The sequence below is a fragment of the Aliivibrio sp. S10_S31 genome (assembly GCF_014694495.1).
Lineage (GTDB): Bacteria > Pseudomonadota > Gammaproteobacteria > Enterobacterales > Vibrionaceae > Aliivibrio > Aliivibrio fischeri.
In genome coordinates, this window is record NZ_JAAUWR010000013.1 from 1 (window position 1) to 57,671 (window position 57,671).

Sequence of the window (57,671 nt, forward strand, 5' to 3'; positions counted from 1 at the left end):
ATAAGTGATATCACTAACAAATATCTCTTCAGGAGCTTGAGGTATGACTTCTTTAAGTAAATTAGGATGTTTTTTCATCCAATGCTTACTGTAAGTAGTTTTTGTGTAACTTCGCTTAGGTTTTACTAGTAAACACTCGTCCTTTAAATAAGAAAAGAAATTATCTCTACCTAATTTTATGCCATGAGTGACGAATTTGGGCTTAAGTAAAAAATATAATTTTTTACCTCCTATACGAGGCATATATCGACGAATTTCTTGCACCATATTTTTCACCGGTGAAAGTTCAACTGCACGTTTCAAAGCTCTACGTTCTTGTTGGTATATACATTGCCTTGTAATGCCAAGTAGCTGACTAGCTCGCTCTAAGCTAATCATTTTCTGCTTTTGAAGACTTCTTGCTCCTTGGCAATATACTTTTTTCTAAGGCCAGCACCATATTCTGCGTCCATGATATTTACTACTTCATTAAGTAATAAATTACGCATTCTTTCATCATCAAGCTCTCGCTCTAAACGTTTAATTTTTTGTGCAGGTGATTCTTTTGCTTTCGGGGATTTAGGCATAATAATCTTAGGTGATTGAGACCAGTCCATCTTACCGTGTTTTCTTAACCAAGTAAGTACGGTTGAGCGACCTTGAATGCCATAAATGCTTTGAGCTTGCTTATAGGTCATATCGCCTTTTTCTATAGCGGCAACAAGCTGCAATTTAAAGCCTAATGAATAATCGCGTTGAGTTCGCTTATTCTTTGTTTTTTCTTGATTTGTCATATAAAAGTCCTAAATGTGTAAACACATTTCAGGACGAGACAGAAAATGTTTGTTTAAAGCCAGTTGTTCTTCAACTGGCTTTTTTGCTATTTGCGTAATGAAGTCTAAGATCAATATATACCAATCATGTAATAGGTGCTGATATGGGACGATTGTTGATTATTCTTTTTGTGCTTTTTTCCTCTTTATGTAAGCCTATTCATGCCGCTTTGATTGATACCTACATAGAGTATTATCAAGAACAACTTTTTTATCCTGAAATAACCCAACGTCTTTATAGCGATGATACTTTAAAGTGGAAGTCCCCATTAGCAAGAAAATACCTTGAAAATCAACTCGCACTTCTCGCACTAGCTCAATTGAATGATTCTGTCACTGCTCGTTACTATCAGCTGCAAGATATGGATGGTGTTGAGTACGATGTTTTAGCAACTGATACATTAATTTATCTTCGAACTTATCAATCTAGTGTTTCAACAGAAGGAAAAAAATGGTTTTTTGGTGGACGAATAGAAGCGTCACTACCTAAACCACAACCAGAAACGATAAAAGGAATAATAAAAGCCATTGATGAGCGTGATTTAGTGAGTTTTACTCATGCTTTAAGGCCAAGTTCTGAGCAATATGAGGAGCTATATCTGCGTCTATTCAATTATTATCAACCTTATGAAGATAGCGAAAGTGTATTTATTAAAGAACGCTTGATTAGACCAAATCAAATCACTGACGTGAAAACCATTATTTATCGTTTACAAGTTTCTGGTGAAATTAACCATCAGGAAGCAGACATGTTATTAAGGCAAAGTAATGGTCATTATGATTCATCTTTGGTTTTGATAATTAAAGAATTTCAGAAAAGACATGGTTTAAAACAAGATGGGATTATCGGTCCTAAAACTTTACATTGGCTGAATATGACAGCGAAAGAGCGTGTACGCATCATGGCATTAAATATTCAGCGTCTGCGCTTATGGGAGAATAAAAACTCGCATTTTGTATTAGTTAATATTCCATCTTATGAAATGGCTTATTGGCAGGAAGGGGAGTTAGTTTTTACGAGTAAAGTTATTGTTGGTAAACCTGAAAGGCGGACACCTATTTTTACTACTAGGTTAAATGCGATTGTGTTTAACCCTGAGTGGAAAGTACCAACAAAAATAATGAGAGAAGATATTTTACCAAAAGCATTAGACAATAAAGATTTTCTGCAATCACAAAATTTCGAGATTATTCCTACATGGTTAAGTAAAGACGTTATTTCTATTGACGATATTGATTGGGAGCAGGTGAGTGCAGAGACTTTTCCTTACAAGTTAAAGCAGAAATCGGGCAACACCAATGCTCTGGGAAGGTATAAATTCAATACGCCTAACCGAAATGCCATTTATTTGCATGATACGCCATCTCGTTCATTATTTAGTAAGCAGCATAGAGCATACAGTTCCGGATGCATTCGGGTTGAAAAGGCCTCGGAGTTTGCTCAATTGCTAATGAAAGAATCTCATTTTTCGACTCAAGATTATATGGACTATCATGAGTTACCAGAGACAAGTAAAGTTGCGTTGGATCAGCAGATATCCGTTTACACTATATATCAAACATCATGGGTTGGAGAAGATAACCAAGTGCAGTTTAGAAATGATATATACAAATATGATGAGTGGAGTAAAAGTCGAAATTGATAAAAATTAACAGATTGGATAGTGATAAAAAATCATTTACTGTTCAATAAGTAAGCTACATCGAACTCATAAGACAGATAAAAATGGCTGTTTGTTATTTGACCAATTGATAATTGGTGTGTATCTTTGCGCTCAGTTATTAATTGATCTATTTATAAGTGAGTCCTTTACTGCATGTCTGAATTTAGTCCATTACGTCGTAAGATCCTTCTTGGTGGCGCAGCTACTGCTGGCTTAAGTTTATTTCCTTCATTCTCTTTTGCTTCACAATTTGCAGAGACGCCTCGTAAGTTAGCTTTGAGCAATTTACACACAGGTGAAGAATTAAAAACAGAATATTTCAATGGACGACAATATCAAAGTGCGGAACTTCATAAGTTAAATCATTTATGCCGAGATTTCCGTCGTAACGAAAGTATTGAGATGGATAAACGTCTATTTGATCAGTTATCAGCGATTCAAAATGTGATTGGTTGTGATACACAAGTTCAAATTATTTCCGGTTATCGTTCACCAGCTACCAATGAAATGTTACGTGGTAAGTCACACGGTGGTGTTGCGAAGAAAAGCTTACACATGCTTGGTAAAGCAATGGATTTTCGTTTAGAAGGTGTACCATTAGCTGAAGTAAGAAAAGCGGCATTATCATTAAAAGCGGGTGGAGTAGGCTATTACCCAGGTAGTAATTTTGTTCATATCGATACGGGTAGAGTGCGTTTCTGGTAACAGCAGAACAATAATTAGTTATAAAAAAATGGCGACCGCATTGGTCGCCATTTTTGTATTCATACTTTCTACTTAATCTATTCTTACAGAGCTAATGCCCTATAAGAAAAGCCAATTAGAAGTTTGCTGAACGTGGAGTACGTGGGAACGGGATAACGTCACGAACGTTGCCCATACCTGTTACGTAAGATACTAGACGCTCAAAGCCAAGACCGAAGCCAGCATGAGGAACTGTGCCGTAACGACGTAAATCGCGGTACCAGCTCATGTGCTCAGGGTCGATGCCCATTTCAATCATACGAGCATCAAGAACGTCTAAACGCTCTTCACGTTGAGAACCACCAATGATCTCACCAATACCAGGTGCAAGAACATCCATCGCAGCAACTGTCTTACCATCGTCATTTTGACGCATGTAGAATGCTTTGATGTCTTTCGGATAGTTTTTAACGATAACTGGCGCTTTGAAGTGTTCTTCAGCAAGGTAACGCTCATGTTCAGAAGACATATCGATGCCCCACTCAACATCAAACTCAAAGTCACGACCAGAATCTTTAAGGATTTGGATAGCGTCAGTGTAGTCTACTTGTGCGAAATCAGAGCTCACGAATTGCTCTAGACGAGTGATTGCTTGTTTGTCGATGCGAGAAGCAAAGAACTCAAGGTCATCACGACGCTCAGCAAGAACCGCTTCGAATACATACTTAAGCATATCTTCAGCTAGCTTAGCTACGTCATCAAGAGTAGCGAAAGCAACTTCAGGCTCAACCATCCAGAATTCAGCTAGGTGGCGGCTTGTGTGTGAGTTTTCAGCACGGAAAGTAGGACCGAATGTGTAAACTTTGCTTAGTGCACAAGCGTAAGTTTCCGCATTAAGTTGACCAGATACGGTTAGGAATGTTTCTTTACCAAAGAAATCTTTGTCGTAATCAACATTGCCTTTGTCATCTAAAGGAAGGTTCGCGTGATCTAACGTAGAAACACGGAACATTTCACCAGCACCTTCTGCATCAGATGCAGTGATCAGTGGAGCAGACATCCAGAAGTAGCCTTGCTCATGGTAGAAACGGTGAATTGCTTGAGATAGACAGTTACGAACACGTGCAACCGCACCGATCACGTTAGTACGTGGGCGAAGGTGGGCAACTTCACGTAAATATTCAATTGAGTGACGAGTCTTAGCCATTGGGTAAGTATCAGCGTCTTCAACCCAACCTACAACTTTAACTTCAGTTGCAGCAAGCTCAAAATCTTGGCCTTTAGCAGGAGAAGCAACGATAGTACCAGTCACTTCAACAGAACAACCTGTTGTTAGTTTAAGAACTTCGTCGTTGTAATTATTTAAGTCATTAGGAACCACGGCCTGAATCGGGTCGAAACAAGAACCGTCATAAACAGCTAGGAAAGAAATACCAGCTTTAGAATCGCGACGTGAACGGATCCAGCCGCGAACAGTTACTTCACTGTCAACCGCTAGTTTACCGCTTAATACGTCTGTTACAGGCGCGTAAGTCATGTTAAATACATTCTCCATTGTTGTGCCACATGCACGAATATTTTTATTTCAAGAGTGACATATTACCTTTCTTATAGCTCGCATCAAGTGTTGTTACGCTATAAAGATAAAAATTCAGGATAAGAATCAATTTTCGTCCGAAATTCGTCGAAAAAAACATCAATATGGCTAGGTAGTATATACTTAAGTGCCACGAGTCTTGTCGTTTAGTAGGGAAGTAGAGTACTATCCCTGCTTCATAATATAGGTAATAGAGATTTTAACTAATGACAACTGAACTATATAAAGACTTCATGTTTGAAGCAGCACACCATTTACCACATGTACCAGAAGGTCATAAATGTGGTCGTCTTCATGGTCACTCTTTTTTAGTTCGTTTGTATGTTGAAGGTGAAGTTGATCCACATACCGGTTGGGTTGTTGATTTTGCTGAAATTAAAGCAGCGTTTAAACCAACGTATGATCGTCTTGACCATTACTACCTGAACGACATTAAAGGGTTAGAAAACCCAACAAGTGAAGTATTAGCTAAGTGGATTTGGAATGAAGTAAAACCAAACTTACCACTGTTAAGCAAAATCGAAATTAAAGAAACCTGTACAGCAGGTTGTACTTACCGTGGTGAGTAATTTCAGTTTGAATTAATGTGTTTATGAAGGTGCTTGTTTGAAGCGCCTTTTTTTATGACTGACGTATACGGGCGGTAATAGAAACCAGAGCATGATCGGTACTGAATTGGTCAATATCGAATCTTGGATTAACAATGTGTTTATCTGTCACCGTATAGTCAATGATTTCCAAAATATTGCCAGAAAATGAGCTATCAAACTCATTAGAAAGCAGTATGTAATCTAAAACAGATCCTTTCGCTCCGTGATAATGAGTGTGAGCACGCTTTTCTAATAAATCAGTGCCTTTTAATTCGCTATAAATATCCCAACTGTCTTTTAATTGAAATAGAGCTAAATAGTCAGAGCTAAACTTATCAAATCGCAACTCATGAGAGAGTAAGCCTTTGAACTCATCGTGAAACAAGGGCTTATTAAAATCGCCCATGACGACGACAGCTTGGCTTGTTTTTTTGCGTTGCTGAATAATATGGTTATGTAGAATATTCGCTTCCAACCCTCGTTGAACGGTAGACAGCCAAGATCCTAATTGTTCATCATGGAGTTGATTGAGGGAGGAAAGATTCTCTTCATCTATCTCGTTATTAACTTCAGGCTCTTTTGGGCGTTGAGATTTAAAATGCACCACATAGCAATCTGTTATACCCAAGTGAGGTAGTTCGATACTGGCATGAATGGGAATACGATTAAATTCAAACTCAATGCCAAATCGCTCAAGTTGCTCTTTTTCTGCAATAACGGGTTGAGCACTCAAAATAGGGTAGCGTGAAGCGAAAGCCACAACAGGCGAGTTAAAGACATAGCCATCTTCAGATTTTGGTTCATCTACCGTACAAAAATACGCGTACCCCAGCTCATTGACTAGTGCTTCTAGTGCGTTGGGACTGAATACTTCTTGAAAGCCAATTACATCAGAGTTTAATTCGGTAATTTTATCTCTAAACCAGCCTTGTTTTTTCAACCATTCATCTTGAGTCAGTATGTTTTCAAAATCGTAGAATGCATTAGGCGGCTCAACAAAGTTGAACATGTTAATGGTAGTAAAGATGAGGCTTTCAGGTGATGACAAAATACAAGCTCTTTATTTTTATGATGAACTGAAGTGGATATAACTTAAGTGTAAAGGGGTTAGCTCACTCTTGCCAGTGAATAGTTTGATTTTAAAAGCTTATAAAAGTACATAGTTTGTCTTTCAAATGGTATAACTGACTCATAGTATTCTTTATCTAGCGAACAAGTTGATATATATGCGTATTTTACATACTTCAGATTGGCATTTAGGTCAAAATTTCTTCACAAAAAGTCGTCGTAATGAACATCAACAATTCATTACATGGTTACTTGAGCAAGTACAAGAAAATGCCATAAATGCGGTCATTATTGCTGGAGATGTGTTTGATACGGGTACACCGCCAAGTTACGCACGTGAAATGTATAACCAATTTGTGGTGGAGATGAATAAAGTAAACTGTGAGTTGATTGTGCTTGGTGGAAATCATGATTCAGTTTCAACGTTAAATGAATCAAAACAATTATTGGCTCATTTGAACGCTCGAGTGATTGCCAATACCTGCGATGATTTATCCACCCAATTATTAACGCTTCCAGACAGTGATGGGACGGTTGGTGCTATTTTATGTGCGGTTCCTTTTATTCGCCCGCGTGACGTTGTCACTAGCATCGCAGGCTCAACGGGTGTAGAAAAGCAACAAGCACTCGGTGAAGCGATTAAACAACATTATCATCAGCTGTATCAAAAAGCACTCGAGTTACGAAAAGAGTTAAATGTAGAAGTCCCTATTATTGCAACTGGTCATTTAACCGCGCTAGGGGTAAAACAATCGGATTCTGTTCGCGATATTTATATCGGTACGCTTGATGGGTTTGCAGCAGATGGTTTCCCGCCTGCGGATTATATTGCATTGGGTCATATTCATCGCCCGCAATTGGTGGCTAAATCTGAACATATTCGTTATTCAGGCTCACCCATTCCATTAAGTTTTGATGAATTAAAATCTCAAAAACAAGTGGTGATGGTTGAGTTTGATAAACAAAATGTCACTCAAATTACGCCAATTAATGTGCCTATGTTTCAACAAATGAAGGCATTAAAGGGCGATTTGGAAACCATCGAAAAAGAATTAGCCCAATTTAAAGAGTGTGAAGAAACAACGTGGTTATGTATTGAAGTGGAAGTGCAAGATTACCTTTCCGATCTACAACAACGCATTCAAACATTAACTCAAGATTTGAATGTAGAAGTGTTGCAATTGCGTCGTGCAAGAAATCGCAGTGAACAAACCTTAGCACAAGAAAAAACAGAAACCTTAGCGGAGTTAACGCCTTTTGATGTGTTTACTAAACGTATAGAGCAAGAGACGTTTGAGACAGAAAAAGAGCAACAACGAGCTGAAAGAATGACAGTGAAATTCAAACAAATTCTGTCAGAAGTAGAACATAAAGATACGGATCCACAAGAAGGTGATGCATGAGAATTTTAAGTCTAAGTTTTTCAAATTTAAACTCATTAAAAGGTGAGTGGAAAATTGATTTCTCAGCCTCTCCTTTTGCAGAAAACGGGTTGTTTGCGATTACTGGCCCAACAGGAGCGGGTAAAACGACGATTTTAGATGCGATTTGTTTAGCGCTTTATCATAAAACGCCTCGTCTTGGTGGTATTTCAACATCAAGTAATGAAATCATGACGCGTGGCACGGCGGAATGTTCTGCGGAAGTGGAATTTGAAGTGAAAGGTAAAGCGTACCGTGCGTTTTGGAGTCAGCGTCGTTCACGTGGCAAAGTGGACGGTAATCTACAAGCCGCGACCGTAGAGCTTGCAGAGGTCGAAACTGGGTGTGTTCTTGCTAACCAAATAAAAAAGAAAGATGAGCTAATTAATACCATTACAGGTTTAGATTTCTCTCGCTTTACCAAGTCCATGATGCTTTCTCAAGGTCAATTTGCCGCGTTTTTAAATGCGGATGCGAATGATCGTGCTGGGTTATTGGAAGAGTTAACCGGTACAGAGATTTACGGTCAGATCTCAGAAAAAGTGCATGAGCATTACACCGCATCAAAACAGAAATTGGCAGAGCTTAAGGCAAAAGCGGAAGGGGTTGAGCTGCTTTCTGAAGACGATAAACAAGCGTTAATCGACGAGCAAACCGAACTGCACGCTAACCAAAAACAGCAACAAGCGCAGTTAGTTGAATGGCAAGCGCATGTTGAGTGGTGGAACGCCGAGGTTAAAAACCAGCAGCAATACCAACAAGCGATTGAACATCATCAATTCGCCTTGGATAAAGAAAAACAAGCGAGCGAACCATTACATCGTTTAGCACAAAGTGAACCTGCTGAAAAATTGCGTGCGCCTTATCAACTGTGGCAAGAAGCACAAGAGCGTTTTGATGAAGTGGTTAAAGAATTGAGCTTAACCGAGGTATCTCATCAACAAAAAACAAGTGATAAATTGACGCTTGAGTCTCATGTTATACAGCTAAAACAAGTGTTTGATAGAGTTAAGGTTGAGAATAAAGCATTAGAAGCCTTAATCAATGATTCGATACAACCGCTTGATACGACAATAAGTCAATTAACTCAACAGTCGCAGGAAAAACAGCAGAACATTACCCATCTGACGACACGTTATGAAGAGGGGCATAAAAAGCAACAACACTTAACGGTGACGTTATCTGATGTGACTGCAAAATTGGTTCAGTTAGCGAGTTATGTTGAGAAGCACCAATCCGATGTGCAACTTGAACGTTATTTAGGTCAATGGAAGAAACAAGTTAGTCATATTTTACAGCAAGATAAAGAAGTGAGCGCGTTAAACAGCAAAGTAGTATCAGCTGATACCACATTAAGCGCTTTACTTGCGGGTATTACGAAAAAAGAAGCGGAATTACATCAAGCTCAAGTTGTTGTTAATAATGAAGTGAACGCGTTAAAAGCGGCAGAGCTTGCATTACAGCAATCACAAGAAAAAGGCACAGAAGCACAACTGGTAGAGCAAATTGCGGTACTAACCAATCGTCATCAATATCGTGTTGAATTGACTCATACAAACAATGAGTATTTGCGAGCAATAAAAGAGCTGCAAACCTTAGAGATTGTGCAGAAAACGCAATCTGAAGAGATTCAAACGTTGGAAGCGCAGCGTGCCGAATTAGGTTCGCAGTTTAAGCTACTAGAACAACAAGTAATCGATTTAACCACATTAATTGAGCAAGAAGGCGAACTAGCAAAATATCGTGCTGAATTAATGAAAGATCAGGATTGCCCACTGTGTGGCTCAACACATCATCCATTGTTAGAACAGTCTCAATCCCTTGATCTTAATGCCACCATGCAGCGTAAAAAAGAGGCAGAACAAAAGCGTGCAGAGATTGTTGAACAGGGCAAATCAGTACGTGAACAATTGGATTCACTCAAAGTAAAACAAGAACATTGCCAATCTCAGTGCGTGCAGTATCAAGATATTGTTAAATTGATGCAGCAGCAGTGGTCTGCTTTATTAGAAGCCACTCAATTAACCTTAGGTTTGGGCGATACGGATACGATTAATCAGTCGATTGTTGAGTGCGAAGTGTTGTTCACTGAACTTAATGAACAAGCAAAACAAGTACGCCAAGCGGATGAAAAATACCGAGCGCAGCAAAGTCAATTACAACAAGCTCAACATCGCTTTGATACTGTAATGACTGGATTAGAGTACGACCGTAAATCACATCAATCAGCGGTTCAGCTACAGCTTGATGACAAGGCCAAATTAGAACAACTGCACCAGCGTGATTCTGAGTTAAAACAACAGTTGATAGATGAGATTGAGCAAACCGGATTTAATGTCCCTAAATTGGCAGAAATAGAATCATGGTTTACGCAAAAAGAACAAGATTTACAACGTATTCAACAAAAGATTTCGGAGCAACAAAGCTTTACTCAGCAACAACAAAATTTGCAGAGTGAGCATGGCCATTTATCAGAGCAATTAAGTGAGTTAACGAATCAGTTACAAACAGCTCAAGCGGATATCTTGTTATTGACTTCAGAACTAGAACAGCAAAAAGCAAAACGTGTTGAGTTGTTTGGACTGCAAGAAGTCAAAGTTGCACGTTCAGAAATGGTTGAGAAATTGAGTAACTCTGAACAAAACTATCAGATTGAACAACAAAAGCTGCAAACATTGGTGCAAGAACTCGCGGTTATAGAAGGTAAGTTGACGAGCTTAAAACAAAGTCATGCAACTAATGAAAAGCTGACAGCAGAGCGAAGTGATGTATGGAAAGAGGCGTTATCGCATAGCCCATTTGAAACACTAGAGTTATTCCAAGCAGCCTTGATTTCAGAAGAAGAACGCCAACAACTACTCAGCTTAAAAACTGAAATACAACAATCTATTGAACGAACTACTGCTTTGCTAGAGAGTGCACAGCAAATCAAAGAGCAACATTATCAAGCGCCAAAAACAGCAGAGTGGCAATTAATGCCAAAAGACACCGTTGAGAGTGAATTGGCTCAAGTGAAGTCGTTATCTGAAAGTTTAGTGAAACGTGAAGGTGAGATTGCTCAAGCCTTACGCTCAAATGATGAACGCAAGACCAACCAAAAGACTTTGTTTGAAGCAATAGAAGCGTATCAGTCTGAATACGATGATATTCAATATCTGCATTCATTAATTGGTTCGCAAAAAGGGGATAAATTCCGTAAGTTTGCACAAGGATTAACGTTAGAAAACCTCGTTTATTTAGCCAATAAGCAATTAACTCGTTTACATGGTCGTTATGAGCTTAAGCGTAAAGCGAGCGATGGGTTAGAGCTGCAAGTGTTAGATACATGGCAGGGTGATGTGGTACGTGACACCAAAACCTTATCGGGTGGCGAAAGCTTTTTAGTCAGTTTGGCGTTAGCGTTAGCGCTTTCTGATCTGGTTAGTCACAAAACGAGCATTGATTCGCTGTTCTTAGATGAAGGTTTTGGTACGCTAGATAGTGAAACGCTAGATATGGCGCTTGATGCTTTGGACAATCTAAACGCATCTGGAAAAATGATCGGTGTGATAAGTCACATTGAAGCGATGAAAGAACGTATTCCAGTTCAAATAAAAGTCACCAAACGCAGTGGACTAGGCGTGAGTGAACTAGAAAAACAATATAAAAAAGTCAGTTAATTTTGCAAATAGAGCAGTAAAAGGAATTTGAAATGGGAAAAACAAAACGTGAAGTAACGTTACGCTTTTTAGCTGAACCGGGCGATGTGAACTTCGGTGGTAAAGTTCATGGCGGGGCAGTAATGAAATGGATCGATTTAGCGGCTTACGCATCAGCGGCTGGTTGGAGTGGGAAATACTGCATTACAGCATACGCTGGCGGTATTCGTTTTGTTGAGCCTATCTTTGTTGGCAACCTTGTGGAAGTGACGGGTAAGGTCATTTATACCGGAACATCGTCTATGCATATTGCAATTGATGTGCAAGCAAGCGATCCCAAAGAGCAGAATAACCGTTTAACCACGCATTGTATCGTTATCATGGTGGCGGTAGATGGCAATGGTAAACCGACATCGGTGCCTGAATGGATACCAGAGACTGAAGAAGACATTAAATTAAGGGATTCTGCTATTAAGTTAATGAATATGCGTAAAGAGATTGGCGAAGAGATGGAAGCTCACGTTCAATATTTGAAATAAAAGAGAGTATCAATGCCATTAATTATTTGATCATTATTATTGGTATTAATAACGATGTTCTGCTCTAGCCTCAAATTTTATGTATAGATTTGGGGCTTTTTTCTGTTCATATTAATTGTCATGGCAAAGTCATAAAACATTTGCAAAAGTTATAGGTTGGCAAATTTTTATATTCTTGTAGTTAGGTTAACCTTTTTTATACCTATTTATGAGCATTTATCTCATTTTCTGTACACTTAATTTATGTCTGAAATTTAGTGGTGATGAGAGTGAATGCAGTAAACAAATCGTTATTTTATAATGTTCGACAACATGCAAATCGTGAGTTTTTTTATCGATTGTTTGTTATTGCTTTCCCCATCACTCTGCAAAGTATTTTATTTTCCAGTAAAAGCCTTATTGATGTCTTCATGCTTGGTCAACTTTCAGAAGCTGACATTGCTGCTGTTGGCGTTGGTAGTCGTGCCATCTTCTTTACAACGATAATACTGACAGGAATAACAACAACAGGCGCTTTATTGGCAGCTCAGCATTGGGGAGCAAAGGATAATAAAGGCCTGCGAGAAACGACAGCATTAACTTGGCTTACTTCCACGTGTTCAGCATTGGTTATTGTTTTTCTTTTACAGTTCTTTGCCAGTTTTGTTATGCAGTTGGCATCTAAAGACCCTAGTGTTATTGCTCTTGGCGTGGAATATATTCAAATAACCAGTTGGAGTATGCTTGCGGTTGCTTTTACTGCGAGTCTTGGTGCTGGTTTCCGTTCGATACAGCAACCGGGAATTAGTACTTTTTTCAGTGGTATAGGCATTGTTCTGAATATACTACTGAATTGGCTTTTAATTTTTGGGTATTTAGGCTTTCCTGCTTTAGGTATAAAAGGTGCGGCCATTGCTACTGTGGTGAGTTCTATCATTGAAGTTGGTTTGCTTTATCTTTATTTACTCATGAAGAGTCATCTTTTAAAATTTGGTTTAAAAGAGATTATCCAAAGCCTTCAGGTAGACAAATTTCGTTCTTTTATTCGCTTAGCATTACCAACTACTACCAATTTTTTATTATGGGCAGGTGGGTTATTTGCGTATACCGCGATTATGGGACAAACAGGAACGGAAGGTTTAGCTGCCTTTGCAGTTGTTACGCCAATAGAGGCGGTTTCTCTTAGCTTTTTAATGGGGATAGCGAACGCATCTGGTGTGTTAGTAGGTAACCATATCGGAGCTAAAGAGTACGACAAAGTATACTACCAAGCAATGTTGATGATGATCATCGGCTTTGTGGTTACGATAGCCGTTTCTTTTTGTTTGTTTTTATCTAAAACTTGGATATTAGATTTATTTACTGCGTTAACACCAGAAACTCGCGAACTTGCTGATACTTTTGTGTCGATTCTTTGTATTGGTATTGTCTTACGTTCAATTCCAACGACTTTAGTTGTCGGTATTTTAAGAGCGGGTGGGGATGTTAAGTTTTGTCTATACCAAGATGTATTAACGCAGTGGTTCTTTGGTATTCCAATTGCAGCGTTAGGAGCTGTGTATTTTGGTTATTCGGCTGAAGTTATTTATAGTCTTTTCTTTTTAGAGACGTTGTTTAAGTGGTTTGCTTCTATCTATCGTTTAAAAAGTAAGAAATGGATAAATAATTTAGTAGAGGCTAAAGGATAGGGGAAACAAGTTTATTTAAGGGTTGCATTGCTAAGTTCATTATATAGAATGGATCGGACTACTAGTTTGGTAGTTCGGTCTGTAAAGGATTTACGACCTATTATTATAAATGGAATGTGACTAATTAGGATGTACACATGATTTTCCAATTAACATCAGGCCCATTGTTGGAGCCTACAGAAGGTTCACCCCATCACACTGGTTTCAAATCATCAGTTGTTTTTTCTCTGCGTTTTTTCTCGTCTCAGTTTCTCGCGTTTCACTTCTTCTCGTATTTTCGATTTCTCCGTTTTTATTCGTAATTAATCAGCTCTAATTTCAACCGCGTTATCTTTGTGGGTAATTTCTTGCGCGTTGAATTTGACAAAAAATAAAACTAAAGCTCAAACTCGAATAAAAGTAAGGGAAACATTGTGAATTTAAAATTAATCGGAAGCTCACTTATTATTTCAGGTACTGCGCTAGGCGCTGGTATGCTGGCAATCCCAATGGTGTTGGCTCAATTTGGCCTACTTTGGGGCACGGCTCTAATGTTGTTTATCTGTCTTGGAACAACATATGCCGCTTTATTGCTTCTAGAAGCGAGTATTAATGTTGGTGGTGGTTTAGGTATGAACACCATCGCTCGTAAAAGTTTAGGCAAAAGTGGACAAATTATTACTAATGGTCTGCTTTATGCGCTTTTAATCTGTTTATTAATGGCTTACATCCTAGGTGCAGGTGATCTATTAAATAAGCTGCTGCGTGGTATTGGTTTTGAGTTGTCACTCATCCAAAGCCAGATTGCATTTACACTGGTGGCGGGAATTATTGTTGCTTCGGGAACTGCGGTTATCGATAAATTAAACCGTGTGTTATTTGGCATTATGTTGCTGATGCTTGTTTTAACTCTTGTATTTTTAATTCCTGACATATCGTTTGAGAATATGACACAGGTGACTAATTCAAGTACGACCGATTTAGTTAAAACCAGTGCAATTATTTTTACCAGTTTTGGTTTTATGGTAGTTATCCCATCATTGGTGTCTTACAACCATGAAGCAACACCAAAACAGCTAAGAAATATGGTTATTTTGGGTTCATTAATCCCGTTAGTTTGTTACCTAGTATGGCTTTACGCCGTGGTTGGTAATTTAACCGCTGAACAACTGATTCATTTTACAAACGTCTCTGAGTTAATCTCTGTATTTAGTGCAGAACATGCGTTTATTAGTGTTGTGTTATCTAGTTTTACAGGTCTTGCTTTATTAACCTCATTCTTAGGTGTAGCAATGGCGCTTTTCACTCAAAACCAAGATATGTTTAAACAGAACAAAGTAGTGACTTATGTTATTAGTTTTATTCTGCCACTGACTGGCGCTATTTATGCGGCTGATCAGTTCTTATCTGTTTTAAGTTACGCAGGGATCATCTTAGTTTTCTTAGCGGTCTTTGTACCTCTTGCAATGGTGGTAAAACTAAGAAAATCAGAGAATACTGAGAAAACATACATTGCTGAGGGTGGGGTAGCGATGCTTACTTTCTCTTTTGCTTTTGGTGGTTTTCTTCTGATTTCACAAGTGATCTAACGTTATAAGCTCTTATTTATGGTGTTGTACATACTATGAATAAGAGCACATCATATCGACAGTCTAATTACAGTGTTGATATAAATTTGTTTCAAAAAGAATGATATACAATGAATTTTAAATTATTTGGTAGTGCGTTAATTTTATCTGGTACAGCATTAGGTGCAGGGATGTTAGCTATCCCTATGGTATTGGCACAGTTTGGATTGTTTTATAGCACTCTATTAATGCTAGTTATTTGTGCAGGAACAACGTACGCAGCTTTGCTATTAACAGAAGCATGTTCAAAAACAGAATTAGCATTTGGGATTAATACTGTAGCAAATAAGACCATTGGTAAAGGTGGTCAGCTTGTTACTAATGCTCTGTTTTACCTTTTATTATTTTGCATGTTAATTGCTTATATTTTAGGGGCAGCAGATTTAATTAAACGTATATTTTCTATGATGAATGTAGAAATGAGCATTGAATTTGCTCAGGTTGCATTCACCTTGTTTGCGAGTGCTTTTGTTGTTTGTGGAACACAAATTATTGATAAGTTAAATCGACTGTTGTTTTTCTTCATGATTTCAATGTTGGTACTGACTTTAATTATTCTAATTCCAGGTATGACAGCGGAAAATCTATCACAAGTAACAAACCACGATAAAGGTATGCTATTTGATACCAGCACGATTTTGTTTACTAGCTTTGCCTCTATGCCAGTAATTCCTTCGTTAGTTGCTTATAATAAAGAAGCGACAAAACAACAATTGCGAAATATGGTTATTCTAGGATCGATCATTCCATTGATCTGTTATTTAGTATGGCTATATGCGGTTGTTGGTAACTTAACGGCGAACGAGATTACGCATTTTTCTAATATCTCTGATTTAATCCAGACATTCAGCGCGAAAAATGAATACATTGAAATCATTTTATCGATTTTTACATCATTAGCATTATTGACCTCTTTCCTTGGTGTTGCGATGGCGCTATACAATCAAAATAAAGATATGATTTCGCATAATAAGATCGTGACATATGTATGTACGTTTGTCCTACCTCTGTTAGGCGCTGGTTTAGCTGCGGATCAGTTCTTATCTGTACTTGGTTATGCTGGTGTTATCTTGGTTTTCTTAGCTATTTTTATTCCATTAGCAATGGTAGTAACGTTAAGAAAAAAAGAGACAGAAGAAGTACATCAAAACCTTCATATTTATACAGCTGAAGGTGGTAAATTAGCTCTTAGTCTGACTCTTTTATTTGGTTTATTGCTATTAATTAGTCAAATTTAATAGAAATTATGATCTGACCTGATACAGTTAACGTAGTAGTGAAAGAATATTAACTGTAGAAGGTCAGCATTATGAAACACTTTATTATTGCATTTTCTGCTTTACTCCTAGCCGCATGTGCGGGTACTCCTCCTCCCACCTCAATGCTTGATAGCGATTGGACAACTTTTGGTTACGAAAGGGCTATGAAGGGACAAATCGCACAATCTGAATCACGATTAGATAAGTTACTAGAAGATCAGAGTTTAAAATCGAGCAATTATCAAGCTTACTTAACCGGTTATAAAAAAGGTCAGAATGAGTATTGTTCGCAAAATGCATATATACTTGGTGTAACTGGTGGTCCATATAACGGAATATGCGATCTTATCGATTGGACTTTCCGAGAAGACTACAACAGTGGTCGATTTTCAACTGCGAATGGAATGTGAAAATAATCATTCGATGTAAGGAGACATTACATGAAAGCATTTATAACCGTATTACTTAGTTGTTTGTTGTTTGCTTGTTCTACAACGGCACCAATTAGCTCAACGCAAGATAGTGATTGGAACCAGTATGGTTTTGAGAGAGGTTCTAAAGGATGGAACTTAGAGACACAGGAGCAATTAAATAATGCTTCAGACGGACAGCAAATAAAGGTATCTAATTATCAGGCTTATACATCGGGCTACGCTAATGGGCAAATGAAATATTGTCAGCAAGATGCTTATGAGTTGGGTATGAAGGGTGAGGTTTATACTGGTGTGTGTGACAGCATAAATAAAGATTTTAAGTATGACTACTTACGTGGCTATCATTCACATACAAAAGACATGTAAATGACTTATCGTTTTGATATTAAAAATGGCGGGAATTCCCGCCATTTTTTGTAATCAATCTACTTTAATAATATTAAAGCGTCCCATTTTCTTTAATATAGGGATGAATTCTTTGTTCACTTCAAGCATTACTTTCTTCGCTTTAGTATAAGCACTTAATTTGTCGTTGCCATTACCATGAGAGAATAGACGACTTTTTGGCTTATATTCACCATCAACTAATTCTTTCCAGCGAACAATGTAGTAATCAGTGGTTCTTACTTCACCAGAGAGTAGGGTACGTTTTTTAGTGATAATGTCAGGCTCAAGAGTATGAGGAAGACGTTCGAATAAACTAGGTGTATTTAATACTGCATTCCAGCAGTTACCCCATAGTTCTTTACCCACTTTGTTTCGTTGTTTCACTGCTTCTTTTAATGCTTTTTCGCGGCCTTCTTTTAAGCAGCCAACGGAGCGGTTGTACATACCATCATCAGGTGTATGGATATGTATTTTTACGCAATTGAATGAATGGGAAATAAAGCGATAATCACTTTTCATACCTTTCCATTCAGCTCTTAACTTTTGCGCTCTAGGAGATAGAGTGTGCTTTTTCTTATTCATATTCATTATGTTGTGTGTTGATGCATTAATGACAATATTACATTAATTGAGCTTATTGTTAATAGTGAAGTGGTGAGAAAGCGTAAAGTTTTTGTAAAAAATAAAAATATTTAAGATAATTGTAGTTTAGATAGCTGAATTTTGTAGTATTTTTTTATTATTCATAAAAAAAGGGACGATAAATCGTCCCTTAGTAATAGTATGTCATGCTTAATTAGCAAATAACTTTAATTGCTAGGCCACCCTGAGAAGTTTCACGGTACTTAGCATTCATGTCTTTGCCTGTTTCAAGCATTGTCTCGATAACTTTATCAAGAGATACACGAGGTGCTGATGCACGACGTAAAGCCATACGAGTTGCGTTGATAGCTTTAACTGCAGCAATACCGTTACGTTCAATACAAGGAACTTGTACTTGGCCTGCAACAGGGTCACACGTTAAACCTAAGTTATGTTCCATTGCAATCTCTGCAGCCATACATACTTGCTCAGGGCTACCACCCATAAGCTCAGCAAGACCTGCAGCAGCCATAGAACAAGCAACACCAACTTCACCCTGACAACCAACTTCAGCGCCTGAGATTGAAGCATTTTGCTTATAAAGACCACCGATTGCACCAGAAGCTGCAAAGTAACGGATGTAATCTTTCTCAGTTACTGTTTGGATGAACTTATCGTAGTAAGCTAAAACAGCAGGGATGATGCCACATGCACCATTTGTTGGAGCAGTAACAACACGGCCACCAGCTGCATTTTCTTCGTTTACAGCAAATGCGTACATGTTTACCCAATCAACGACTTCCATTGGATCTTTAGACGTCTTTTCAGAAGTCAATAGTTGTTGGCGTAATGCTGCTGCACGACGAGGAACACGTAGAGGTCCAGGAAGGATACCTTCTGTGCTCATGCCTTTTTCCATACAGTCACGCATGGTTTTCCAGATCTTAGCAAAGTAAGTGCGAACTTCATCTTCTGCAAGAATTGCGTGTTCGTTTTTCATTACTAGAGTACTGATAGATAAGCCGTGCTCTTTACATAAATCAACAAGCTCAGAAGCGTAGTTGAATGAATAAGGAACTTGGATTGATGATTCTACTTCTTTACCAAAGTTTTCTTCATCAACGATAAAACCACCACCGATAGAGTAGTAAGTTTTAGAATAAGCAACTTCACCATCAATCCACGCATGGATTTGCATACCATTTTCGTGAAGTGAAAGGTTAGAAGTATGGAAGTTCATTCCACCTTCTTTTGGAAATTCTACCGTGTGGCAGTGCATGCCAACAGGTAAGCGCTCTGTTTCTTCAACACGAGCGATGAAGCCCGGAATAGAGTCAATATCTACGTGTTCTGGCGTGTTACCTGCCAGACCCATAATGATAGCGATATCAGTATGGTGACCTTTCCCTGTCAGTGATAATGAACCGTAAACATCAACAGTGATTTTAGTGATATCACGCAGTTTGCCCATGCCACGTAAATCGTCGATAAACTCTTTACCTGCTTTCATTGGACCAACGGTGTGGGAGCTAGAAGGACCAACTCCGATTTTGTAGATATCAAAAACACTAATCATGTAATTACCTCGAATAAGCCCCCAAAAGAGGGGGCTTTATTATCATTATTATTAACTTCGTTTAACTAAGTTTGTATTAGTTTACAAATTAGTTATTAAAGAGCGCCGTAGATTACAGAAGTAATCGCCGCAACACCACATAATGCTGTAAAGATTTGCACAGGTGCTGAAGTTTTGTACTTAGCCATTGCTGGAACTTTACGCATTGCGAATACAGGCATTAGGAATAGGATAGCGGCAATCATTGGCGCACCCATAGTTTCAATCATACCTAAGATACTTGGGTTGATGATAGAAACGATCCATGTAGTAACAACGATGAAGATTAGAGATGCTTTTTCTAGCTTAGCAACAGGTGCTTTTGAGCGAGATTTAGCTAGGCCAACAAGACCTTCATGAGCACCAAGGAAGTGACCGAAGTAGCTTGAAGTAATCGCAGCGAAAGCAACGATTGGACCTAAGTAAGAGATAAGTGGTGATTCGTGTACGTTAGCTAGGTAAGAAAGCACAGAAATGTTCTGTGCTTGCGCTTGTGCTAGTTGCTCTGGAGATAGAGAAAGAACTACAGAGAAAACGAAGAACATAACGAAGCTCATTAGCATCATTGCCGCGCCACCAGTGATCATATCAGTTTTTGCAACTGCATCGTCACCGTATACACGACGTTGTTCTTTAGAGAACTGGCTGATAACTGGGCTGTGGTTGAAAGAGAAAACGATGATAGGAATCGCTAACCAAACAACAGAAGGCATTGAACCCCAATCTGGGTCAACAGACATCATAGATGTGTTCCAACCAGGGATTAGGTATACAGAAAGAGCCATTAGGATGAATACAAGAGGGTAAACCATTGCTGAAGTTGCTTTCAGCATTAGTTCTTTACCAAATACTACACCACATGTCATCAGAGTGATAAGAACACCTGATAGTAACCAACGAGGGATAGATTCCATACCCATTTGGTTAACCATGAAAGAATCTACTGTGTTTGTAATACCAACACCGTAGATAAGTACAATCGGATAAATCGCGAAAAAGTAGGCAAAAGTGATTAGGTTCGCGCCTGTTTTACCGAAATGCTCTTCTACAGTATCAGTAATATCTGCATCTGGGTTTTTAGCTGAAAGAACGAAACGAGCCAAACTCTTGTGAGCAAACCAAGTCATTGGTGCAGCGATTAGAGCAAGAATAACTAAAGGCCAAAAACCACCAGCACCCGCTTTGATTGGAAGGAAAAGAACACCAGCACCTACAGCAGTACCGAACAGAGAAAGACACCAAGTGAAATCTTTATAAGTCCACTTAGCTTTTTTTGCACCGATAGATGCAGTATTTGTTGTTTGCATAATTAACATACTCTTAATTTTTTGGAACAGGAATTTTAGGAACGGCGCTATTGTCGTTATTTTGACGAGAAAAACTTTGACCCAGATCCAGAAATGAAAAAAGATGAACGAAGATCCAAAAATAATTGATAATGATCACAGTAGTTGTAACTGTAATATTAGAAAAACTTATCGTTAATGATAAATTTTCTAAGCCGTTATGTAATTCATTGCGTGAATTATTTCGGCAGTTACGCCCCAAATGAGTTTTTTATCAAAAGGAATGAAAATCAGATTATATGTGTGCTTTTTGTTAAAAACGTGATGATTGTAGGTGTTTTTAGGGTTAATAAGATGATTTATCGGTGCCTCAAATGTGCTACTAACCTCACCGTAATCGATTGCGGTGGTATAATTTTCATCAATTAATGCAACGATAGGGGTTACTTTATAACCGGATATTGTTGGTATTGTGTTAAGTTTTACTAATGGTTTAATGTGTGCAGGATTAATGCCAATTTCTTCATTCGTTTCACGAATAGCTGTATGAATAAGAGACAAATCATCGGGTTCAGCCTTACCGCCTGGGAAGCTAATTTGACTAGGGTGGTGACGTAAATGTGGCGCTCGTTGGGTTAAAATTAAGTTGTAACCTGTTTCTCTCTTTACGATAGGAACAAGAACGGCTGCTGATTTAAAATCGCCATTTTTCAACAGAGGGTGGGAGAGCAAACTTGAGCTGTAATTTATCGGTTTATGAAGTAACAAATGAGAAAGTAAATGTGTGTCCATAAACCGATCCTTATCGTTATAAAATAGGTAAGATTTTGCTTAACTTGTGTAATGTCTCTTCATATTCTAGTTCAACTTGACTATCAGCAACGATACCACCGCCTGCTGATGCATATAAACTTCCTTCATAAGCAATTAGTGTGCGTATGGTTATACTGGTGTCCATTGTTCCACAGCGGCTAATGTAACCAATACTGCCACAATATAGATTACGACGATGAGGTTCTAACTCTTCAATGATTTCCATTGCTCTTATCTTTGGAGCGCCAGTGATAGAGCCACCCGGAAAAGAAGCTTTAAGCAGGTCTGTTGCAGAGTATTCTGTATCTAGTACACCAGTAATGGTACTTACTAAGTGATGCACAGCAGGGAAAGACTCTATATCAAACAGTTTCGGTACTTTTACTGAGCCTGGTGTCGCAACACGACCTATATCATTTCTAAGCAAATCAACAATCATTAGGTTTTCAGAGCGGTCTTTTGGACTATTACGTAATGTTTCTGCTTCTTGTCTATCAATCTCAGGAGAATTTGAACGCGGTCGGGTTCCTTTAATTGGTTTTGTTTCAATTTTTCGTTCTTTAACTTGTAAAAAACGCTCAGGAGAAACAGAGAGAATCGTTATTTCTGGAGTTTTTATATAAGCAGAAAACGGCGCACCATTTTGTGCTGCTAGTTTTTGATACGCTTCCCATTCTGAGCCTTGGTATTGTGCTTCAAATCGTTGGGCTAAGTTTATTTGGTAACAATCTCCTGATTCTAGGTAGCGCTGAATCACATCAAATTTTTTAGCATATTCAGACTCGGTCATGTTCGACTTCCAGTCTGATGTTAAGCTAAATGCAGTATCTACTTCTTTTATAGCAATAAATTGTTGAAGCCAATGCTGTCGATCACCACCTTCGGGTTGTATCAAATATAACGTTGATGTTTTATTATCTGCCACCAGTGCCCAGTTATAAATTCCTATAGCCATATCGGCACTTAAAATGTCCTGCTGAGCCGTATTTGGAATACTTTCAACTCGGCGACCCAAGTCGTAACTGAAATAACCTAATGCACCACCAATAAAAGGTAAGTTTTCTATTGGTGAATGGTGGGGAATTAGACGTTCTTGATAATGATCAAGTAATTGGAAAGGACACGCTTCACTGGTTACAGGCTGTTTTCCTATTACATTAATTGTGGTGATAGCACCATGTGTTTGTAATGTAGCAATAGGATCAGCAACTAAAATGTCATATCGATTATCAATATGATTTTTCGCCGATGAGTTAAGCAACATCGCCCAAGGTTGATTTGCGATAGCTGAAAAGAAATCAATCACAGAGTTAGATTGATAATCAAGTTGAGTGATACTTAGTTTTGCATCTAATTGATTGTTCATTTTGAGTTTTATAACCAGAATGTGATGAGCAACGATAGCCTTGGATGGAGAGCAAGAGTATCATAATGCGTGTTCTAAAAGAAAATAATAGATGGCGATTGCTCACGTCATACACAATAAAAATCATCCTTAATTGCCATGGAAGCTTATAAAAAGAGGGCCCTATGATTAACGTTCACCAAGAAACATTGATTCGTAATGAAGATGTGATCAGTTCTGTAGCCGATGCTCTGCAATATATATCTTATTATCATCCGCTAGATTTTGTTCAAGCACTTGAAAAAGCGTATCACCGAGAAGAAAGCCAAGCTGCAAAAGATGCACTTGCACAAATCCTTATTAATTCTCGTATGTCAGCAGAAGGGCGTCGTCCTATCTGTCAAGATACGGGAATTGTGACTTGCTTTGTAAATATTGGTATGAACGTTAGGTGGGAAGGAGACTTAACGGTTCAACAAATGATTGATGAAGGTACTCGTCAAGCTTATACCAATCCTGATAATCCATTAAGGGCCTCAGTATTATCTGATCCGGCTGGTAAACGTATAAATACAAAAGATAATACGCCAGCAGTGGTTCATATTAATATGGTGCCGGGAAACAAAGTCGAGATTCAAATTGCTGCGAAAGGCGGTGGTTCTGAAAATAAGACTAAAATGGTAATGTTAAATCCATCAGATGATATTGCTGAGTGGGTAGAAAAGACACTTCCAACAATGGGTGCGGGTTGGTGTCCTCCAGGTATGCTTGGTATAGGTGTTGGCGGTACGGCTGAGAAAGCAGCGGTATTAGCTAAAGAAGCATTAATGGAACACATTGATATTCAAGACCTTATTGAGCGAGGCCCTCAGAATGCAGAAGAAGAACTGCGTCTTGATATTTTTAACCGTGTTAATAAATTAGGCATCGGAGCTCAAGGTCTTGGCGGACTTACTACCGTTGTTGATGTGAAAATTAAATCTGCACCAACACATGCAGCATCAAAACCTGTGTGTTTAATTCCTAACTGTGCAGCGACTCGTCATGTACATTTTACTCTTGATGGTACAGGCCCTGCTGATCTCCAGCCTCCTAAATTAGAAGAATGGCCTGATATAACCTGGAAAGCGGGTGCAAACACTCGTCGAGTAAATCTTGATGAAATAACAAAAGAAGACGTTCAAGAGTGGAAAACGGGCGAAACGATCTTGCTAAATGGCAAAATTCTAACAGGTCGTGATGCAGCACATAAGCGTCTTCAAGGTATGATTGAAAGCGGTGAAGGTCTGCCAGAAGGTGTAGACTTTAATGGTAAGTTCATTTACTACGTTGGCCCTGTTGATGCTGTAGGTGATGAAGCGGTAGGCCCTGCTGGCCCAACGACATCTACTCGCATGGATAAATTTACCGATATGATGTTAGCTACAGGCTTAACTGGCATGATAGGTAAAGCGGAACGTGGTCCAGCAACGGTTGCATCTATTAAAGAAAACAAAGCGGTATATTTAATGGCCGTTGGTGGTGCTGCTTACTTGGTTGCTAAAGCGATTAAAAAAGCACGTGTTGTTGCTTTTGAAGATCTTGGAATGGAAGCTATTTACGAATTTGAAGTTGAAGATATGCCAGTAACAGTGGCTGTTGACTCAACAGGTGTCAATGCACATCAAATTGGTCCTGATACATGGAAGGTGAAAATTGCTGAAATGAGCAATTAATTTACATCATAAAGCTTCTTAAATAATGAAAAAGCACTCATTTTGAGTGCTTTTTTTATTTTTGTGTCTTTTATGTTAATCATTTGGGTGTAATATATAAGTAACTATTTGATAAATAAATGAGGGAACAATGAAGAAGTTAACAATTGGGTTATTCATTACAGTACTTGTTGGGTGCGCCTCCTCTGATGATGTAGAACAAGAAAAGAACGTTGATGATTGGTTCGCAATCGGTGAAGCTAGAGCGAAAAATGGTTTTTTATTGCAGACAGAATCACGACTTGTTGATCGTTACCCTGAAGAAAAAATTACAACCGAATTCTATAATGGTTATGTAAAGGGTCATGAAGCTGGCACAAAAGTCTATTGTTCTCAAAATCCATATATATTGGGATTAAGTGAAGAACCTTATTTCGGACTATGTGATCAAATTGATTCTAATTACTCTGATGAATATCAAAAAGGCAAAAAGCATAAAAAAGAATAAAAACATTGTTTTTTATAACTAATTTTATTTGTTGACTGGATGAACAAATAAATATGGGCAATAATTCTTTATGTAATCAATTAATAATGACAAGGAACGGCATATGTTCAAAAAGACTGCAATAGCCGCAGTACTTAGCACCGTCTTACTCGCAGGGTGTGACAGTAAAGAGCCTAGTATTGCAGAGCCTGACTCTCGTCCAGCAAAGATCTTAACCGTTTCTGTTGGTGAGCACGAGACCTCACGCTTATTTCCGGCAAAAGCAGAAGCGGGTGATAAAGCCGTTTTGGCTTTTAGGGTTCCTGGGCAATTAAATACGTTAGATGTGCATGCTGGGCAATCGGTCAATAAAGGTGGGTTGTTAGCCACCATTAATCCTGATGAATATCGATTAATTCAAAAACAGGCTCAAGCACAATATCGTTTAATTGATGTACAATATCAACGAATTAAAAAGCTCAGAAAAGATAAAGTGGTATCAGAACAAGATTATGATACTGCGGTAGCAAATAGAAAAACAGCCAAAGCGTCTCTTGATCAAGCGACGGCAAATTTAAGCTACACTAAGCTTATAGCACCATATGACGGTACGATTTCACTTCTTCCTACAGAAAACTTTGAATATGTAAATGCGAAACAATCGATTATGCATATTCAAACCAACGACATTTTGTATGTTGTTTTTCAACTTCCGGATTATCTGCTTCAACGTTTTAGTTTTACCGATGTATCAGCAACAGTTTCATTTGATTCGTTTCCAAACTCTACTTTTCCTCTTGAATTTGAAGAAATAGATACTGAAGCTGATCGTAAAACATCGAGTTACACGGTAAAAATGAGTATGCCTCGTCCTAAAGATTTAGGGATACTTCCGGGGATGTCTGGTCAAGTGAAAGTAACTATTCCTAAGGGAGGAAGTGAAAAGCTGCCACTTTCAGCTATCGATCAAGATGGTGATACCACGTATGTATGGCGTGTGAAAGAAGATGGAATTGTTGAAAAAGTGGCTGTGGAATTAAATGAGAAACGCCAGATAGTCTCTGGAATTGAAGATTCAGATCAAATTGTATCTTCAGGTATCGCAGGGCTAGAAGAGGGAATGAAAGTCCGTAAGTGGGTTAAGGAAAGAGGATTATAATAATGCAAAGATTAATGAAACTATCTTTACTTTCCAGCACGTTATTCCTTACTGCCTGTAATCCTGCTCCAACGGAAACGATTGTAGAAATACCGAACGTTGTGATTAAAGACATTAATTCAAATGGGGTAAGCGATCGCCTTTATCTTCCTGCGGTAGCCACTGCTGCTGACCGATCTCATCTAAGTTTTCGACTTTCTGGTGAGATTAAAGAGCTAAATATAAAAGCAGGGGAAATCGTTAAAAAAGGTCAAGTTTTAGCTGTGTTAGATAAAACCGACTACAACATTGATGTTGATAATGCTAGAGCTCGTTATAACGTAGCAAACAGTCAATATAAGCGTTCAAAACCGTTAGTTGATAAAGGCTTGTTAGCCAAATCACAATTCGATGAGTTAGCAGCGCAACGACAAATTGCATTGGCGGATTTAGAGTTAGCAAAATTGCGTTTAAGTTTTACAGAGTTAAAGGCGCCAATTGATGGTGTTATTTCTCGAGTAAGTGTTGAGCAATTTGAAAATATTCAAGTAGGGCAACAGATCGTTAATATTAATAACCGAGATGCGGTAGATATTATTGTTCAAGTACCTGACAAGCTTTATGCAAAGCAACCAAATAAAGAAATAATTGAAAGCATTAAAGCAACCGTCCGTCTTGATAGTGGTGAGAGCTACTCTGCAAGAATTAAGGAATACACCACTGAGCCTGATCCTGATTCAGGCGCATATCTAGTTACACTGACAATGCCTATGCCTGAAGACCAATTTATATTGGATGGTATGGCAGTTGAGGTGGCAACGAGTGAAAGTGAAATTCGTTTATCAACTCAAGCTGGGATGGTAATTCCTATTGAAGCCATTTTTAATGAAGATGGTGACACTATTGATCTTGCTGAAAAATACGTATGGCTTGTTGATGAAAACAATACAGTGAAAAAACAAAAAGTAGTAACGACAAAAGCGACCTCATCTGGTTTACGAGTTGTTGAAGGTTTATCAACCGGTGATCGCATTGTAATAGCAGGGGTATCACGACTGCGTGATGGCATGTCAGTGAATGTTATTAATGCGGAGGAGAAAAAATGAGCCAAGAAAAAGGAATTGCAGCTTATTTCATACAGAATAAAGTCATCAGTTGGATGCTAACACTGATCTTTATGATTGGTGGTACATCCGCATTTTTTGGTTTAGGCCGTTTAGAAGACCCAGCGTTTACCATTAAAGATGCTATGGTCGTAACGAATTACCCTGGAGCGACACCAGAGCAAGTGGAAGAAGAAGTAACCTATCCACTAGAAAAAGCAATTCAACAGTTAACTTATGTAGATGAAGTTAATTCGTTATCTAGTCGTGGTCTGTCTCAGATCACTGTGACTATGAAAAACAATTATGGTCCTGATGATTTACCGCAAATTTGGGATGAATTGCGCCGTAAGGTCAATGACTTGAAACGTCAATTACCACCAGGTGTTGGTGAACCATCAGTTATCGATGATTTTGGTGATGTTTATGGGGTGCTTTTAGCTGTAACAGGAAAAGGCTACTCATATAAAGAAATCCTAGATTATGTTGATTATTTGCGTCGTGAATTAGAGCTTGTTGATGGCGTTAGTAAAGTATCTGTTAGTGGTGTTCAACAAGAGCAAGTTTTTATTGAAGCATCATTAAAGCGTATGACAAGTTTAGGAATTTCTCCTCAGACGTTGTATAGCTTATTGTCTAATCAAAATACGGTATCGAGTGCTGGTGCTGTAAAAATCGGAACGGAATATATTCAAATTCACCCAACAGGGGAGTTTGAAGATGTGGCACAACTTGGTGATTTAATCATTACTGATGGTGGCGCTCAAGGGCTGATTTATTTAAAAGACATCGCGGAAGTTAAGCGTGGTTATGTTGAAGTGCCAAGTAATATTGTTAACTTTAATGGTAATTTTGCTTTAAACCTGGGTGTTTCATTTAGTGCAGGTGTTAACGTAGTTGAAATCGGTAAATTAGTTGACCAACGAATGGCTGAGCTTAAAGAGCAGCAGCCTATTGGTATTGATATCTCTGAAATTTACAGTCAACCAAAAGAAGTTGATAAATCGGTAAGTGGTTTTGTAGTCAGTCTTGGTCAGGCTGTTGCGATTGTAATTATCGTTTTACTTTTCTTTATGGGAGTACGTTCAGGTCTATTAATTGGTCTTATCCTATTATTGACCGTTGCTGGTACTTTCGTCTTTATGAAGTATTTTGCTATTGATTTGCAACGTATTTCTCTTGGTGCACTGGTTATTGCTCTCGGTATGCTCGTAGATAACGCCATTGTGGTGGTCGAAGGCATACTTATCGGGATGCAAAAAGGAAGGACGCGTTTACAAGCTGCTACCGATATTGTGACACAAACAAAATGGCCATTGTTAGGAGCAACGGTTATTGCGGTAACCGCGTTTGCACCAATTGGTTTATCTGATGATGCGACCGGTGAATATTGTGGAACATTATTTAGCGTGTTGCTAATTTCGTTAATGCTAAGTTGGTTTACTGCTATTTCACTTACGCCTTTCTTTGCTTCATTATTCTTTAAAGAGAGAGTACAAAGCGAAGAAGAGAGTCTTGAAGAGAAAGATCCATACAATGGAATGATCTTCGTTATTTATAAGCGCTTCCTTGAATTCTGTATGCGTTACTCAGTTGCGACCATGGTTGTGCTTGTTATTGCTCTTGGTGGTAGCTTATATGGCTTTACCAAAGTTAAACAATCTTTCTTCCCATCATCAACAACGCCAATCTTCATGGTGGATGTATGGATGCCTGAAGGAACCGATATTCGTTCAACTAATGCGACATTAAAAGAATTAGAAGAGTGGATATTAGAACAACAACATATTGAACACGTAACAACAACCGCTGGCAAAGGTTTACAGCGTTTCATGTTGACTTATGCACCAGAGAAAAGCTATGCAGCTTATGGTGAGATAATGACACGTGTTGATAACTATGAAGCTTTACAGCCATTAATGGCGAAATTCCGTCAGCATATCGAAGATCAATATCCGCAAATTCAGTATAAGTTAAAACAAATTGAATTAGGGCCTGGTGGCGGTGCAAAAGTAGAAGCGCGTATTGTTGGTGCTGATCCGACAGTATTACGTGGTTTAGCTGCACAAGTTATCGATATTATGCATAATGATCCGGGAGCAACGAATGTACGTCATGACTGGCGTGAGCGTACAAAAGTACTTGAGCCTCAGTTTAATGAGAGTCAAGCTCGTCGTTACGGTATCTCAAAGACAGATGTAAACGAACTATTAGAGATGGCATTCTCTGGTAAAGCAATCGGTGTATACCGTGATGGTACAACATTGATGCCTATTGTTACTCGTTTACCTGAGAATGAACGTGTTGATATTAGTACGATTGAAGGCATGAAAATTTGGAGTCCAGCTCTGTCTCAATACATCCCATTACAGCAAGTTGTACTTGGTTATGATGTGATTTGGGAAGATCCACAAATCGTACGTAAAAACCGTAAGCGTATGCTGACCGTAATGGCTGACCCTGATATTTTAGGTGAAGAAACTGCAGCAACATTGCAGAAACGATTACAAACACAAATTGAGGCGATCGATTTTCCTACGGGTTACAGTTTAGAGTGGGGCGGTGAATATGAATCGTCTCGTGATGCTCAGGCATCATTATTCCAAACGATGCCATTGGGTTATCTATTCATGTTCTTAGTTACTGTTTTCTTATTTAACAGTGTGAAAGAGTCTGTAATTGTGTGGTTAACGGTACCATTAGCTATTATTGGTGTAACCAGTGGTTTATTGCTGCTTAATACGCCGTTTGGCTTTATGGCCTTACTCGGTTTCTTGAGCTTGAGTGGTATGCTGTTGAAAAATGGTATCGTACTGCTTGATCAGATTGAAATTGAAATCAAGTCAGGTAAAGAACCTTATCATGCGGTGGTTGATGCGGCATTAAGTCGTGTGCGTCCTGTTTGTATGGCTGCGATTACAACAATTCTAGGTATGATACCTCTATTGCCTGACATATTCTTTAAGCCAATGGCGGTAACGATTATGTTCGGTTTAGGTTTTGCGACCGTTCTTACTCTAATTGTGGTTCCAGTTCTATATCGAATGTTCCACAGAATTAAAGTAGTGGAATACTAAAATAGACGCATAGAATAAATGTTCAAAAGCCCATATTAGAATATCTAGTATGGGCTTTTTTTGTGATATTCTATCTGTATCAATCTGGATAATACAAATGCAGTCCACATATTAGGAACAGTAAATGAGCCAATTAGATCAACAAGCAATAGAAAAAATCCAAAATTACAATGAAGAAGAGCGCTTTAATTACTTCATGAAAGAAGTGGTGGCAAATCGTCAAATTTGGATTTTAACCGATGAGCATGGTTGTGTAATGTTGAACACAGAGGAAGAAGATTGTGTTCCTGTATGGCCAAATCAAGAGTTCGCTGAAGCTTGGGCAACAGGTGAATGGGATGTGTGTAAAGCAGAGTCTATTTCTTTGAATAAATGGCATAGTCGCTGGACTAACGGTTTAGAAGACGATGAGTTAGCTGTGGTTGTATTTCCAAATCAGAATGAAGAAGGGCAAGTCCTTTTCCCCGACGAATTCGATTTTGAATTAACAAAACAAGAAAGAAAGCGTTAATTTTTTATCAGCATTGATATTAAATACAGACAGATATAAAAATGGCGACTAACAGGTATAACTGTAATCGCCATTTTTGTGTTCAACGCCAGATTAAACTACTGAATTAGGCAGATAGCGTCTCTTGGTAGCGTGCTAACCCTTCTTCTAAATCGTGAATCAAATCATCCACATCTTCTAGGCCAATATGAACGCGGATCAAAGTCCCTTCAAACTGAGGATGAGCAACTGTTCTTAATGCATTAAAGCTTTTTGGTTCATTCGCTAAGATCAAGCTTTCAAACCCGCCCCAAGAATAACCCATACTAAAATGACTCATGCCATCAAGCAGGGCCGTTGTCGCTTTGCTATCAGATTGTTTTAGCACAAAAGAGAACAAGCCATTACAGCCTTTAAAATCACGTTGATAAAACTCATTGCCCGGGCAGCTTTCAAGTGCAGGGTGACGAACGTGATCAACCAGTGGATGCTGCTCAAGCCACTTAGCCACTTTAATGCTGCTAGCTTCGTGCTGTTTTAGACGAACGCCCATAGTGCGTAAACCACGCATTGCTAAATAGGCGTCATCAGGTGAAATGCATTGCCCCATTAAATAGCTTTGCTCGCGCAGTTGATCCCAATGCTTTTCATTCGCTACTGCTGTACCAAGCATCACATCAGAGTGACCGACAATGTATTTAGTCGCGGCTTGAATAGAGATATCAACGCCATGATCGAAAGGAGAGAAGTTCACACCCGCAGCCCAAGTATTATCAAGCATAACCACAATATCTGATTCGTGTGCGATACGAGCAAGGAGTGGAACGTCTTGAACTTCCATCGTGATAGAACACGGAGATTCAGTGAATAGCACCGTCGTATTTGGTTTAATTAAATCACGAATGCCTTCACCAATCATTGGATCGTAATAGGTAGTTTCAATCCCCATTTTCTTTAGGATAGTGTCACAATAATCACGAGTAGGCTCATAACAGCCATCAACCATTAAAATATGATCGCCCGTTTTTACAAAACATAAAATAGCATTGGCAATCGCAGCCGTACCACAAGGATATAACGCACAGCCTGTACCACCTTCGAGCTCAACCATCGCATCTTGTAGGGCGAAGTGAGTTTCAGTGCCACGGCGTCCATAAAATAGCGTTTGTTTTGCGCGGTTTATCATGGCGTGCGTTTTTTCAGCAACGGTATTAAATACCACGGTAGAGGCGCGTTGAACCGGTGGATTTACCACGCCTTTTGTCCATTTCTTGCTGCGACCTGCGGTAACGTATTTGGTCTCTAATTTATCTGACATCTGAATCCATTCAATTATAAGTAAATAATACCTCCATAAAGCCAAAGTGAAGGCGAAATATCAAGGATTAAAACGAATTCCTATCGAATAAATTTTAATTACTGCTAAAATTGCGCTATCTAGATGACATGTTGACTAAAAGAGTTGAATTAAAATGCAACAGAATGAATTTGAAACACTAGTTAAAGAACTATGCCAAAAAGAAAACCTTCCTCAAGTGCTAGAAGCTTTAAAAACATATGAAGACCAAGACATTGTTGAAGCAGCTCAATCGCTAGCAGGTCAGTTCCGCCTTGCAGAAGTAGAAGGTGAGCAACGTATTTATCATGTATTTACTGATGAAGACGAAAATGGTGAAGAGCAAGAACTTGCAGAGTGGATCATGAACGAAGGTGATGATGTTATTAAATTCATCGCTTGGTTCTTCTATGCAATGTTCGATATGAAGCAAAAAGAAACGTACCAAGCAGCAGGTAAAACTTACCAGCAGCCAAAGCGTTCTTAATCGCAGTTTAGTTATTCCATGACTTCCAAAAGCCAATGAATTGATTCGTTGGCTTTTTTCTTATCTATTGTCTACGTTTATCTTACAGTTCGATTGCCCCCAACGGCATAACCTCGTAAAATCCACCACATATCAATTCGTTTGAATAAACGTGTTACTTAATACACGTTACCATTTATATTAATTAGGCTCTATTGCATGACTAACAAGCTTTCTCTTCAACAGCTCGAATCCTTCTTATGGGAAACCGCCGACATTCTTCGTGGTAACATGGATGCGTCTGAATTTAAAGATTACATCTTCGGCATGATGTTTTTAAAGCGCCTATCGGATGCCTTTGAAGAATCTCAAGAAAAAGTCATTCAATACTACCTCGACAAAGGCAAAACTCAGGCTCAAGCTGAAGATCTAGCTAATGATGAAGACGAATACGACAGTACCTTTTTTATCCCAGAAAATGCCCGTTGGTCAGCACTTAAAGATGTAAAGCACAACATTGGTGAAACGCTAAACAAAGCGACAGAATCAATTGAAGAATACAACTCGGCGCTAGAAGGCGTGTTAGTGACGATTGACTTCAACATCAAAAACAAACTGTCAGATAAAAAGCTGCAAGATTTACTGTCGCATTTCAATAAACATCGCTTACGTAATGAGGATTTTGAGCGTCCTGATTTACTGGGTACGGCTTACGAATACCTGATTAAAATGTTTGCCGATAGCGCAGGCAAAAAAGGCGGCGAGTTTTATACCCCAAGTGAAGTGGTTCAGCTATTGGTTGAGCTATTAAAGCCCCATGCAGGAATGCGTATTTACGATCCAACATCAGGGTCGGGCGGCATGCTTGTTCAAACGCGTAACCAATTAGAAAAGCAGGGTGAAAATGCCGCTAATTTGTCACTGTATGGTCAAGAGATGAACTTGAACACATGGGCAATTTGTAAGATGAACATGTTCTTACATGGCGTACAAAATGCCGATATTCGTAAAGGCGATACACTGCGTGACCCACAGCACACCGAAGGTGGCGAGCTAATGAGTTTCGACCGTGTTATTGCCAACCCACCGTTCTCACTGAAAAAGTGGGGCAAAGACGAGTGTGATAACGACGGTTTTGGACGTTTCCCTTACGGCACTCCACCAAAAGACGCAGGTGATTTAGCTTTTGTGCAACACATGATCGCCAGCACCAACAGCGAAGGCATGGTGGGCGTGGTTATGCCTCATGGGGTGTTATTCCGTGGCTCAAGTGAAAAAGCCATTCGCCAAGGGATTTTAGAAGACGATTTATTAGAAGCCGTGGTGGGCTTACCATCAGGGTTATTCTACGGTACGGGCATTCCTGCGTGTTTGCTTATCATTAATAAAAACAAATCAAGCGCACGTAAAGGCAAGGTGTTGTTCATTAATGGTGAATTGGAATTTGCAGAGGGCAAAAACCAAAACAAACTGCGTCTAGAAGACATCGCTAAAATTGTCGCCACCTTTGAAAACCACTCGTTTGAAAGCCAGTGTGATATTAAGCGTTATGCGCGTGTTGTGCCATTCTCAGAAATTGCTGAGAACGATTTTAACCTTAACATTCGCCGTTATGCGGATACATCACCTCCGGCGGAGATCTTTGATGTTCGTGCAATCCTTCACGGTGGCATTCCAATGCGTGAAGTGAATGACGAGTACATTCAAGAAGAGATGCTAAACGGCTTTGATGTATCGACCGTCTTTGATATAAAAAGTGATAAAAAAGACAACGATTATTATGCATTCAAACCAAGCATTGAAAGCAAAGAGCAGATCCGAGCGGTTGTTGAAGAACAAGTGGGTGATGTTGATGCGAAGATCATCAGCCAACTAGAACACTGGTGGGACAAATACCAAGTATCACTGCATGAGTTAGATGCTCAGGTGACTGAAGCCGAACAAGTAATGCAAGGTTACTTGAAGGAGTTGGGTTATGAGTGAGTTTGTGCCTGAAGGTTGGGCTATCTCGCCACTAGGTAATGTTATAAAGCAAATTATAGATTTTAGAGGTAGGACCCCTAAGAAGCTGTCTATGGAGTGGGGTGGTGGTAACATTCGAGCTTTGTCTGCTAATAACGTACAGATGGGAAAGGTTAACTTTCAAAAAGAATGCTATTTAGCATCAGAAGACCTTTATCAAATGTGGATGACTAAAGGAAGTACAGAGAAAGGAGATGTCTTATTTACGATGGAAGCTCCTTTAGGTAATGTTGCTTTAGTTCCAAATGATGATAAATATATTCTTAGTCAAAGAGTTATCTTACTCAAGAATGATAAAAATAAAGTGTTATCAGGATTTTTGTATCAACAGCTTAGAAGTGAAAAATTCCAAAATGTTTTACGTGAAAATGCTACGGGAAGTACTGCATTAGGCATTCAGCAGAAGCGCTTAGTTACATTGGATGTTGTACTCCCACCGCTCCCAGAACAACAAAAAATAGCCGCTATCCTCACCTCTGTCGATGAAGTGATTGAAAAAACACAGGCGCAAATTAACAAGCTCAAAGACCTAAAAACAGGCATGATGCAAGAGCTACTAACGCGCGGTGTCGGTGTAGATGGAAAACCACATACCGAGTTTAAAGATTCACCAGTGGGTAGAATTCCGAAGGCGTGGGAGGTTGTTAAGTTATCAGATACAGGAAAGTGGAAAGGTGGCGGTACACCAAGTAAATCAAACAAGAATTATTGGTCTGGTTCAATACCTTGGGTATCTCCTAAAGATATGAAATTAGATTTAATCTCTCGCACAAAAGATCTTATAACGGAAGATGCAATTAAAGGGTCATCTACTAATTTAATAACTAAAAACTCGCTTTTGATGGTTGTAAGAAGTGGTATTTTACAACATACGTTACCAGTGGCAATTGCAACTTGTGACCTAACCATTAATCAAGATATGAAAGCTCTTTCTGTATCTAAAGGTTATTGTGTTAATTTCATATTTTATTATTTACAAGCTCATAATCATACAGTGTTACGAGCAACATTAAAGGCGGGCAATACCGTTGAAAGTATTGATTTCAACGAATTTGGAAAATATTTAATTCCTTCCCCTTCTTTAGAAGAACAAATGAGAATCTCTGATGTAATAGCTTCTATTTCTAATAAGATTAAAGTAAAAGAATATAAATTAAGTTCTCTAAAAAATACCAAAAAAGCCCTTATGCAAGATCTCTTAACCGGTAAAGTACGAGTAAAGGTAGACAGCGAATAACCACATTAGCGTCAATTACACCTTGGGTCATTGGTGATTATTATCAATGACCCCCCAAGTTACCCCCCAAGTCGGGACATAAAAATAGTGAAGCAACCACCTGAAAAGACAGTGGTTATAGGTTAAGATGTTAGGCAGATATTTCTTTACGTTGGTAACTCAATGAAACTACATACCGTATCAGTTAAAAATTTTCGTTGTTATAAAGACGAAACATTTCGTTTTCATCCTCAAGTTAATTTAATTGTTGGGCAAAATGCGACAGGTAAAACAGCGGTACTGGATGCAGTTTCTGTCGCTATCGCAACATGGTTGCTTGGTTTTAAGAAAAAGAACGATAAAAAACGACTAGAGCCAAGTGATGCTACTTTATCGTATGTAGAAAAAGAAGATGAAGCTCAATTTATAGAGGCGTGGCCTGTAGTTGTTTCGGCCTCAGGAATGGTAAAAGAAAAAGCCATTTCATGGGAGCGTTCAAAAGAGTCCCCAGCAGGCAACACTCGTTATGGCAACGCAGGCGATCTAATTTCATTAGCGAAAGCGTGTGATGACAATCTTGCTGATGATATTTCACTGCCTCTTATCAGCTATTACGGCACCATGCGTTTATGGCAAGATCCTAAAGCATCGAAAGCCAAACCCTCATTAACTAAATCAAGTGCCAAACCATCCAGACTTGATGGCTATAAGCATTGTGTTGATCCACGTATTGCCCTTAAAGAATTGGTTGCTTGGTTTGCTCGCCAAGAGTGGCAAGCGTTTCAGCTAGGTAAAGAGCCAACCATGTTGACGGTCGTTCGTAAAGCCGTGGTCAGTTGTATCGATAACGCAGAGCAGCTACGTTATGATCCTAAAAGAGAAGAGTTACTATTAACGCTCAAAGACGCAGAGCCTCAACCATTTAATTTATTAAGTGACGGTCAACGCTGTGTGTTAGCTTTAGTCGCCGATATCGCTCAAAAAGCCGCATTACTAAACCCACATCTTGGTGAAGCTGTTTTAGAACAAACAGAAGGTGTGGTTTTAATCGATGAGCTTGATCTGCATTTGCACCCAAAATGGCAACGTCATGTCATTGAGGATTTACGCACTACATTCCCAAATGTTCAGTTTATTTGCACTACGCATTCGCCATTTTTAATTCAATCTTTACGCTCAAGTGAAGAGTTGATCATGCTTGATGGACAAGTGCCAGTACAGGTCGCAAATAAAACCTTAGAAGACATTGCCGTTGGTATCATGAATGTCAATTCACCTGAAGTCAGTGAAAGATATTCCAAGATGAAAGGGGTTGCGACAGAATACCTAAAAGCCCTAAGTGAGACGGATATGGTGGCTGAAGATAAGCTTGAACAATATAAAAAGAGACTGGCTAACTCATTAGCACCTTATGCGGATAATCCGGCATTCCAAGCCTTTTTGGAAATGCAACGAGTCGCTAAACTAGGGGAGTAGATAATGCGACCAATCAGAAAAGGCGTTTCCCCAGTTGCTGGTGACTTTAATAAATACGAGGATGCTAAACCAGAACTGGTTAGTCGATTAGGTTTATATTGCAGTTATTGTGAAAGGAAAATCGTCACCTTATTGGCCGTTGAGCATATTGAGCCAAAAGATGGCGCTTATGGACAGCCGCATTTAGAAAAACAATGGTCAAATTTTTTATTAGCGTGTACAAATTGTAATTCTTGTAAAGGCAGTAAAAAAGTGGATTTTAAACGGTTACTCTTTCCCGACCGTGATAATACGTTTTACGCTTATAGTTACGACTTTGATGGTACGGTTCATTATTCAGCTCAGTTGCTGCCTCGTCAAAAGGTCATGGCAAGAAATACCCTGCGCTTAGTCGGCCTAGAAAAACCAGTTCAAGTATTTACGGATTCAAATAATCAGCAAGTTGCTTTAGACCGTAGCGCTCAAAGAATGGAAGCGTTTGGGGTGGCACAAGTCGCCTTATCATTATTGGAAAGCGAGCCTAATAGTGTCAGCACAAAAGATGCAATAGCTATGATGGCTAAGCAAGCCGGTTTTTTTAGTATTTGGATGAAAGTATTTAATGCTTATCCTGATATGAAAGTTCGATTTATCCAGACGTTCGAAGGCACCGAAGTGAGCGGTTGTTTTGATATGACAACAGGTAATTCAATCGTGCCTGCACCTAATTCAGATAGGCTTACCCATGGTGGTAAAGTTTAATCCCTTCTTTTTAGCAGAGAATACATTTTGGCTAACAACGAATTCAATAAAGTAGAAGCCCCTGCCATTGCTCAGTTGCTTCAACTAGGGTGGACTTACATTCAAGGCAAACAACTGTCGCCAGATTATGCCTGTGCCGATGGTGTTCCTGAGCGTACTTACCTGCGTGATGTGGTGTTAGTCAAACGCCTTGAAGCCGCGATTAAACGCATTAACCCGTGGATAAGTGATGAGAACCTTCGCAAAGTCTCTCGTGAAGTTACGCACCCCAATTTCGCCGCCTTAATGGAATATAACCACGCCTTCTATCAAACCATGGTTAATTATCTCTCAGTAGAACAAGATTTAGGCAAAGGACGAAAAGGGCAGACGGTTAAACTGGTTGATTTTGAAACCCCAAGCAACAATGAATTCTTATGTACCAACCAATTTAAAGTAGAAGGCGCAAACCAAAGCATCATTCCTGATATTGTCTGCTTTGTTAATGGCATTCCACTCGCCGTGATTGAGTGTAAATCACCGTATATCTCCGTGCCAATGAGTGATGGCATTAATCAATTGTGCCGTTACGCGAATCTACGCCATACCGATGATCACGAAGGGGCTGAAAAACTGTTTTGGTATAACCAACTCATGGTATCGACTTGCCGAGATCAAGCCAAAGTGGGCACCATCAGCTCAAACAGTCAGCATTATGGTGATTGGAAAGACGCGTATCCTTTTTCTGATGCACAGTTAGCACAACAGTCATTACGCGATAATATCGTTCCGCTTCATTCTGCTATTACGGTTCAAATCCCTGATGATGCGTTAGACGAGAGTGAAGGTAACTCAACAGAGCATGATGAATGGCAACAAGCCGCCGAGCCAGCAGCAAGTTATGAGGTATTAACAGAGGTCACCGCGCAACAGCGTTTGTTGGCGGGCATGTTTAGTATTTCAAACTTTCTCGATATTCTGCAAAACTTCATTTTATTTGAAACTGATGATGGTCGCTTAATTAAAAAAGTGGCGCGTTATCAGCAATATCGCGCCGTTAATAAAGTGATTGAACGCTTGAAATCAGGCAAGGATCGAAAAGAAAGAAGTGGTGTAGTTTGGCATACACAAGGCAGTGGTAAATCGCTGACCATGGTGATGCTTGCTGTAAAAATGCGTCGTGATGAAGAATTAAAACAGTACAAATTGGTGTTTATTACCGACCGAACTCAGCTTGATGAGCAGCTATCAAATACCTTCCGTGATGCGCAGGGTGAGACGGTGTATAACGCAGGCTCCGTGGCAGAATTAAAAGAATTACTAAAGAAAGACAGCTCTGATCTTGTGACCGCGATGGTACAAAAATTTGCCGATCTTGAAAAAGAACAAGAGAAGCAAAAAACGGTAGCAGAAGGTTTTGTTGATTTAAACCCAAGCGACAAAATCATTGTCTTGGCCGATGAAGCGCACCGAACCCAATTTGGTGGTTTGGCAATGACGATTAATGCTGCGTTACCGAATGCGCCTAAAATTGGTTTTACAGGAACACCATTGCTGAAGACTCAAAAAATGAGTCAAGCGTTTGGTGGTTACATCGATGAATACAAAATAAACCAAGCGGTAGAAGATGGTGCAACGGTTAAATTGCTTTATGAAGGCCGTGAAGTGAAATCGGAAGTCGCAGGTGATTCACTCGATAAGCTGTTTGAAGAATACTTTGGTGAATACACTGAAGAAGAACAACGTGAGATCAAAAGAAAATACGGTGTAGAGAAGGCGGTTCGTGAAGCGCCTGCTCGTATTCGTTGGGTGTGTATCGATTTAATCAAACACTACAAAGAACATATTCGTCCTGATGGCTTTAAAGCAATGATCGTGGTGGGCAGTCGTCATGCGGCGGCTATTTTTAAAAAGACTTTAGATGAATTAGGTGCGCCTCACTCAGAGGTGATTATCTCTGGCGATCACAATGATGAAAAGTACCTCTCTCAATACACAGATAAAGTGCATCAAAAGAAGGTTATCGCCAATTTTAAAAAGCCTTTTGGTATCGATAAACAAGGCACTGAAGAGAAAAATAAAAAGTTTAATAATACCGCTTTTTTGATAGTCAAAGACATGCTGTTAACGGGCTTTGATGCACCTATTGCTCAAGTGATGTACATCGACAGAAAGCTGCAAGATCACACGTTAATGCAAGCCATTGCTCGTGTGAACCGAACCTATAAAGGCAAAGAGTGTGGTTATGTGGTGGATTATCATGGCTTAGCGACCCATCTTACTGAGGCGTTAGACTTGTTCAGCAGTGATGATATAGAAGGTTCGTATCAAAGCTTAAAAGATGAAATACCAAAGCTGAAAGCCAAGCATACGCGTGCCATGTCATTCTTTAAGCAAGTCCTTAAAAATGGCAAACCGAGTGATGATATTGATGATTACGTTTTAGTATTAAAAGATGAAACGGTGCGAGCGCAGTTTGACATGGCATTTAAGCAGTTTGCCAAGCAATTAAACGTTATCTTGCCTGATGCCGAAGCGGCTCCGTTTATTCCTGATATGAAGTTATTAGGCAAGATCCATAATGCCTCAAAAACCAAATTTCGAGACGAAGGGCTAGATATGAGCGAGATTGGTGCCAAAGTGCGTCAATTGGTGGATGAGCATATTCTTAGTACAGGTGTTGATCCAAAAATCGCACCGATTGATTTGTTAGCGGCTAATTTTAAAGAAAGCATTACGGCGATTAAATCGGACGAATCAAAAGCCTCTGAAATAGAAAGTGCCATTAAGCACCACATTACAATTAATTTGGATGAAGACCCAGAATATTACCGTTCGTTGAGTTTACGTCTGCGTGACATTATCGAAAAAACCGCAGGCAAATGGGCACAGCAGCTTGAGTTAATGTTAGAAATGAGAGGGGATATTGGGTCACAGTATCAACAAGCGGCGCAAGATGTCGGTTTGTCTGAAACGGAGTTCGCTTTTTACAATATTCTTATCGCTGAAGTCACCAACGTCAGTGATGGCGATGTGATTGCCGAATCAACCCATGATGAGATTAAAGCGGTAACCCAGGCGTTAGTGGTTATGCTTGATGAAGCAACGGAAATTGTCGATTTCTTCAATAAGCAAGATGAAATAAAACGCATGAAGAAAGAGATCAAACGTGCTGTGCTTGACCAATCCTTTGGTGATAAGGCCTTGGTGACGGTTCTACAAGATCGCTTTATGGACTTGGCGAAAACCAAGTTTGGAAATAAGTAGCATGGCAAAAGAGAAAAAGACAGAGCTGATCCAGCGAGAAAGTTATTGCGTTTACATTGAGCGCACTTCTCGCAGAAAAACCGCGTCCATTAAAGTGGAAGAGGGAAAGGTCACTGTTGTTGTACCAAGAAGGCTCGATCTTGATCGCATAGAAAAGGTAATTACAGATAAGCACGCGTGGATTATCGAAAAGCTCGCGTTAAATCAGCATGCGACACCAACGAATACGAGAGAGTATGTGTCGGGTGAAGCTTTCCCTTACCTTGGGCGAAATTATCGTTTAAAAGTAGTGGCGGGTGAGCTGACTCAAACCAAATTGGTCGCAGGGCGCATTTTGGTCACCGTGCCTGAACCTAAACATCAACCGCAGTATATTAATCGCGCTTTGGTGAATTGGTATAAGCGGAATGCTGAAAAGAAAATTCGTGAAAAAGTTCACCGCTATGCGCCGATGGTAGGGGTTGAAACCGCGGTTATTCGTATTAAAGAGTTTAAAAGCCGCTGGGGAAGTTGTACGCCTTACGGGGATTTAGAGTTTAATTGGTTAATTATGCAAGCGCCAAATCGCGTAGTGGATTATGTGGTGATTCATGAATTGTGCCATCTCATTCATCACGATCATTCACCTCAGTTTTGGAAAGAAGTCGAACGAGTAATGCCAGATTTTCAAGAGTGTAAAAAATGGCTTAAAGAGAACGGGCACCAGTTAATTGTTTAATCTATTGTTTTTATTATCAATAAATTACGAATAATATTTGTGATCCATATCATTAGTGTAAATGCTCTACTTCACAGTTTTATTGCAATAAAATAAACCTGTTTCATTTCTTGTCTTAGATCAAAAAGTTATTACCTGTATCAATGTTAAAACATAAACAGTTCTTAAAAATTTATATAAATACTAATGGAGTTGGTTATGAGTGCATTTTTTATCCCTACAGTAAACTTAATGGGTGCAGGTTGTCTTACAGAAGCAATGGACAGCATCAAATCACAAGGTTACAAAAAGGGTCTTATCGTTACTGATAACGTACTAGTTGCAATTGGTATGGTTAAACAAGTATCAGATTTATTAGCAGAGCGCGGTGTTGAAGTTGCTGTGTTTGATGGTACGCAACCAAACCCAACAATCGGTAACGTAAATGCAGGTTTAAAAATTCTTAAAGATAATGAGTGTGACTTCGTTATCTCTTTAGGTGGGGGTTCTCCTCACGATTGTGCTAAAGGTATTGCTTTAGTTGCTGCAAATGGTGGTGAGATTGCTGATTATGAAGGTGTTGATCAGTCAGTTAAGCCACAATTGCCTCTAATTGCAATTAATACAACGGCTGGTACAGCATCTGAAATGACGCGTTTCTGTATCATTACAGATGAAGCTCGTCACATTAAGATGGCGATTGTAGATAAGCACACAACACCATTGATGTCTGTAAATGATCCTGAATTGATGCTTGCGAAACCAGCATCATTAACAGCAGCGACAGGTATGGATGCGTTAACGCACGCTATTGAAGCATACGTATCAATTGCAGCAACACCAGTAACGGATGCTGTAGCAATTAAAGCAATGGAACTTATCCAAGCGCATTTACGTACAGCGGTTAACGATGGTCAGAACCTAGAAGCTCGTGAGCAAATGGCTTATGCACAATTCATGGCGGGTATGGCATTTAACAATGCTTCTCTAGGTTATGTTCACGCAATGGCACACCAATTAGGTGGCTTCTACGATCTTCCACACGGCGTATGTAATGCGATTCTTCTTCCTCACGTACAAAGCTACAACGCTAAAGTATGTCCAGAACGCCTAAAAGACGTTGCAAAAGCAATGGGCGTAAATGTTGAAGGCATGACTAATGAAGAAGGCGCACAAGCTGCATTAGAAGCGATTAAACAATTATCACAAGATGTTGGTATTCCTTCTGGTCTAACAGAGCTTAACGCTAAAGAAGAAGATTTCGATACGCTTGCTGAAAATGCATTAAAAGATGCATGTGGTTTTACTAACCCTAAACAAGCGACGCACGAAGAAATCGTAAGTATCTTCAAAGCAGCAATGTAATTATTATAGATAAAAGTATTAATTAGTTTTAGAAAGGTCTAACAATAGTTAGGCCTTTTTTTTGATTCTTGCTTCCACGTTAGGGTATGCTTATGATCTTTTTATCTGATTAAGTCGTAGAAGATGTGATCTTCTCATTAAAAAAGGCAGTAAATTAGCATGGCAAACGTAAGAGCTCGTATAGAGTTAATGGTAGGGCAAAAAAGTAATATCCCTGCAGAGATGCTTTCATTTGAAGGGCTAGAGACTGAGAAAGAGCATGTTGCTGTTGTTTTTAATCAAGCCGATAAACATCAATCCACTCCCTTAGTACGTATGCATTCTGAGTGTTTAACAGGGGATGTCTTTCATTCATCTCGCTGTGATTGCGGTGAACAATTAGAAGAAACTATTAATCGTATGTCTGAAAGTGGCGGTATTATTTTATACTTACGCCAAGAGGGACGCGGTATTGGTTTATATAATAAATTAGATGCTTATGAATTGCAGAGCCAAGGTATGAATACCTATGAGGCCAATAATCATTTAGGATTTGGTGATGATTTACGTGACTTCAAAGAAGCGGCACAAATGCTTGAAGCACTGAATATATCTAAGATAAAGCTAGTTACAAATAACCCAAAAAAGATTGAGGATATTCAAAACTACGGTATTGAAATTGATGAAGTTGTTAATACTCACGCCCATGTAAAACAGGGCAATGAGCATTACTTACATTCAAAGGCCGCACATGGGCATAAGTTAAATTTTGATAAATAATATTGTCTTTATTATTAACTGTTAAAAACCTCACTTATTTGTGGGGTTTTTTTATGAGTTACACAAAATTGGTAAAATAAATGATAAGGATTTGCATTTAGATTCGGAATGAGTATATTACGCAAATAAAAATTATTATCATTAATGAATTCTTACAGTTTTCAATTAATGGTTTACAAGTCATATTCATTTGCTCAACAAGGACGATTCATGAATCACGTCAAATTTGCTCGAAATTTAATTACCGCATCTTTATTTGTTATTCCTTCTATTTCACAAGCAGCGACTCAATCGGAAGTGGTAGAGCACTATGCTGATATCGCTCATGCTGTTTATAGCGATTCTTTATCTACAGCTCAAAAACTAGACAAAGCCATTACTACTTTTTTGAATAATCCTTCTAAAGATGGTTTAGAGACAGTAAAGCTTGCTTGGAAAGAGGCTCGTGTACCTTATCAACAATCGGAAGTTTTCCGTTTTGGTAATGCGATTGTTGATGAATGGGAAGGGCAATTAAATGCTTGGCCTTTAGATGAAGGCCTAATTGATTATGTTGCAGACGATTATCAATATGAATTAGGTAATGATGGCGCTAAAGCTAATATTGTTGCGTCTAAGTCAATAAAGATTGGTGCAGAAACGATTGATGTAACATCAATTAAGGCTGAGCAATTAGCAGACTTAAATGAGTTAGGCGGTTCTGAGGCAAATGTAGCAACGGGCTATCATGCCATTGAATTTTTACTTTGGGGCCAAGACCTAAATGGAACTAACTCTGGTGCCGGTGAGCGTCCATACACTGATTATGTTATCGGTTCTGCGTGTACTAACGGTAACTGCGAGCGCCGAGCTGAATATTTAAAAGCGGCTTCTGAATTGTTGATTAAAGATCTTTCTTGGATGGAAAAACAATGGAAAGAAGGTGAGAAAAATTATCGTGCTGAGCTTTTATCTGAATCATCAGAGCAAGGTTTACGTAAGATGCTATTTGGCATGGGGTCATTATCTCTAGGTGAGTTAGCAGGCGAGCGAATGAAGGTTGCATTAGAAGCAAACTCAACAGAAGACGAGCACGATTGTTTTTCTGATAATACGCATAACTCTCATTACTACAACGAACAAGGTATCTATAACGTCTATACGGGAACTTATACACGAGCTGATGGTTCTCAATTATCTGGTCCGAGTATTCATGATCTCGTTGCAAAGAAAGATGCAAAAGCAGCAAAAGAGATTAAACAGCAGTTTGATGCAACTCGTACTCAAGTAGGTACATTGGTTTCTGCTGCGGAGAAGGATAATCAACACTTTGATCAATTGATTGCCGCTGATAACGCTGCTGGTAATGCATTAGTAAACAAATCAATTATGTCGTTAGTTTTGCAAACCGCTTCTATTGAACGTGCTGCAAACGTTATTGGCATTACAAGTTTAAATCCTGATACAGCTGATCATGAATTTTAATTCTAAGAAAAAGCAGTAATGCAATGATACCAGCCTAGAAATAGGCGTTAGCTCAATCACATTTCCCCCGATCTAGTGATTGAGCTCTTTTCTTTTTTCTATTGTGATTATTGAAATAATAACGATAACAATACCCATCGATACCCATAATAATATGACGATCAGGATGTGCGATTTTATGAAACCCGCAATGCTTGGAGCAATAACTTTATTATCTACATTTTCTTTTTCTTCTTTCTCAGCTGATGTAAACCCTATTGATGTTTCTTCTGGTGGTAAAACAAGCGTAAAAAAAGAGGGGCAGAATGCCTTCTCCTTGCCTGCTGCAAACTTACCTATGAGTAAACGACTAGACTTTAGTGTCGGTAACAGTTTCTTTCGTAATCCTTGGGTACAAGCACCAGCTTCAACAGATGCCAGAGATGGACTCGGCCCTTTATTTAATACTAACGGTTGTCAGAATTGTCATATTAAAGATGGCAGAGGACATGCTCCTCGAGAAGGCGATACAAATGCCGTATCTATGCTTGTTCGACTAAGTATTCCAGCTTTTACTCCAGAGCAGAAAAAACGCATTATTTTAGAAGGGGTAATCCCTGAGCCTACTTATGGTGGGCAGCTTCAAGATTTCTCGTTATCTGGATTAAAGCCTGAGGGGCAAATACACATTACCTATAATGAGCTACCTGTAACGCTTTCTGATGGTTACGTTGTCACATTGCGAAAGCCAAATTTGGCTATTACCGAATTAGCTTATGGTGACATGGATGAGAATGTAATGATGTCTGCACGGATTGCCCCACCTATGATCGGTTTAGGTTTATTAGAATCTATCCCTGAAAAAACAATCCTTGGTTTTGCTGAACAACAAAAGAAGGAAAATAAAGGCGTTTCAGGTAAAGCAAACCGAGTGTGGGATGCAAAAACAAAGCAACTTGAATTAGGACGTTTTGGTTGGAAAGCGGGACAGCCGACACTTATGCAGCAAAATGCGGCAGCGTTTAACGGGGATTTAGGCTTAACGAGTAACATGTTCCCAAAAGATGACTGTACTCAGGCTCAGACAGCGTGTGCGAAGCTTCCCCATGGCGGTGAGCCAGAGGTTAGCGATAAGATTTTAAATTTTGTTGAATTTTATTCTCAGCATTTAGCCGTTCCTATTCGTCGAAATGTAAATGATCCTCAAGTAATTAAAGGTCAAAAGCTATTTAAAGATATTGGCTGTGAAAGTTGTCATAAAAGCAATATACAAACAGCAGAAATTAAAGAAAGACCAGCGTTATCTAACCAGTTAATTCATCCTTATACTGATTTACTACTACATGATATGGGAGAAGGGCTTGCAGATAATAGACCGGAATTTTTAGCGAATGGACAAGAATGGCGAACACCACCATTGTGGGGGCTTGGCTATACACAAGAAGTGAATGGACACACAGAAATGCTGCATGATGGCCGCGCTAGAAATGCATTAGAAGCGATTCTTTGGCATGGTGGTGAAGCTCAAACAGCTCGTGATGCCGTAGTTAAATTATCAACGCAAGATCGCAATGCGTTACTTAAATTTCTGAATTCATTATAAAGGATAAGCAATGAAACCTAAGTATCTATTACTAAGCAGTACGGTTTTGCTTACTGCCTGTCAAAGTACTAGCCAAACCTCTACATCGAATGAAATGATTGAGCAAGTTTATGTTATTGAACAACAATCAGCTCAACGTTTAGCTGAATCAAGTTTACAACTAGCGCAAAAGTTTGAATCTTATTGTGTAAAGCAGGCTGATAAGCGAGAAGTTGAAGAACAGTGGCAGCAAACAATGCACTCTTGGATGGCATTACAAGGGCAAGAAAGGGGCCCGGAAGCAGCACTTGCATTAAATTGGAATATTCAATTTTGGCCGGATAAAAAAAATACAACAGGTCGAAAAATGTCTCAGTTATTACAACAAGATCTGAGTTGGAATAGTAAGTTAATTCAACAGCAAAGTGTGACCACTCAAGGTCTTGGAGCTGTTGAATGGTTGCTGTTTGATCAATCATCTACGTTACCACAACCTGAAGCGTGTCAGCTAGGTAATGCGATTACACGCAATTTGGCGCTTAATACGCAAAAAATAGAACAAGCATGGCAAGTTAATCCATGGTCTGAATTTGATCAAACAATGTGGTTAAATGAATATATAGCCTTGTTAGCGAATCAACTTGATTACAGTATGAAAAAACTGAGCCGTCCACTAGCAAAAATTGGGCAACCACGTCCATATTTTGCTGAGTCATGGCGTTCAGAAAAGTCATTAGCGTGGCTTAAATACAATGTCGAAGCAATGCGTACACTTTATATAGCTAATGGTGTTGGTCTTGATAATTATTTACGCAAACAAGGGCATGAAGAGTTAGCCGATAGAATTAATGATCATTTTGATTCTACATTAGCATCGTGGCCTGCATCTTCGTCGTTATTTGCTGCATTGAAAACTAAATCAGGTTATCAAGATATACTCTCTTTATATAACAAATTAGAGTATTTGAAGTACCTAATTCATGAAGAGGTAGCGATAGAGTTGAATATTGTAATAGGGTTCAATGCAACTGATGGCGATTGATAATCATAAACGTAAGTTATTAAAAAGTAGTGCGGCTGCTTTGGCATTGTCACCGTGGCTAACAGCGTGTTCTTCTTCGTCGCTTCAGAGAGAAAAAGCGGCATTGGTATCTTGCTCTCGTACCGCTAATGGGCATTTTAGTGCAGTTGTTGCGGACAGTAACGGTTACCCAATTTATTCGATTCCACTACCAGAAAGAGGTCATGGTGTTGCTATCTCCCCTAATGGTGAGTTAGGTGTCGCATTTGCTCGACGCCCTGGTAACTATATGCAGTTGTTTAATATAGAAACCGGTAAAAGTTATGCCATTACAGTATCTAGCCCTGACCGCTATTTTTATGGGCATGGTGTATTTTCTTCTGATGGAGTGACTCTATATACCACTGAAGGTGAGAAGAAGACGAGCCAAGGTATTATTGGTGTTTATCAATTGCGTGGCCACAAGTTAGTTAAAGTAAATGAATTCTCTGGCTTTGGTATTGGCCCTCATGAAGTGATCCGTGTTGATGATACGACATTAGCGATAGGAGTTGGTGGAGTTCATACAGATGGTAGAACGCCTTTAAATTTAGAATCGATGCAACCAGTATTGGTATACTTGTCTACTGAGTCCGGAGAAGTGGTTGAACGTGTTGGATTAGCCGATCATAAGTTAAGCATTCGTCATTTATCTCAAACTCATGATGGACGGGTGTTATGTGGTCAGCAATATCGAGGAGAGCCTGAAGATGGTGTTCCCTTAGTGGCAATACATCAACGGGGTGGAGCCTTAATTCCGCTTAATGCTGAACCTGAAGAGTGGCTCAGATTTAATCATTATATTGCGAGTATTGCTGTATTAGGAACACATGTTGTCGCTACTTCTCCTCGAGGCAATTGTTATGGTGTTTGGGATCTAGAGACGAATCAATTAATTGAGATTGTGTCATTGGTTGATGCCTCTGGAGTCGTGGTGGAGCAAAGTGGAGTAAATCCGCCACAGTGGCATATAAGTTCAGGGGCAGGGAAAGTCGTCAACAGAACTGAAAGTGGGATGGTAACAAGTCATCAAACGAATGTGATGTGGGATAACCATTGGAATCGAATTCCCCTAAAATAATAGCCGTGCTATTCTTAGTGTAATTATTTTAGGAAGAGACAAATATGAGCTTACAATATCAAATTATTCCTGTGACTTCATACGAGCAAAACTGTTCAATCGTATGGTGTGATGAAACCATGAAAGGCGTTGTGATCGATCCAGGTGGTGATGTTCAATTGCTGAAACAAGCAATTGAGGCATTAAATGTTGATGTTGTGCATATGGTATTAACTCATGGTCATTTAGATCATGTAGGTGGTACAGAAGAGCTGGCTGCTATGACTAATGCAACGATTGTTGGTCCGCATAAAGAAGATAATTTCTGGTTGCAAGGTCTTCCAAACCAAAGTGAGCGATTTGGTTTCCCTCACACAGAGGCATTTGAGCCAAGCCAATGGTTAAATGAAGGTGATGTGATTGAGTTTGGTAATCAAAAATTAGACGTTCTGCATACGCCGGGTCATACTCCAGGTCACGTAGTACTGTTTAATCAAGAAGCAAAAATGGCATTCGTTGGCGATGTACTGTTTAAAGGTGCCATTGGTCGTTCAGATTTCCCTAAAGGGGACTTTGATACGCTTATTTCTTCTATCAAAACAAAACTATGGCCATTAGGTAATGACATGAGATTTGTACCAGGTCATGGTCCAGAGTCAACATTTGGTCATGAGCGTCAAACGAACCCATTTGTCGCTGATAAAATGCCACTTTGGTAAGAAATTTTGTAAAAGTGACGGACTTTTCACCATACAGTGTCGTCATGTCTATAAATATGGCGCGTTTTTTGGTATAAAACGCGCTTCGCCAATTCCAATACAACTATTTGGGTTACATTTTAGGAATTGACATCTTTTTTCCGCTATCGATTTGAGAGGGTAACTCACAAATATAGATATAGCGCAACGGAGTTTAAGTTTCATGAAAATTGCTCACAAACGTAAAGTTCAGTCTAAGCTGCATAAACGCATTAAAGCTAAAGTTACTGCACCAAAAACTGAAGTGAAAAAAGCAGCTAAACCTGCAAAAGTAGCTAAACCAGTTGAGAAAAAAGTGGAAGCAGTAGTTGCAGAAGCACCAAAAGCAGCAACAGACATCGCACTTACGCCAAAGCAACAGACTGTATTTGACATTGTTTGTCAAAATCCTGAAGGCATCAATTCAAAAGAAATTGGTCTTGCAGCTGGTCAAGAAGAAGCAAAAGCGGCAGCATGGGCAACAGGTGGCTTGAAGAAGCTGGTTGAAGAAAACCTAGTTGTACGTGAACAACTTGCTGGTAATAAAGTGATTTATAAAGCGGCTTAATCGTTTAATAAACTACTTTATAGACACAAAGAAGCCGAGATTACCTCGGTTTTTTTGTGCCTTGAAAATGATGTTTAGATAGTACCAATTCCATTAATGACCATCTAATTATAAAAATAAAGGGCATACTAAGATACCCTTTATTTTTGTCATTCTGATTGATGTGAATTTAGAATTTAAGTTTCACTTCAAGGCCGATAAATTGGTCAGTATAAGGCATACCCGCATCGTAAGCGTATTGAGCAGCATCACCATTACTAAACCATGCGTTGTAAGCTAGATTAACTTCTGTCTCATCGCCCCAAGCATCGGTTACCCAGTAATGGATATGACCAACAGGGTTTAAGAAGAATAGACTTACGCTACCTAATGTTTCAGAGCCCATTACTTCGCCACCATTTTCAGTAATACGAAGTTCTTGTTGAAGCATTACTTCACCGACAACAGCACCAAAGAATGGAGTAACGAATAAATCTTGAATAGATGGTACTTCAGCAAATGCCTCTACACCATACTCCCAGAAGAACGTTGACATTGTTGTCGAGTATAAGAAAGATTCAAACTCGTTAAAGCCTGCGTGACGAGCTGCTGTGTAGTAAACACCACCAAAGTAAGGGTGCATTACATAGTTTAAGAAGTGCTCATCTTTATCCCATACAGGACCTTGGCTTACGTTATCTTTCCATTTAGAGCCTAGGTTTTTAATGCTTGAATCTTCAGAATCCCACTTAGTGATGCTTTCTGGAAGAAAAGTCATTAAACCAACAGTTGCAACACTTAAACCAAGAATAGTGTATGACTGTTCCATTAGGTAGTCCCAATCACGCTCATCTGATACGCGAAGGTAGTGCGGTAATTGTGTGCTTTGCGCTAGGGAATCATTTTCAGCAACTTTAGAAGGTGTTTTACCATCTAAGCGCATTGGAGAAAAATCAAATGACGCATTTGAACAATAGCTAGAGTAGATATTTGTAGAACAGTCGTTTTGATAATCCATATCATAAGCGCTATTAGTATCTAGTGCGAAAGCATTTGTCGATGCTGTACACCCTAAAAGCAAACTGGCTATTGCTTGTTTTTTCACGAAAAGTCCTTAATACAATTAAATTTCTGAGCTAGCTCACAATTATCTACTATTCGAGAAAAAATGCAAAACATAAAAAACAATAGCGCCCGTTTATCTAAATGTAATTTAGGTAAATGAGCGCTATATAAGCAAAAAAATTTAAGTGTTATAAAGAACTGATAATTTGACTAGCAATAATAAGCACACCGAAAGCAACAACAGCTATTAATGCGCTATTTCCACCGATTACTTGGTATTCCGAACCTTTTTTAGTTTTTCTTGCTGAAATAACTAAAGCTACCGGCAAGAATAGAGCAAGAATAACAAGAGCAATAGCGGCATAGCCTAAAGCCATGATAAAGCCTTGTGGGTAGAACAAAGCAAATAACAATGGTGGCGTGTAAGTTAATAAAGCGGTCACAATTGATGATTGTTGCCATTTTTTAGATGAATCACGTAAAAATTCAAATAATCCCAAACTGACACCAATGAATGAAGTTAATAGCGCAAGATCGGCAAACAAAGAAAGTGCTTGTTGAATAAATTGGTGATCTATTGTGCTTTGAATTTCAGTGATGAATTGATTTAGTCCGTTTATTTGGCCAAATTCATTTTGTGACAACAAGCCTAATGTCATTCCTTGCCAAAATAAGTAAACAATTAAAGGTAGGGAAGAACCCACTAATAGACTTATTTTGATCTTTTTAACATCTAATTCAAGGTAGTTCACGATTGCTGGAATACTGCCATGAAATCCAAACGAAGTGAAAATAACGGGTAATGCTGTGATAAATACACCTTGCTCAACAGGCAGTGCTAATAGGTATTCTCCAGTGATACTTGGCGTTAAAAAGAACAGAATAGAAACTAACATAACTAATTTTAACGTAAATAAACCACGGTTAATAATATCAACGGTTTTCGTACCAAATGTAATGATGGTAGCAACAATACAGGTAAAGATAATCGTTGACGCAAAATTTGAAAGCTCAAAAGGAAGCAGTTCATTTAATTTAGAATGAAACTGCTCACTTCCTCCGGCAATGTAAGCTGCACACAGAGCGTAAAAAAGAAACAACATAGAGAAGGTTGCTACTTTTTGTCCGTGTTTTCCTAAAAACTGACGAGCTAAACTATGAAGCGTTGCGCTCTGATCGCCATATTGATGTACTTCTAACATTAATAGACTTGTATAGCTCATGATTGCCCAAATACCAATCATTAATAAGCTTGCTGTAAAGAATCCTAGACTAGCAGAAACTAGAGGTAGGGCTAACATGCCTGCACCTATGGTTGTTCCTGCAATAATTAATGAGCTTCCAAGTACTTTTGTCTTCATATACTTCTTCTTTCTTAAATTAGAGTAAATTTGGGTGCTTATTTTCGATGGTAGAAATGTACGACTATTCTGAATTGAATACAATAAAAATGTACAATTATAAATACAATGACTGTAATTTTATATTTACACATTGAGGTTGAAAGGCATTTTTATCAAAATAGAGTAAAATTAAAAGTAAGATGGTTTTTTAAAGTCACATATGTGATAAATTAGAAGTAATTATAGAAATATCAAAGAGGAAAGGTGCATGTTGCAAGTAGCAATGATTAGCACAGGCGAAGAAGTTTTACATGGTGATATTGTTGATACCAATGCTGCTTGGATGTCGCAACTTTTTTATCAACATGGCTTCAAATTATCAAATCGCTCTACTGTCGGCGATAACATTGATGCGTTAGTAGCAGAGATACACCATCAGACTAATCAAGCATCAATCGTAATTGTTAATGGTGGCTTAGGTCCAACCTCTGATGATATTTCTAGTGAAGCTGCGGCAAAAGTATTAAATACCAATTTGGTTATGTCTCAATATTGGCTTGATCGCATGCAAGCTCGTTACCTTGAACAAGGTAAAGAAATGCCACACAGTAATATCAAGCAAGCCATGCTACCTGAAGGTGCACAACTTATTGATAATCCAGTAGGGACTGCATGTGGATTCTTTATCGAAATAAACAAATCAATTGTTATTTTTACCCCAGGCGTACCGTCAGAATTTAAAGTGATGGTAGAGCACCAGATCTTGCCTCGAATGAAGCAATGGCACCCAATGGTTGAAGCGTCTGAATGTAGTCGTTTATTTACCTTTGGTTTATCAGAATCTGGTATTCAAGATAAGTTGCAACAAGTTCGTTTACCTCATGGCTTTGAAATTGGTTACCGCTCGGCACTTCCATTTATTGAAGTGAAATTGTTTGGCCCTAAAAATCATGATGGACGCTTTCCTACTTTAGAGAAAATGTATCATTTACTTGGTGATAATGTAGTGAGTGTTGATGAATCGATGCTACCTAACGTAGGTGCACTTTTAAATGAATTTTCACTAAACTTCACGGTTGCTGAACAAGCGACAGGTGGGTGGTTAACTAATTGGTTGCAAGAGGATGAACAAATTCGTTCTCATATGAAACAAGGTTGGATTTTATCATCTCAAGTCGATCAGCAAATGGCAGGGCAAGATCCACTAGCTGCTGCGTTAGCATTAGCAGCAGCAACAAGAGAGAGAACACAGACATCAATTGGTTTATCTTCAGGGCCAATGCTTGAAGGGAAAGTCGCAGTGGCTCTTTCTACATCATATGGCGAGTGGGGACAGTTGGTAAGTCTGAAGCGAGACTATAGCTATAATGAAATGCGCTCTATTATTTCAACACTAATGTTAGATATGTTGCGCCGTTGCTTAGAACGCAAGCCTATGTTTGGTGAGTACCAATCGCTAAATAGAGAATCTGAAATCTATGTACCGCAAAGTGCACTGTAGACACATTTCAGAATAAGACATAGAACACAAATAAGCCCAATAGGATAACTCTTGTTGGGCTTTTTTATGCTTTTTTAACTAACGTTTGAAATTGTAGCCCTTCAATAACTAAGTCCGTTTTCGCTTTACACACGCAGGGAAGAATTTCATTTGGTCCGATAAAAGCAAGGGGAAAAGATTGATATTCCACTTCGCCTGATACTAGAGTACAACGACAAGTACCACAATCGCCACTTCTGCATTGAGATTCAACAACCAGCCCTTGTTGCTCCATTACTTCTAATAAAGAACGATGTGATGTGTTGTGTAGCGTTATTATCTTGTTGATGTGTATTTTAGTCATGCTTAAAGAGCTTTCAGTTTATTTCCCTTAAGAAAGAGTAACACAAGCCATGAAATATTGAAGGTGATAAATGAGAAATTAATATATGGTTTCTTTGATATGCGCTAATTCAAAATAGCAATTTCGGCCATTTTCTTTTGCCTGATATAGTGCTCTATCAGCAGTATTAACCAGAGAATTCAGACTGAGTTGGTTTTCAGGATCTTTGTTATAACCAATACCGACAGATATTGATAAATAGCACGAACAAGTTGATGCCTTATGTGGTATCAATAGCTTTTTGACTTCTATTAATAACTTATCTAATTTTTGGCGGATCTTTTCTGGCTTTATGCTCGGGATCAGGACGAAAAATTCGTCGCCACCATAGCGATATACTTGGGTCTCTAAACTATGAAAACCTTGCTTGATTAAACGACTCACTTGAATAAGAACTTCATCACCAGCAATATGGCCATAAGTATCGTTGTATTCTTTATAATGGTCGATATCGATCATTATCCCTGTGTACTCTTGATTTTGTTGTTGCTTTAATTGATTGAAATGAGCTTCAAGAGATTTTCTATTCCATACCTGTGTAAGGTGATCCGTTTGGGATAAATGCAAAAGTTGTTGGCGATTGTATTGGTTTTCAAGTGCGATGGATATGTAGCTTATGAGTTGTGAAAACAGTTCAAAATGGAAAGTTTGATACTGGTAGCTTTCTCTTGCTTGTATGGTGAACACCCCTTTTACTTCACCATTGATAGTAATAGGAGAGAACATAGCCGATTTAAATTGAACTTTACTATCACAACGATCACCTAACATTGCTACTTTTTGTTCGCTGTTCATATGATTAAAATAAAAAGCAGAATTACTTTTTATGCAGTAACTCATATAAGTGGCTTCACTTTTACAATCGGTGATGTATGGCGTTTGCGCTGGTAAATTATTATCCAAGTAATGAATCGTAATTTGATCTTGTTCAGAGTTATAAAATCCCAGAGCGAGCGTATCTGTTTGAAACAGAGAGGCAAGGTCTTGCTGTATTTGTGGCAATGCATTTTTAATATCACTACTGGTATTAATGTAATGCCCAACTTTATTTATAACGGCTAAATTATCCGATAGTGATTTCATGGTACTTAGGTTTAATTTAGCAACGTTTAAGCGATACAGCTGTTGTAAATAATCACCTTCACGCTTAAGCAACTCTCTTCTTGAATTAAGTAATGAAGAGGTAAGGGTTTGATAATGTTTCTCACGAATATTGATATCATCGATGTCTTTTATTCTTAATAGAATGATATCGTTGAAACCATCGATAAGCTTGTCACTTTCTATTTTTTTTGCCACAGCTAAGCCAAGAGCAATAAATTGATCTAGTTTTTTATATTGCAAGCAACTAGTTAAAAAGTGGCAATATTCTAAGATCATTTCAGCATAATAATAATCATGCTCGGATATTTGCATATTCTCAATAGATAAGAGGTGAAGTTTATCAGCTTGTTCGAATTCACCTGAATGGCTTGCTATCTCTGCTTTAATTTTGTAGTAAAACCCTAAATATCTTGGTTCATTTTTAATATCTTGATATAGCTTTTCAAGTAATTCATTTGCTTCGGCAAAAAGGAATTGCTTAGCTTTTATTTCTGCAATATTAAAATATGATAGGGCTGTGGCAGTCTTAGGACCATGTTGAGAAAGTAGTTCAGCAGCTTGTGTTAGGTAGATTAAGGCCTCATTAAAATTACCGATTTGACGGAAAATATCGCCAATGTTGTTTTTAATGATGCCCGTAATGTAACCATCACAAAACTGCTGCATTTTTTCGGCTTTTGCCAGAAATTTTTGAGCATAAAAGTAATTTCCGAGCATGCCATAAAGCGTGCCGATATTGTAATGACAGAAACAGATTAAAAATTCTTGTTGATTTTGTTGACTAAAATTAATCGCATCAAAAAAGACACTAATAGAGTCAATGAGTTTTCCTGAGCGAGAAAGTTGATAGGCTTGAAAAATGAGCTCAAATTCAGTTGGGATCGTTTTTTTTTGCTTTGATGCTTCGACCATTAAAAGATTAAGACGTAACTGTACCTGCTCTTTTGAAGAAGCCATAGGTAATTGTCGTACTTGTTCGAGCAGCAACTCATTCCATTGATTCTTAGCCATAATTCTTTTTTATAATTTTTATTCTAATTACAAGGGATTATCGCATGGATGCTCTTTTATATGAAGCGAAGTCTCATTTATGAGTTGTTAAAAATGAAAATTGTGCGCAAGGTTGAATTATTATCCGCAAATCTATCAATAAGATTTATTGCTGATAACAAAAAGCCGAGCATGAAAACTCGGCTTTGATATACATATGTTTGATTATAATTCGAAATCGCCTAAATCATCCGCATCAACATCATTGTCAATTTGGCCTACTAGGTAGGAACTGATTTCCGTTTCTTGTGGAGCAACTTGAACGTTATCAGAACTTAACCATGAATTAATCCATGGGATAGGGTTCTGTGTTGCGCCTTCGTAAGCACTATTTAGACCAACCGCTTTCATGCGAAGGTTCGTAATGTATTCTACGTATTGGCAAAGAATATCTTTGTTTAAACCAATCATTGAGCCATCTTTAAACAGGTAGTTTGCCCATTGTTTTTCTTGCTCAGCTGCTGCTTTAAATAGAT

At 38.8% G+C, this 57,671-nt stretch carries 46 protein-coding genes and 1 pseudogene (1 of these 47 running past the window's edge); 33 read left to right on the top strand and 14 right to left on the bottom strand.

The features are described 5' to 3' along the window. Positions 1-773, bottom strand: a pseudogene (locus tag HC728_RS12240) (IS3 family transposase); the annotation flags it as partial. A gap of 143 nt (positions 774-916) precedes the next feature. Between HC728_RS12240 and HC728_RS12245 the strand changes: the two are divergent. Beyond that, positions 917-2,455 carry a murein L,D-transpeptidase gene (locus HC728_RS12245; RefSeq protein ID WP_190395540.1) on the top strand — a complete coding sequence of 513 codons (1,539 nt, stop codon included), beginning with the start codon at positions 917-919 and terminating at the stop codon, positions 2,453-2,455. A 174-nt stretch (positions 2,456-2,629) separates the two neighbouring features. Continuing rightward, a complete protein-coding gene (locus HC728_RS12250; protein ID WP_005418984.1) occupies positions 2,630-3,181 on the top strand; it encodes a YcbK family protein in 552 nt (183 codons plus the stop codon). 115 nt (positions 3,182-3,296) lie between these two features. On the opposite strand, the gene asnS is transcribed toward HC728_RS12250, so the two are convergent. Beyond that, a complete protein-coding gene (asnS, locus tag HC728_RS12255) occupies positions 3,297-4,697 on the bottom strand; it encodes an asparagine--tRNA ligase (protein ID WP_065594631.1) in 1,401 nt (466 codons plus the stop codon). A gap of 266 nt (positions 4,698-4,963) precedes the next feature. Between asnS and queD the strand changes: the two genes are divergently transcribed. Next, complete coding sequence (queD, locus tag HC728_RS12260; protein WP_005418986.1) at positions 4,964-5,326, top strand: 6-carboxytetrahydropterin synthase QueD; 363 nt, start codon at positions 4,964-4,966, stop codon at positions 5,324-5,326. Between the two features lie 52 nt (positions 5,327-5,378). On the opposite strand, the gene HC728_RS12265 is transcribed toward queD, so the two are convergent. Continuing rightward, complete coding sequence (locus tag HC728_RS12265) at positions 5,379-6,395, bottom strand: endonuclease/exonuclease/phosphatase family protein (protein ID WP_065639372.1); 1,017 nt, start codon at positions 6,393-6,395, stop codon at positions 5,379-5,381. Positions 6,396-6,573: 178 nt separating this feature from the next. Here HC728_RS12265 and sbcD point away from each other — a divergent pair, with 178 nt between their 5' ends. From sbcD to HC728_RS12305, 8 genes are all read left to right on the top strand, one after another. Beyond that, on the top strand, positions 6,574-7,818 hold the full coding sequence (gene sbcD / locus HC728_RS12270; protein WP_190395541.1) for an exonuclease subunit SbcD: 1,245 nt from the start codon (positions 6,574-6,576) through the stop codon (positions 7,816-7,818). Then, a complete protein-coding gene (locus tag HC728_RS12275) occupies positions 7,815-11,495 on the top strand; it encodes an AAA family ATPase (RefSeq protein WP_190395542.1) in 3,681 nt (1,226 codons plus the stop codon). Before sbcD ends, HC728_RS12275 begins: the two co-directional genes overlap by 4 nt. A gap of 32 nt (positions 11,496-11,527) precedes the next feature. Beyond that, complete coding sequence (locus tag HC728_RS12280) at positions 11,528-12,013, top strand: acyl-CoA thioesterase (RefSeq protein ID WP_005418991.1); 486 nt, start codon at positions 11,528-11,530, stop codon at positions 12,011-12,013. 263 nt (positions 12,014-12,276) lie between these two features. Continuing rightward, positions 12,277-13,680 (top strand): MATE family efflux transporter, encoded by a 1,404-nt coding sequence (locus HC728_RS12285; protein ID WP_190395589.1) that lies wholly within the window; start codon positions 12,277-12,279, stop codon positions 13,678-13,680. A gap of 413 nt (positions 13,681-14,093) precedes the next feature. Then, positions 14,094-15,248 carry an amino acid permease gene (locus HC728_RS12290; RefSeq protein ID WP_017018132.1) on the top strand — a complete coding sequence of 385 codons (1,155 nt, stop codon included), beginning with the start codon at positions 14,094-14,096 and terminating at the stop codon, positions 15,246-15,248. Positions 15,249-15,358: 110 nt separating this feature from the next. After that, on the top strand, positions 15,359-16,525 hold the full coding sequence (locus HC728_RS12295) for an amino acid permease (protein WP_012533638.1): 1,167 nt from the start codon (positions 15,359-15,361) through the stop codon (positions 16,523-16,525). Between the two features lie 71 nt (positions 16,526-16,596). Continuing rightward, positions 16,597-16,956, top strand: a complete 360-nt coding sequence (locus HC728_RS12300; protein ID WP_012533691.1) for a DUF2799 domain-containing protein — start codon at positions 16,597-16,599, stop codon at positions 16,954-16,956. 30 nt (positions 16,957-16,986) lie between these two features. Beyond that, positions 16,987-17,346 (top strand): DUF2799 domain-containing protein, encoded by a 360-nt coding sequence (locus tag HC728_RS12305; protein ID WP_190395543.1) that lies wholly within the window; start codon positions 16,987-16,989, stop codon positions 17,344-17,346. Positions 17,347-17,400: 54 nt separating this feature from the next. Here HC728_RS12305 and HC728_RS12310 read toward each other — a convergent pair whose 3' ends face one another. The 5 genes from HC728_RS12310 to pabB form a co-directional block, all read right to left on the bottom strand. After that, positions 17,401-17,886 (bottom strand): hypothetical protein, encoded by a 486-nt coding sequence (locus tag HC728_RS12310; RefSeq protein WP_026029207.1) that lies wholly within the window; start codon positions 17,884-17,886, stop codon positions 17,401-17,403. A gap of 277 nt (positions 17,887-18,163) precedes the next feature. Beyond that, the gene (locus HC728_RS12315; protein WP_005419006.1) at positions 18,164-19,525 is read right to left on the bottom strand and encodes an L-serine ammonia-lyase; all 1,362 of its coding nucleotides are present in this window, start codon (positions 19,523-19,525) and stop codon (positions 18,164-18,166) included. A gap of 95 nt (positions 19,526-19,620) precedes the next feature. Next, a complete protein-coding gene (locus HC728_RS12320) occupies positions 19,621-20,871 on the bottom strand; it encodes an aromatic amino acid transport family protein (RefSeq protein WP_005419008.1) in 1,251 nt (416 codons plus the stop codon). Positions 20,872-21,060: 189 nt separating this feature from the next. Further along, positions 21,061-21,642 carry a CoA pyrophosphatase gene (locus HC728_RS12325; RefSeq protein WP_054775916.1) on the bottom strand — a complete coding sequence of 194 codons (582 nt, stop codon included), beginning with the start codon at positions 21,640-21,642 and terminating at the stop codon, positions 21,061-21,063. Between the two features lie 16 nt (positions 21,643-21,658). Next, positions 21,659-23,029: an aminodeoxychorismate synthase component I gene (gene pabB, locus HC728_RS12330; RefSeq protein ID WP_017018128.1), complete on the bottom strand. Its 1,371-nt coding sequence runs from the start codon at positions 23,027-23,029 to the stop codon at positions 21,659-21,661. 164 nt (positions 23,030-23,193) lie between these two features. Here pabB and HC728_RS12335 point away from each other — a divergent pair, with 164 nt between their 5' ends. The 6 genes from HC728_RS12335 to HC728_RS12360 all read left to right on the top strand — a co-directional run bounded on the left by HC728_RS12335 (position 23,194) and on the right by HC728_RS12360 (position 31,018). Beyond that, a complete protein-coding gene (locus tag HC728_RS12335) occupies positions 23,194-24,723 on the top strand; it encodes a fumarate hydratase (protein WP_012533296.1) in 1,530 nt (509 codons plus the stop codon). A 130-nt stretch (positions 24,724-24,853) separates the two neighbouring features. Beyond that, positions 24,854-25,210: a DUF2799 domain-containing protein gene (locus HC728_RS12340; RefSeq protein ID WP_012533241.1), complete on the top strand. Its 357-nt coding sequence runs from the start codon at positions 24,854-24,856 to the stop codon at positions 25,208-25,210. Between the two features lie 103 nt (positions 25,211-25,313). After that, on the top strand, positions 25,314-26,348 hold the full coding sequence (locus tag HC728_RS12345) for an efflux RND transporter periplasmic adaptor subunit (RefSeq protein ID WP_065621920.1): 1,035 nt from the start codon (positions 25,314-25,316) through the stop codon (positions 26,346-26,348). A 2-nt stretch (positions 26,349-26,350) separates the two neighbouring features. After that, positions 26,351-27,433 carry an efflux RND transporter periplasmic adaptor subunit gene (locus tag HC728_RS12350; protein WP_190395544.1) on the top strand — a complete coding sequence of 361 codons (1,083 nt, stop codon included), beginning with the start codon at positions 26,351-26,353 and terminating at the stop codon, positions 27,431-27,433. After that, positions 27,430-30,507: an efflux RND transporter permease subunit gene (locus HC728_RS12355; protein ID WP_072054467.1), complete on the top strand. Its 3,078-nt coding sequence runs from the start codon at positions 27,430-27,432 to the stop codon at positions 30,505-30,507. The genes HC728_RS12350 and HC728_RS12355 overlap by 4 nt, the downstream gene beginning before the upstream one ends. 124 nt (positions 30,508-30,631) lie before the next feature. Next, a complete protein-coding gene (locus HC728_RS12360; protein ID WP_005419024.1) occupies positions 30,632-31,018 on the top strand; it encodes a DUF2750 domain-containing protein in 387 nt (128 codons plus the stop codon). Positions 31,019-31,124: 106 nt separating this feature from the next. Here HC728_RS12360 and HC728_RS12365 read toward each other — a convergent pair whose 3' ends face one another. After that, positions 31,125-32,315 carry a cystathionine beta-lyase gene (locus HC728_RS12365; RefSeq protein ID WP_190395545.1) on the bottom strand — a complete coding sequence of 397 codons (1,191 nt, stop codon included), beginning with the start codon at positions 32,313-32,315 and terminating at the stop codon, positions 31,125-31,127. A gap of 154 nt (positions 32,316-32,469) precedes the next feature. Between HC728_RS12365 and HC728_RS12370 the strand changes: the two genes are divergently transcribed. The 15 genes from HC728_RS12370 to HC728_RS12440 all read left to right on the top strand — a co-directional run bounded on the left by HC728_RS12370 (position 32,470) and on the right by HC728_RS12440 (position 50,771). Continuing rightward, entirely contained in the window at positions 32,470-32,820 is a 351-nt protein-coding gene (locus HC728_RS12370; protein ID WP_190395546.1) for a hypothetical protein, read from the top strand. Between the two features lie 198 nt (positions 32,821-33,018). Next, complete coding sequence (locus HC728_RS12375; protein WP_190395547.1) at positions 33,019-34,782, top strand: type I restriction-modification system subunit M; 1,764 nt, start codon at positions 33,019-33,021, stop codon at positions 34,780-34,782. After that, a complete protein-coding gene (locus HC728_RS12380; RefSeq protein WP_190395548.1) occupies positions 34,775-36,058 on the top strand; it encodes a restriction endonuclease subunit S in 1,284 nt (427 codons plus the stop codon). Before HC728_RS12375 ends, HC728_RS12380 begins: the two co-directional genes overlap by 8 nt. 162 nt (positions 36,059-36,220) lie before the next feature. Continuing rightward, positions 36,221-37,513 carry an AAA family ATPase gene (locus HC728_RS12385; protein WP_190395549.1) on the top strand — a complete coding sequence of 431 codons (1,293 nt, stop codon included), beginning with the start codon at positions 36,221-36,223 and terminating at the stop codon, positions 37,511-37,513. A gap of 3 nt (positions 37,514-37,516) precedes the next feature. Then, entirely contained in the window at positions 37,517-38,254 is a 738-nt protein-coding gene (locus HC728_RS12390) for an HNH endonuclease (protein ID WP_190395550.1), read from the top strand. Between the two features lie 27 nt (positions 38,255-38,281). Further along, entirely contained in the window at positions 38,282-41,500 is a 3,219-nt protein-coding gene (locus HC728_RS12395) for a type I restriction endonuclease subunit R (protein WP_190395551.1), read from the top strand. A 1-nt stretch (position 41,501) separates the two neighbouring features. Then, positions 41,502-42,218 (top strand): M48 family metallopeptidase, encoded by a 717-nt coding sequence (locus HC728_RS12400; RefSeq protein ID WP_130047857.1) that lies wholly within the window; start codon positions 41,502-41,504, stop codon positions 42,216-42,218. Between the two features lie 198 nt (positions 42,219-42,416). Next, the gene (gene yiaY, locus HC728_RS12405; RefSeq protein ID WP_072054469.1) at positions 42,417-43,562 is read left to right on the top strand and encodes an L-threonine dehydrogenase; all 1,146 of its coding nucleotides are present in this window, start codon (positions 42,417-42,419) and stop codon (positions 43,560-43,562) included. Positions 43,563-43,721: 159 nt separating this feature from the next. Further along, positions 43,722-44,321 carry a GTP cyclohydrolase II gene (gene ribA / locus HC728_RS12410; RefSeq protein WP_017018119.1) on the top strand — a complete coding sequence of 200 codons (600 nt, stop codon included), beginning with the start codon at positions 43,722-43,724 and terminating at the stop codon, positions 44,319-44,321. A gap of 210 nt (positions 44,322-44,531) precedes the next feature. Further along, positions 44,532-45,785 carry an imelysin family protein gene (locus HC728_RS12415; protein ID WP_017018118.1) on the top strand — a complete coding sequence of 418 codons (1,254 nt, stop codon included), beginning with the start codon at positions 44,532-44,534 and terminating at the stop codon, positions 45,783-45,785. A 178-nt stretch (positions 45,786-45,963) separates the two neighbouring features. Further along, on the top strand, positions 45,964-47,367 hold the full coding sequence (locus HC728_RS12420) for a di-heme oxidoredictase family protein (RefSeq protein ID WP_065621914.1): 1,404 nt from the start codon (positions 45,964-45,966) through the stop codon (positions 47,365-47,367). Between the two features lie 10 nt (positions 47,368-47,377). Continuing rightward, on the top strand, positions 47,378-48,388 hold the full coding sequence (locus HC728_RS12425; RefSeq protein ID WP_190395552.1) for an imelysin family protein: 1,011 nt from the start codon (positions 47,378-47,380) through the stop codon (positions 48,386-48,388). Beyond that, entirely contained in the window at positions 48,378-49,487 is a 1,110-nt protein-coding gene (locus HC728_RS12430) for a DUF1513 domain-containing protein (protein WP_054776175.1), read from the top strand. The genes HC728_RS12425 and HC728_RS12430 overlap by 11 nt, the downstream gene beginning before the upstream one ends. Before the next feature lie 44 nt (positions 49,488-49,531). Then, positions 49,532-50,185: an MBL fold metallo-hydrolase gene (locus tag HC728_RS12435; RefSeq protein ID WP_054776176.1), complete on the top strand. Its 654-nt coding sequence runs from the start codon at positions 49,532-49,534 to the stop codon at positions 50,183-50,185. A 202-nt stretch (positions 50,186-50,387) separates the two neighbouring features. After that, entirely contained in the window at positions 50,388-50,771 is a 384-nt protein-coding gene (locus HC728_RS12440; RefSeq protein WP_065594646.1) for a hypothetical protein, read from the top strand. 169 nt (positions 50,772-50,940) lie between these two features. On the opposite strand, the gene HC728_RS12445 is transcribed toward HC728_RS12440, so the two are convergent. After that, positions 50,941-51,855, bottom strand: a complete 915-nt coding sequence (locus HC728_RS12445) for a DUF3943 domain-containing protein (RefSeq protein WP_065594647.1) — start codon at positions 51,853-51,855, stop codon at positions 50,941-50,943. A 148-nt stretch (positions 51,856-52,003) separates the two neighbouring features. Next, positions 52,004-53,176: an aromatic amino acid transport family protein gene (locus HC728_RS12450; protein ID WP_017018113.1), complete on the bottom strand. Its 1,173-nt coding sequence runs from the start codon at positions 53,174-53,176 to the stop codon at positions 52,004-52,006. A 250-nt stretch (positions 53,177-53,426) separates the two neighbouring features. Between HC728_RS12450 and HC728_RS12455 the strand changes: the two genes are divergently transcribed. Then, positions 53,427-54,659 carry a CinA family nicotinamide mononucleotide deamidase-related protein gene (locus tag HC728_RS12455; protein WP_005419048.1) on the top strand — a complete coding sequence of 411 codons (1,233 nt, stop codon included), beginning with the start codon at positions 53,427-53,429 and terminating at the stop codon, positions 54,657-54,659. Between the two features lie 64 nt (positions 54,660-54,723). Here HC728_RS12455 and yfaE read toward each other — a convergent pair whose 3' ends face one another. From yfaE to nrdB, 3 genes are all read right to left on the bottom strand, one after another. Next, positions 54,724-55,002 (bottom strand): class I ribonucleotide reductase maintenance protein YfaE, encoded by a 279-nt coding sequence (gene yfaE / locus HC728_RS12460; RefSeq protein ID WP_011261818.1) that lies wholly within the window; start codon positions 55,000-55,002, stop codon positions 54,724-54,726. A 78-nt stretch (positions 55,003-55,080) separates the two neighbouring features. After that, the gene (locus HC728_RS12465; RefSeq protein ID WP_065623008.1) at positions 55,081-57,156 is read right to left on the bottom strand and encodes a GGDEF domain-containing protein; all 2,076 of its coding nucleotides are present in this window, start codon (positions 57,154-57,156) and stop codon (positions 55,081-55,083) included. A 204-nt stretch (positions 57,157-57,360) separates the two neighbouring features. Continuing rightward, positions 57,361-57,671, bottom strand: partial view of a class Ia ribonucleoside-diphosphate reductase subunit beta gene (gene nrdB, locus HC728_RS12470; protein WP_005419053.1) — the 3' portion only. 823 nt of this gene lie beyond the right edge of the window; only the last 311 of its 1,134 coding nucleotides appear in the window; its start codon lies off the right edge, out of view — the gene reads right to left on this strand; its stop codon occupies positions 57,361-57,363.

Excerpts from the sequence above, each read along its gene's own strand:
- HC728_RS12455 (WP_005419048.1), top strand. The coding sequence starts at position 53,427 with ATGTTGCAAGTAGCAATGATTAGCACAGGCGAAGAAGTTTTACATGGT.
- HC728_RS12350 (WP_190395544.1), top strand. The coding sequence starts at position 26,351 with ATGCAAAGATTAATGAAACTATCTTTACTTTCCAGCACGTTATTCCTT.
- yfaE (WP_011261818.1), bottom strand. The coding sequence starts at position 55,002 with ATGACTAAAATACACATCAACAAGATAATAACGCTACACAACACATCA.
- HC728_RS12435 (WP_054776176.1), top strand. The coding sequence starts at position 49,532 with ATGAGCTTACAATATCAAATTATTCCTGTGACTTCATACGAGCAAAAC.
- HC728_RS12370 (WP_190395546.1), top strand. The coding sequence starts at position 32,470 with ATGCAACAGAATGAATTTGAAACACTAGTTAAAGAACTATGCCAAAAA.
- HC728_RS12375 (WP_190395547.1), top strand. The coding sequence starts at position 33,019 with ATGACTAACAAGCTTTCTCTTCAACAGCTCGAATCCTTCTTATGGGAA.
- HC728_RS12390 (WP_190395550.1), top strand. The coding sequence starts at position 37,517 with ATGCGACCAATCAGAAAAGGCGTTTCCCCAGTTGCTGGTGACTTTAAT.
- HC728_RS12305 (WP_190395543.1), top strand. The coding sequence starts at position 16,987 with ATGAAAGCATTTATAACCGTATTACTTAGTTGTTTGTTGTTTGCTTGT.
- HC728_RS12315 (WP_005419006.1), bottom strand. The coding sequence starts at position 19,525 with ATGATTAGTGTTTTTGATATCTACAAAATCGGAGTTGGTCCTTCTAGC.
- sbcD (WP_190395541.1), top strand. The coding sequence starts at position 6,574 with ATGCGTATTTTACATACTTCAGATTGGCATTTAGGTCAAAATTTCTTC.
- HC728_RS12325 (WP_054775916.1), bottom strand. The coding sequence starts at position 21,642 with ATGGACACACATTTACTTTCTCATTTGTTACTTCATAAACCGATAAAT.
- HC728_RS12355 (WP_072054467.1), top strand. The coding sequence starts at position 27,430 with ATGAGCCAAGAAAAAGGAATTGCAGCTTATTTCATACAGAATAAAGTC.
- HC728_RS12465 (WP_065623008.1), bottom strand. The coding sequence starts at position 57,156 with ATGGCTAAGAATCAATGGAATGAGTTGCTGCTCGAACAAGTACGACAA.
- HC728_RS12425 (WP_190395552.1), top strand. The coding sequence starts at position 47,378 with ATGAAACCTAAGTATCTATTACTAAGCAGTACGGTTTTGCTTACTGCC.
- HC728_RS12420 (WP_065621914.1), top strand. The coding sequence starts at position 45,964 with ATGAAACCCGCAATGCTTGGAGCAATAACTTTATTATCTACATTTTCT.
- HC728_RS12450 (WP_017018113.1), bottom strand. The coding sequence starts at position 53,176 with ATGAAGACAAAAGTACTTGGAAGCTCATTAATTATTGCAGGAACAACC.
- HC728_RS12300 (WP_012533691.1), top strand. The coding sequence starts at position 16,597 with ATGAAACACTTTATTATTGCATTTTCTGCTTTACTCCTAGCCGCATGT.
- HC728_RS12360 (WP_005419024.1), top strand. The coding sequence starts at position 30,632 with ATGAGCCAATTAGATCAACAAGCAATAGAAAAAATCCAAAATTACAAT.
- HC728_RS12285 (WP_190395589.1), top strand. The coding sequence starts at position 12,277 with ATGAGAGTGAATGCAGTAAACAAATCGTTATTTTATAATGTTCGACAA.
- HC728_RS12430 (WP_054776175.1), top strand. The coding sequence starts at position 48,378 with ATGGCGATTGATAATCATAAACGTAAGTTATTAAAAAGTAGTGCGGCT.
- pabB (WP_017018128.1), bottom strand. The coding sequence starts at position 23,029 with ATGAACAATCAATTAGATGCAAAACTAAGTATCACTCAACTTGATTAT.
- HC728_RS12310 (WP_026029207.1), bottom strand. The coding sequence starts at position 17,886 with ATGAAAAGTGATTATCGCTTTATTTCCCATTCATTCAATTGCGTAAAA.
- HC728_RS12280 (WP_005418991.1), top strand. The coding sequence starts at position 11,528 with ATGGGAAAAACAAAACGTGAAGTAACGTTACGCTTTTTAGCTGAACCG.
- HC728_RS12440 (WP_065594646.1), top strand. The coding sequence starts at position 50,388 with ATGAAAATTGCTCACAAACGTAAAGTTCAGTCTAAGCTGCATAAACGC.
- HC728_RS12365 (WP_190395545.1), bottom strand. The coding sequence starts at position 32,315 with ATGTCAGATAAATTAGAGACCAAATACGTTACCGCAGGTCGCAGCAAG.
- HC728_RS12385 (WP_190395549.1), top strand. The coding sequence starts at position 36,221 with ATGAAACTACATACCGTATCAGTTAAAAATTTTCGTTGTTATAAAGAC.
- HC728_RS12275 (WP_190395542.1), top strand. The coding sequence starts at position 7,815 with ATGAGAATTTTAAGTCTAAGTTTTTCAAATTTAAACTCATTAAAAGGT.
- queD (WP_005418986.1), top strand. The coding sequence starts at position 4,964 with ATGACAACTGAACTATATAAAGACTTCATGTTTGAAGCAGCACACCAT.
- asnS (WP_065594631.1), bottom strand. The coding sequence starts at position 4,697 with ATGACTTACGCGCCTGTAACAGACGTATTAAGCGGTAAACTAGCGGTT.
- HC728_RS12320 (WP_005419008.1), bottom strand. The coding sequence starts at position 20,871 with ATGCAAACAACAAATACTGCATCTATCGGTGCAAAAAAAGCTAAGTGG.
- HC728_RS12380 (WP_190395548.1), top strand. The coding sequence starts at position 34,775 with ATGAGTGAGTTTGTGCCTGAAGGTTGGGCTATCTCGCCACTAGGTAAT.
- HC728_RS12245 (WP_190395540.1), top strand. The coding sequence starts at position 917 with ATGGGACGATTGTTGATTATTCTTTTTGTGCTTTTTTCCTCTTTATGT.
- HC728_RS12335 (WP_012533296.1), top strand. The coding sequence starts at position 23,194 with ATGATTAACGTTCACCAAGAAACATTGATTCGTAATGAAGATGTGATC.
- HC728_RS12415 (WP_017018118.1), top strand. The coding sequence starts at position 44,532 with ATGAATCACGTCAAATTTGCTCGAAATTTAATTACCGCATCTTTATTT.
- HC728_RS12250 (WP_005418984.1), top strand. The coding sequence starts at position 2,630 with ATGTCTGAATTTAGTCCATTACGTCGTAAGATCCTTCTTGGTGGCGCA.
- HC728_RS12400 (WP_130047857.1), top strand. The coding sequence starts at position 41,502 with ATGGCAAAAGAGAAAAAGACAGAGCTGATCCAGCGAGAAAGTTATTGC.
- HC728_RS12340 (WP_012533241.1), top strand. The coding sequence starts at position 24,854 with ATGAAGAAGTTAACAATTGGGTTATTCATTACAGTACTTGTTGGGTGC.
- HC728_RS12345 (WP_065621920.1), top strand. The coding sequence starts at position 25,314 with ATGTTCAAAAAGACTGCAATAGCCGCAGTACTTAGCACCGTCTTACTC.
- yiaY (WP_072054469.1), top strand. The coding sequence starts at position 42,417 with ATGAGTGCATTTTTTATCCCTACAGTAAACTTAATGGGTGCAGGTTGT.
- HC728_RS12295 (WP_012533638.1), top strand. The coding sequence starts at position 15,359 with ATGAATTTTAAATTATTTGGTAGTGCGTTAATTTTATCTGGTACAGCA.
- ribA (WP_017018119.1), top strand. The coding sequence starts at position 43,722 with ATGGCAAACGTAAGAGCTCGTATAGAGTTAATGGTAGGGCAAAAAAGT.